The sequence below is a fragment of the Streptomyces sp. NPDC052496 genome, from assembly GCF_040679095.1.
Lineage (GTDB): Bacteria > Actinomycetota > Actinomycetes > Streptomycetales > Streptomycetaceae > Streptomyces.
In genome coordinates, this window is the sequence record NZ_JBFAUH010000044.1 from 1 (window position 1) to 46,670 (window position 46,670).

Annotated in this window: 49 protein-coding genes and 1 pseudogene; 20 read left to right on the top strand and 30 right to left on the bottom strand. The window is 70.7% G+C overall.

Annotated features, from left to right (window positions below; all coding sequences use genetic code 11):
• Positions 1–572: 572 nt before the first annotated feature.
• The gene (locus AB0L45_RS36750; protein WP_365848004.1) at positions 573–1,226 is read right to left on the bottom strand and encodes a DNA-3-methyladenine glycosylase; all 654 of its coding nucleotides are present in this window, start codon (positions 1,224–1,226) and stop codon (positions 573–575) included.
• Positions 1,227–1,410: 184 nt separating this feature from the next.
• On the opposite strand from AB0L45_RS36750, the gene AB0L45_RS36755 reads away from it, so the two are divergent.
• From AB0L45_RS36755 to AB0L45_RS36765, 3 genes are all read left to right on the top strand, one after another.
• Positions 1,411–2,193 carry a sporulation protein gene (locus AB0L45_RS36755; RefSeq protein ID WP_365848006.1) on the top strand — a complete coding sequence of 261 codons (783 nt, stop codon included), beginning with the start codon at positions 1,411–1,413 and terminating at the stop codon, positions 2,191–2,193.
• Positions 2,194–2,289: 96 nt separating this feature from the next.
• On the top strand, positions 2,290–2,829 hold the full coding sequence (locus AB0L45_RS36760; protein ID WP_365848008.1) for a YbhB/YbcL family Raf kinase inhibitor-like protein: 540 nt from the start codon (positions 2,290–2,292) through the stop codon (positions 2,827–2,829).
• 464 nt (positions 2,830–3,293) lie between these two features.
• The gene (locus AB0L45_RS36765) at positions 3,294–3,797 is read left to right on the top strand and encodes an HNH endonuclease (RefSeq protein ID WP_365848010.1); all 504 of its coding nucleotides are present in this window, start codon (positions 3,294–3,296) and stop codon (positions 3,795–3,797) included.
• A gap of 47 nt (positions 3,798–3,844) precedes the next feature.
• Here AB0L45_RS36765 and AB0L45_RS36770 read toward each other — a convergent pair whose 3' ends face one another.
• From AB0L45_RS36770 to AB0L45_RS36785, 4 genes are all read right to left on the bottom strand, one after another.
• The gene (locus AB0L45_RS36770) at positions 3,845–4,612 is read right to left on the bottom strand and encodes a sulfite exporter TauE/SafE family protein (RefSeq protein WP_365848011.1); all 768 of its coding nucleotides are present in this window, start codon (positions 4,610–4,612) and stop codon (positions 3,845–3,847) included.
• Positions 4,613–4,709: 97 nt separating this feature from the next.
• Positions 4,710–5,660: an SPFH domain-containing protein gene (locus AB0L45_RS36775; protein ID WP_033033285.1), complete on the bottom strand. Its 951-nt coding sequence runs from the start codon at positions 5,658–5,660 to the stop codon at positions 4,710–4,712.
• Positions 5,661–5,799: 139 nt separating this feature from the next.
• Positions 5,800–6,210, bottom strand: coding sequence for an NfeD family protein (locus tag AB0L45_RS36780; RefSeq protein WP_365848089.1), 411 nt, complete (start codon positions 6,208–6,210; stop codon positions 5,800–5,802).
• A 79-nt stretch (positions 6,211–6,289) separates the two neighbouring features.
• Entirely contained in the window at positions 6,290–7,081 is a 792-nt protein-coding gene (locus AB0L45_RS36785; protein ID WP_365848014.1) for an ABC transporter ATP-binding protein, read from the bottom strand.
• 108 nt (positions 7,082–7,189) lie between these two features.
• Here AB0L45_RS36785 and AB0L45_RS36790 point away from each other — a divergent pair, with 108 nt between their 5' ends.
• A complete protein-coding gene (locus AB0L45_RS36790; RefSeq protein ID WP_365848016.1) occupies positions 7,190–8,011 on the top strand; it encodes a hypothetical protein in 822 nt (273 codons plus the stop codon).
• Between the two features lie 191 nt (positions 8,012–8,202).
• On the opposite strand, the gene AB0L45_RS36795 is transcribed toward AB0L45_RS36790, so the two are convergent.
• The 4 genes from AB0L45_RS36795 to AB0L45_RS36810 form a co-directional block, all read right to left on the bottom strand.
• Positions 8,203–8,448: a chaplin gene (locus AB0L45_RS36795; RefSeq protein WP_365848018.1), complete on the bottom strand. Its 246-nt coding sequence runs from the start codon at positions 8,446–8,448 to the stop codon at positions 8,203–8,205.
• 112 nt (positions 8,449–8,560) lie between these two features.
• Positions 8,561–8,800 carry a chaplin gene (locus AB0L45_RS36800; RefSeq protein ID WP_365848020.1) on the bottom strand — a complete coding sequence of 80 codons (240 nt, stop codon included), beginning with the start codon at positions 8,798–8,800 and terminating at the stop codon, positions 8,561–8,563.
• A gap of 298 nt (positions 8,801–9,098) precedes the next feature.
• Positions 9,099–9,749, bottom strand: coding sequence for a response regulator transcription factor (locus AB0L45_RS36805; RefSeq protein ID WP_365848091.1), 651 nt, complete (start codon positions 9,747–9,749; stop codon positions 9,099–9,101).
• A gap of 67 nt (positions 9,750–9,816) precedes the next feature.
• Positions 9,817–10,992, bottom strand: a complete 1,176-nt coding sequence (locus AB0L45_RS36810) for a GAF domain-containing sensor histidine kinase (RefSeq protein WP_365848022.1) — start codon at positions 10,990–10,992, stop codon at positions 9,817–9,819.
• 182 nt (positions 10,993–11,174) lie between these two features.
• Between AB0L45_RS36810 and AB0L45_RS36815 the strand changes: the two genes are divergently transcribed.
• From AB0L45_RS36815 to AB0L45_RS36830, 4 genes are all read left to right on the top strand, one after another.
• Positions 11,175–11,954: an SDR family oxidoreductase gene (locus AB0L45_RS36815; protein ID WP_365848024.1), complete on the top strand. Its 780-nt coding sequence runs from the start codon at positions 11,175–11,177 to the stop codon at positions 11,952–11,954.
• Positions 11,951–13,066, top strand: a complete 1,116-nt coding sequence (locus tag AB0L45_RS36820) for an S-adenosylmethionine:tRNA ribosyltransferase-isomerase (RefSeq protein WP_365848026.1) — start codon at positions 11,951–11,953, stop codon at positions 13,064–13,066. Before AB0L45_RS36815 ends, AB0L45_RS36820 begins: the two co-directional genes overlap by 4 nt.
• 16 nt (positions 13,067–13,082) lie before the next feature.
• Positions 13,083–13,784 carry a nitroreductase family protein gene (locus AB0L45_RS36825; RefSeq protein ID WP_365848028.1) on the top strand — a complete coding sequence of 234 codons (702 nt, stop codon included), beginning with the start codon at positions 13,083–13,085 and terminating at the stop codon, positions 13,782–13,784.
• Between the two features lie 364 nt (positions 13,785–14,148).
• Positions 14,149–14,886, top strand: coding sequence for a transglycosylase SLT domain-containing protein (locus AB0L45_RS36830; RefSeq protein ID WP_365848030.1), 738 nt, complete (start codon positions 14,149–14,151; stop codon positions 14,884–14,886).
• 76 nt (positions 14,887–14,962) lie between these two features.
• On the opposite strand, the gene AB0L45_RS36835 is transcribed toward AB0L45_RS36830, so the two are convergent.
• Positions 14,963–17,560, bottom strand: a complete 2,598-nt coding sequence (locus AB0L45_RS36835; protein WP_365848032.1) for an FHA domain-containing protein — start codon at positions 17,558–17,560, stop codon at positions 14,963–14,965.
• Positions 17,561–17,789: 229 nt separating this feature from the next.
• On the opposite strand from AB0L45_RS36835, the gene AB0L45_RS36840 reads away from it, so the two are divergent.
• Both AB0L45_RS36840 and serB read left to right on the top strand, forming a co-directional pair.
• Positions 17,790–20,189: a streptophobe family protein gene (locus tag AB0L45_RS36840; protein WP_365848034.1), complete on the top strand. Its 2,400-nt coding sequence runs from the start codon at positions 17,790–17,792 to the stop codon at positions 20,187–20,189.
• Between the two features lie 68 nt (positions 20,190–20,257).
• Entirely contained in the window at positions 20,258–21,505 is a 1,248-nt protein-coding gene (serB, locus tag AB0L45_RS36845) for a phosphoserine phosphatase SerB (RefSeq protein WP_365848036.1), read from the top strand.
• A gap of 150 nt (positions 21,506–21,655) precedes the next feature.
• On the opposite strand, the gene AB0L45_RS36850 is transcribed toward serB, so the two are convergent.
• The 4 genes from AB0L45_RS36850 to AB0L45_RS36865 form a co-directional block, all read right to left on the bottom strand.
• Positions 21,656–22,174: a histidine phosphatase family protein gene (locus tag AB0L45_RS36850; protein WP_365848038.1), complete on the bottom strand. Its 519-nt coding sequence runs from the start codon at positions 22,172–22,174 to the stop codon at positions 21,656–21,658.
• Positions 22,175–22,271: 97 nt separating this feature from the next.
• Positions 22,272–22,481, bottom strand: a complete 210-nt coding sequence (locus tag AB0L45_RS36855; RefSeq protein WP_365848039.1) for a hypothetical protein — start codon at positions 22,479–22,481, stop codon at positions 22,272–22,274.
• Positions 22,482–22,689: 208 nt separating this feature from the next.
• Positions 22,690–22,806: an SGM_5486 family transporter-associated protein gene (locus AB0L45_RS36860; RefSeq protein WP_275126387.1), complete on the bottom strand. Its 117-nt coding sequence runs from the start codon at positions 22,804–22,806 to the stop codon at positions 22,690–22,692.
• Positions 22,807–22,810: 4 nt separating this feature from the next.
• A complete protein-coding gene (locus tag AB0L45_RS36865; RefSeq protein ID WP_365848041.1) occupies positions 22,811–24,163 on the bottom strand; it encodes an MFS transporter in 1,353 nt (450 codons plus the stop codon).
• Positions 24,164–24,295: 132 nt separating this feature from the next.
• Here AB0L45_RS36865 and AB0L45_RS36870 point away from each other — a divergent pair, with 132 nt between their 5' ends.
• Positions 24,296–24,979, top strand: a complete 684-nt coding sequence (locus tag AB0L45_RS36870; RefSeq protein WP_365848044.1) for an FCD domain-containing protein — start codon at positions 24,296–24,298, stop codon at positions 24,977–24,979.
• Positions 24,980–25,147: 168 nt separating this feature from the next.
• On the opposite strand, the gene fabI is transcribed toward AB0L45_RS36870, so the two are convergent.
• Both fabI and fabG read right to left on the bottom strand, forming a co-directional pair.
• Positions 25,148–25,918 carry an enoyl-ACP reductase FabI gene (gene fabI, locus AB0L45_RS36875; protein ID WP_365848045.1) on the bottom strand — a complete coding sequence of 257 codons (771 nt, stop codon included), beginning with the start codon at positions 25,916–25,918 and terminating at the stop codon, positions 25,148–25,150.
• 5 nt (positions 25,919–25,923) lie between these two features.
• Positions 25,924–26,628, bottom strand: a complete 705-nt coding sequence (gene fabG / locus AB0L45_RS36880; RefSeq protein ID WP_365848047.1) for a 3-oxoacyl-[acyl-carrier-protein] reductase — start codon at positions 26,626–26,628, stop codon at positions 25,924–25,926.
• 297 nt (positions 26,629–26,925) lie between these two features.
• On the opposite strand from fabG, the gene AB0L45_RS36885 reads away from it, so the two are divergent.
• The gene (locus AB0L45_RS36885; protein ID WP_365848049.1) at positions 26,926–28,461 is read left to right on the top strand and encodes a TldD/PmbA family protein; all 1,536 of its coding nucleotides are present in this window, start codon (positions 26,926–26,928) and stop codon (positions 28,459–28,461) included.
• 84 nt (positions 28,462–28,545) lie between these two features.
• On the opposite strand, the gene AB0L45_RS36890 is transcribed toward AB0L45_RS36885, so the two are convergent.
• From AB0L45_RS36890 to AB0L45_RS36915, 6 genes are all read right to left on the bottom strand, one after another.
• Entirely contained in the window at positions 28,546–29,796 is a 1,251-nt protein-coding gene (locus AB0L45_RS36890) for a site-specific integrase (protein ID WP_365848051.1), read from the bottom strand.
• 47 nt (positions 29,797–29,843) lie between these two features.
• A complete protein-coding gene (locus tag AB0L45_RS36895) occupies positions 29,844–30,029 on the bottom strand; it encodes a helix-turn-helix domain-containing protein (RefSeq protein WP_365848053.1) in 186 nt (61 codons plus the stop codon).
• The gene (locus AB0L45_RS36900) at positions 30,026–31,423 is read right to left on the bottom strand and encodes a replication initiator (RefSeq protein ID WP_365848055.1); all 1,398 of its coding nucleotides are present in this window, start codon (positions 31,421–31,423) and stop codon (positions 30,026–30,028) included. The genes AB0L45_RS36895 and AB0L45_RS36900 overlap by 4 nt, the downstream gene beginning before the upstream one ends.
• A gap of 272 nt (positions 31,424–31,695) precedes the next feature.
• Positions 31,696–31,890 (bottom strand): hypothetical protein, encoded by a 195-nt coding sequence (locus tag AB0L45_RS36905; RefSeq protein WP_030596777.1) that lies wholly within the window; start codon positions 31,888–31,890, stop codon positions 31,696–31,698.
• Positions 31,887–33,194, bottom strand: a complete 1,308-nt coding sequence (locus tag AB0L45_RS36910) for an FtsK/SpoIIIE domain-containing protein (protein ID WP_365848057.1) — start codon at positions 33,192–33,194, stop codon at positions 31,887–31,889. The genes AB0L45_RS36905 and AB0L45_RS36910 overlap by 4 nt, the downstream gene beginning before the upstream one ends.
• Complete coding sequence (locus AB0L45_RS36915; RefSeq protein WP_365848059.1) at positions 33,194–33,550, bottom strand: hypothetical protein; 357 nt, start codon at positions 33,548–33,550, stop codon at positions 33,194–33,196. The genes AB0L45_RS36910 and AB0L45_RS36915 overlap by 1 nt, the downstream gene beginning before the upstream one ends.
• A gap of 170 nt (positions 33,551–33,720) precedes the next feature.
• Between AB0L45_RS36915 and AB0L45_RS36920 the strand changes: the two genes are divergently transcribed.
• Positions 33,721–34,500 (top strand): GntR family transcriptional regulator, encoded by a 780-nt coding sequence (locus AB0L45_RS36920; protein ID WP_365848061.1) that lies wholly within the window; start codon positions 33,721–33,723, stop codon positions 34,498–34,500.
• Between the two features lie 364 nt (positions 34,501–34,864).
• Here the strand turns inward: AB0L45_RS36920 and AB0L45_RS36925 are convergent, their stop codons facing one another.
• The 6 genes from AB0L45_RS36925 to AB0L45_RS36950 form a co-directional block, all read right to left on the bottom strand.
• Positions 34,865–35,212, bottom strand: coding sequence for a hypothetical protein (locus AB0L45_RS36925; RefSeq protein ID WP_365848063.1), 348 nt, complete (start codon positions 35,210–35,212; stop codon positions 34,865–34,867).
• A 200-nt stretch (positions 35,213–35,412) separates the two neighbouring features.
• On the bottom strand, positions 35,413–36,195 hold the full coding sequence (locus AB0L45_RS36930) for a hypothetical protein (protein WP_365848065.1): 783 nt from the start codon (positions 36,193–36,195) through the stop codon (positions 35,413–35,415).
• Between the two features lie 301 nt (positions 36,196–36,496).
• A complete protein-coding gene (locus AB0L45_RS36935) occupies positions 36,497–36,784 on the bottom strand; it encodes a hypothetical protein (RefSeq protein ID WP_365848067.1) in 288 nt (95 codons plus the stop codon).
• Positions 36,785–37,378: 594 nt separating this feature from the next.
• On the bottom strand, positions 37,379–37,615 hold the full coding sequence (locus AB0L45_RS36940) for a hypothetical protein (protein WP_365848069.1): 237 nt from the start codon (positions 37,613–37,615) through the stop codon (positions 37,379–37,381).
• Positions 37,615–37,818: a hypothetical protein gene (locus tag AB0L45_RS36945; RefSeq protein ID WP_150240211.1), complete on the bottom strand. Its 204-nt coding sequence runs from the start codon at positions 37,816–37,818 to the stop codon at positions 37,615–37,617. The genes AB0L45_RS36940 and AB0L45_RS36945 overlap by 1 nt, the downstream gene beginning before the upstream one ends.
• Before the next feature lie 5 nt (positions 37,819–37,823).
• Positions 37,824–38,279, bottom strand: a complete 456-nt coding sequence (locus tag AB0L45_RS36950) for an ATP-binding protein (protein WP_365848071.1) — start codon at positions 38,277–38,279, stop codon at positions 37,824–37,826.
• 79 nt (positions 38,280–38,358) lie between these two features.
• On the opposite strand from AB0L45_RS36950, the gene AB0L45_RS36955 reads away from it, so the two are divergent.
• The 5 genes and pseudogenes from AB0L45_RS36955 to tyrS all read left to right on the top strand — a co-directional run bounded on the left by AB0L45_RS36955 (position 38,359) and on the right by tyrS (position 43,807).
• Complete coding sequence (locus tag AB0L45_RS36955) at positions 38,359–39,657, top strand: hypothetical protein (protein WP_365848073.1); 1,299 nt, start codon at positions 38,359–38,361, stop codon at positions 39,655–39,657.
• A 32-nt stretch (positions 39,658–39,689) separates the two neighbouring features.
• Complete coding sequence (locus AB0L45_RS36960; RefSeq protein ID WP_365848075.1) at positions 39,690–40,424, top strand: creatininase family protein; 735 nt, start codon at positions 39,690–39,692, stop codon at positions 40,422–40,424.
• A 185-nt stretch (positions 40,425–40,609) separates the two neighbouring features.
• Positions 40,610–40,876 (top strand): annotated as a pseudogene (locus tag AB0L45_RS36965) (TldD/PmbA family protein); the annotation flags it as partial.
• Entirely contained in the window at positions 40,873–42,276 is a 1,404-nt protein-coding gene (locus AB0L45_RS36970; RefSeq protein ID WP_365848077.1) for a metallopeptidase TldD-related protein, read from the top strand. The pseudogene AB0L45_RS36965 and the gene AB0L45_RS36970, both read left to right, overlap by 4 nt.
• A 127-nt stretch (positions 42,277–42,403) precedes the next feature.
• Positions 42,404–43,807 (top strand): tyrosine--tRNA ligase, encoded by a 1,404-nt coding sequence (gene tyrS, locus AB0L45_RS36975; protein ID WP_365848079.1) that lies wholly within the window; start codon positions 42,404–42,406, stop codon positions 43,805–43,807.
• 180 nt (positions 43,808–43,987) lie between these two features.
• Here tyrS and AB0L45_RS36980 read toward each other — a convergent pair whose 3' ends face one another.
• Positions 43,988–44,266, bottom strand: a complete 279-nt coding sequence (locus AB0L45_RS36980) for a GlsB/YeaQ/YmgE family stress response membrane protein (protein WP_365848081.1) — start codon at positions 44,264–44,266, stop codon at positions 43,988–43,990.
• A gap of 218 nt (positions 44,267–44,484) precedes the next feature.
• Here AB0L45_RS36980 and AB0L45_RS36985 point away from each other — a divergent pair, with 218 nt between their 5' ends.
• A complete protein-coding gene (locus tag AB0L45_RS36985) occupies positions 44,485–44,859 on the top strand; it encodes a DUF3099 domain-containing protein (protein ID WP_365848083.1) in 375 nt (124 codons plus the stop codon).
• Between the two features lie 196 nt (positions 44,860–45,055).
• The gene (locus AB0L45_RS36990) at positions 45,056–45,337 is read left to right on the top strand and encodes a hypothetical protein (RefSeq protein WP_365848085.1); all 282 of its coding nucleotides are present in this window, start codon (positions 45,056–45,058) and stop codon (positions 45,335–45,337) included.
• A gap of 160 nt (positions 45,338–45,497) precedes the next feature.
• On the opposite strand, the gene moaA is transcribed toward AB0L45_RS36990, so the two are convergent.
• Positions 45,498–46,487 carry a GTP 3',8-cyclase MoaA gene (gene moaA / locus AB0L45_RS36995; RefSeq protein WP_365848087.1) on the bottom strand — a complete coding sequence of 330 codons (990 nt, stop codon included), beginning with the start codon at positions 46,485–46,487 and terminating at the stop codon, positions 45,498–45,500.
• Positions 46,488–46,670 lie beyond the last annotated feature (183 nt).

Here is a 46,670-nt window from a genome sequence, read left to right on the forward strand (position 1 = left end):
GGACGCTTCCTTTGTGCCTGTTTCACCAGGCTCTCCGGGCGCTTCCCTTCGGTCTTGCGTTTCCGACTCTATCAGATCCTCGCGGTCCTGATTTTCGCCGGTGCGTTTCGGCCTTTCGGCTTCTGCGCGGTTCCAACCTTACCAGATCCGTTCCGCGTTTCCGCTTTCCGTATCCGGCCCCCTGTTGGAGCGGGGCGACCGTCCGGCTCTCGCTTTCCGGCCCTTCCGACGTTATCAGATCCGTTTCCCGGTCCGTTGCCGGATCGAATTCGTTTCCGATGCCCCGTCGGCGAGGCGTGTTACGCCTTTCGGCGTGCTCACTACTTTAAGCGAATTCCCGTGCGGCGCATGATCGCGCCGTGGCGTCGAATTTCGGCAAGCGAAAAAGGACCCCGCCGGGGTGATCGTTCGTAGGTAGTGGGTTTGCGTCGCTCGGCGGCCCGCGCAGACAGCGCTGCCCGTGTCAAGCGGCTCGGGCTACGTTAGGCGGTCCGGAGGGCAGAGTCAAGCAGCCCTGCTCCGGACACCCGAACAGCTTCGCGCCGGCCGCCGCGACAGCTCCGCTCCGACGCTCAAGCAGCCCTGCTCCGGCGCTTGCGCGGTACGTGGGCGCGGTACGGGCTGACGGTGGGGTCGCCGTCGATCCAGAAGCGCCACGGGTGCACGGCGCCCTCGCCGCTGATGCCCGTACGCGGGCCGTTGAGCACCTCCTCCGTGTCCGCCGGATGGCCCTGGAGAACGGTGAGCGGCTGGTCCGGGTCGGTGGAGCAGATGTCCGTACCGTCCAGGGAGCGGTCGATGTCGAGGGCGGTGGCGAGCCGGGCCGGGCCCTTGGCGAGTTCGCGGGTGTTGCGTGCCTTCGGGCGGCGTTCGGCCGCCTGCTGTGTTCCGGTGAGTACTTCGCCGGCCCGCAGCAGGACACCGCTGGCGGTGCCTTCCTTGTTGCAGACCAGGTTGAGGCTGAACCACATGCCGTAGATGAAATACACGTACGCGTGGCCGGGCGGTCCGAACATCGAGGCGTTGCGCGCGGTGCGTCCCCGGTAGGCGTGCGAGCCCGGGTCCGAGGAGCCGTTGTAGGCCTCGACCTCGGTGATGCGCAGTTCGATCGGCCCCTGGGGGGTGCGGCGTACGAGGGTGCGGCCGAGCAGCTCAGGCGCGACGTCCAGGACGGGACGGTCGAAGAAGTCCCGCGTGAGCGGTCGGCGGTCCGGTGCGACGATCATGCGGATCAAGGGTAACGGAGAGCGACGCGAAGCATCGGGTGGGCGACTGGCCTCCGGGACGTTCCGTTGGGAAGGTGTCGCTCACGGAACCGGCCGGCGCCGCCCGGCGTGGGTAGCTGACGGACCGGGCCGCGATCACGGCGCATCACACGAGGTACAGGCGTCTGCCTGGGGAGGAACGAGCATGGGGTTCAAGAAGCTGCTGGCCAGCTTGGGGGCCGGAGGCGCGTCGGTGGAGACGGTGCTCTTCGAGGAGAACGTCGTGCCGGGCGGGGTCGTGCAGGGCGAGGTGCGGATCCAGGGCGGTTCGGTCGCCCAGCAGATCGAGAAGCTGTCGGTGGGCCTCCAGGCGCGGGTGGAGGTCGAGGGCGGCGAGCAGGAGTACAAGCGGGACGTCGAGTTCACCAAGCTGCAGCTCGGCGGGGCCTTCGAGGTGCAGGCCGGGGCGGTGCACACGGTGCCGTTCGGGCTGGAGATCCCGTGGGAGACGCCGGTGACGACGTTCCTGGGGCAGCAGCTGCACGGGATGCACGTCGGGGTGACGACGGAGCTGGCGATCGCCCGCGCGGTGGACTCCGGCGACCTCGATCCGGTCAACGTCCATCCGCTGCCCGCGCAGCAGGCCCTGCTGGACGCCTTCGGCCGGCTCGGGTTCCGGTTCAAGAGCGCGGACCTGGAGCAGGGGCACATCCGGGGTACCCGGCAGCGGCTGCCGTTCTACCAGGAGATCGAGTTTCACGCGCCGCAGCAGTACCGCGGGCTGAACCAGGTCGAGCTGTCCTTCGTGGCGGACGACCGGGAGATGGACGTGGTGCTGGAGATGGACAAGAAGCCGGGGCTCTTCAGCGAGGGCAGCGACACGTACCGCTCGTTCGTGGTGCCGCTGGACGGGTACCAGGGAACCGACTGGGCGGCGTACCTGAACCAGTGGCTGGCCGAGGTCGGCGGCAAGCGCAACTGGCTCTGAGGGCCCGTGTCCCACCGCCGGGCGGGCGCCCGGGGGTGGGACACACGCTTTAGCCTGGCCGGACAGGTGTCCATTCGCGACTCAGGAGGTGTCCAGGTGTCCGAGCTCAAGCGCCGGCCGCTCCCGCACGATTTCCATCCGCCGGTGGCCGGGTTCACCGTGGTGAGCGACGAGGTGACCGACGGCGGGCCGCTCCCGTCGGCGCAGGTGCAGGCGGAGGGCAACACCTCGCCGCACCTGCGGTGGGAGGGCGCGCCGGAGGGAACCCGCAGCTACGCGGTCACCTGCTTCGATCCGGACGCGCCGACCGGCAGCGGCTTCTGGCACTGGTCGGTCTTCGACATTCCCGCGTCGGTCACCGAGCTGCCCGCGGGGGCCGGCAGCGGTGACATGAAGGGGCTGCCGGAGGGCGCCGTCCACGTACGCAACGACGCGGGCACGCGGGACTTCACGGGTGCGGCGCCGCCGCCCGGTGACGGTCCGCACCGTTACGTCTTCACGGTGTACGCGGTGGACCAGGAGAAGCTCGGTCCGGACGCGGACGCGACGCCCGCCGTGGTCGGCTTCCAGCTGCGCTTCCACGCGATCGGGCGGGCGCAGCTGATCGGCGAGTACGAGGTCCCGGCCGGGAGCTGAGCAGTGGGCCGGTGTCCCGGGGCCCGGCCGCATTCCGGCCGGGCCCCGGATACCGGTCCTAAATCCGTTGCGCCCCGGCGCTCGTGCTCGCACAGTGGTGCATGGCCGGCAAACGGCTCGTACCACGGCCGTCGGGCAGCCGGTACCGCAGCGGCGGGGACGGCGGGGCGCAGGTGTGTCGCCGGCCGTCTGCCGGAGTCCGCTCTCTCGTGTCGGACGGCCGCGTCGGCTGCCATACGCTCCGGGGCCCCGGGAACGCACGGGGGCGGGGCCCCGGAGCGTGCCGCCCGCCGTGCGCCCCGGCGTGCTTCCTTCCGCCCCTCTTCGCGCACCCGTACCTTCACCTCCCCGTCATCTCTCATCTCCCTTGTGGCGTGCGGAAATTGCGTTGTCCAGGGGATCACTGGACCTGCACAGTGGAGCCACTTCGCCGAGCGGCGAACGGGGACCGGGAGGTGGACGGGATGCGCGAGACACTGGTGCTCAACGCGAGCTTCGAGCCGCTGGCGACGGTGTCGCTGCGGCGCGCGGTGGTGCTGGTCATGCAGGACAAGGCCGTGGTCGAGCAGGCGCATCCGGGGCTGCGGATCCGGGCCGCCGCGGTGGACGTCCCGGTGCCACGGGTGATCCGGCTGAGCCGGTACGTTCGGGTGCCGTTCCGAAGACAGGCGGCGTGGTCGCGGCGGGGTGTGCTGGTACGTGACCAGCACCGGTGCGCGTACTGCGGGCGGCGGGCGACGACCGTGGACCACATCGTGCCGCGCTCCCGCGGCGGTGGCGACACCTGGCTGAACACGGTCGCGTCCTGTGCGGAGGACAATCACCGCAAGGCGGACCGGACGCCGGAGCAGGCGGGGATGCGGCTGCTGACGCGGCCGTTCGAGCCGACGCCCGCCGATGCGCTGGTGGCGGCGCTGGCCGGTTCCGTGCGGGAGGAGCTGCCGGAGTGGCTGGGGCTGTCCGCGTAGCGCTCGTACGGGTCGAACGGGTCGCGGCGGGCTACGGGGCGTACGGCTCAGTTGAGCAGCAGCTGGGTGATCGCCGCGATGCCGACGGCGACGATCACCCCGCGCAGCACGGCCGGCGGCAGGCGGCGGCCGACCTTGGCGCCGACCAGGCCGCCGAGGGCCGAGCCGGTGGCGACGAGGACGACGGCGAGCCAGTCGATGTGCGCGGCGAAGAGGAAGAAGAGCGCGGCGACGCCGTTGACGAGCAGGGCCAGCACGTTCTTGACGGCGTTCAGGCGCTGCAGGTCCTCACTGAGCAGCAGGCCCATCAGGGAGAGGTAGATGACGCCCTGGGCGGCGCCGAAGTAGCCGCCGTACATGCTCGCGAAGAGGATTCCGGTCAGCAGCAGGGCACCACCGTCCGTGCGGACGGTGGTGCCGTTGCGTGCGCGGCGGGCGCGCAGCGCGGCGGCGAGCCGGGGCTGGAGGACGACGAGGACGAGTGCCACGGCGATCAGGACGGGCACGATCGCGTTGAAGGCGTCGGACGGCAGCACCAGCAGCAGGGCCGCGCCGATCAGTCCGCCGGTCAGGGCCGCGGCGCCGAAGCGCCGGATGCGGCGCCCCTGGCCGGCCAGCTCGCGGCGGTAGCCGAAGGCGCCGCTGAGCGAACCGGGCACCAGGCCGAGGGTGTTGGAGACGTTGGCGGTGACCGGCGGCAGGCCGATGGCCAGCAGGACCGGGAAGGTGATCAGCGTTCCGGAGCCGACGACGACGTTGATCGCGCCGGCGGCGCCGCCCGCCGCGAAGACGGCGAGCGCTTCCCACATGGTCATGCGACCCCCTCGTACATGATCGGTAGGGTCCGATCATGCATCAGGGCCCGCCCCCGTGACAGTGCTTTGCCGGGGGCGGGCCCTGAGGGGTGCCGGATCAGTCGATGGGCGGCTGTTCGCGGTGCGGCGCGGACTTGGTCATGCCGGGGCCGCCGGCCGGGGCGCCGCCGCCCGCGGGGTTGAAGCTGTTGATGGCGCCGCCGAGGCCCTTGAGCGCGTCGCCGATCTCGCTGGGCACGATCCAGAGCTTGTTGGCGTCGCCCTCGGCGATCTTCGGCAGCATCTGGAGGTACTGGTAGGACAGCAGCTTCTGGTCCGGGTCGCCGGCGTGGATCGACTCGAAGACCACCCGGATCGCCTGCGCCTCGCCCTCGGCGCGCAGCGCGGCGGCCTTGGCCTCACCTTCGGCGCGCAGGATCGAGGACTGCTTCTCACCTTCGGCGGTGAGGATCTGGGACTGCCGGACACCTTCGGCCTGGAGGATGGCGGCGCGCTTGTCACGGTCGGCGCGCATCTGCTTCTCCATCGAGTCCTGGATGGAGGTCGGCGGCTCGATGGCCTTCAGCTCGACGCGGTTGACGCGGATGCCCCACTTGCCGGTGGCCTCGTCCAGGACGCCGCGCAGCGCCGCGTTGATCTCCTCGCGGGAGGTCAGGGTCCGCTCCAGGTCCATGCCGCCGATGATGTTGCGCAGGGTGGTGACGGTGAGCTGCTCGATCGCCTGGATGTAGCTGGCGACCTCGTACGTCGCGGCGCGGGCGTCGGTGACCTGGTAGTAGATGACGGTGTCGATGTTCACGACCAGGTTGTCCTGGGTGATCACCGGCTGCGGCGGGAACGGCACGACCTGTTCGCGCAGGTCGATGCGGTTGCGGATGGAGTCGATGAAGGGGACGACGATGTTCAGGCCCGCGTTCAGGGTGCGGGTGTAGCGGCCGAAGCGTTCGACGATGGCGGCGCTGGCCTGCGGGATGACCTGGATCGTTTTGATGAGTGCGATGAAAACGAGCACCACCAGGATGATCAGGACGATGATGATCGGTTCCACTGCGGCTCCCCGATACCCCTCGGTTACTGGCTGCGGCGGCCTGGGCCGGCCCTGTCTTGATCGAGTCTTTCAGAGCGACGGGCCGGCGCGCTGGCGGTTCGCCTCATCCGTGCGCTCGTACGACGACTGGCTTGAACGCTCACATGACGACCGCGGTGGCACCTTCGATCTCCACCACGTCCACCTTCTGCCCCGGCTCGTAGACCTGGTCGGCGTCCAGCGCGCGGGCGGACCAGACCTCGCCGCCCAGCTTGACCCGGCCGCCGGCCGCGTCGACCCGCTCCAGGACGGTGGCGGAGCGGCCCTTGAGGGCGTCGATGCCCGAGGCCAGCTGCGGGCGCTGGGTCCGGTGGCGGTTGGCGATGGGGCGTACCACCGCGATGAGGGCGACCGAGACGGCCGCGAAGACGATGAACTGTGTGACCGTGCCGCCGCCGAGGCCCGCGGTGACCGCGCCGGCGACGGCGCCGACCGCGAGCATCCCGAACTCGGGCATCGCGGTCACGACGAGCGGAATGCCCAGTCCTACGGCGGCGATGAGCCACCACACCCATGGATCCACGCCTTCATGGTAGATCCGCCGGACGGCCCGGGACAGGGGCCGTCCGGTCAGGAAAGGGGCGCCGGAGTCAGGAGAGCGGCAGGCCCTGGGCGGTCCAGCGGTCGCCGTGGCGCTCGACGACCAGCGGCAGGCCGAAGCAGTGGGAGAGGTTGCTGGAGGTCAGCTCCAGGTCGAGCGGTCCGGCGGACAGCACCTTGCCCTGGCGGATCATCAGGACGTGGGTGAAGCCGGGCGGGATCTCCTCGACGTGGTGGGTGACCATGATCATGGAGGGCGCGTACGGGTCGCGGGCGAGCCGGCCGAGGCGGCGTACGAGGTCCTCGCGCCCGCCGAGGTCGAGGCCGGCCGCGGGCTCGTCCAGGAGGAGCAGTTCGGGGTCGGTCATCATCGCGCGGGCGATGAGGGTGCGCTTGCGCTCGCCCTCGGAGAGGGTGCCGAACTTCCGGTCCAGGTACGCGTTCATGCCGAGCCGGTCGAGGAAGGCGCGGGCGCGCTGCTCGTCGATGTCCTCGTACTGCTCGCGCCAGCCGGCGGTCATGCCGTACGCGGCGGTCAGCACGGTCTGCAGGACGGTCTGGCTGCGCGGCAGCTTGTCGGCGAGGGCGATGCCGGCCACGCCGATGCGCGGGCGCAGGTCGAAGACGTCGACCTTGCCGAGGGTCTCGCCGAGGATCGAGGCGGTGCCGGTGCTCGGGAAGAGGTAGCTGGAGGCGACGTTGAGCAGGGTGGTCTTGCCGGCGCCGTTGGGGCCGAGGATCACCCAGCGCTCGCCCTCCTTGACCGACCAGGAGACCTGGTCCACCAGAGCCCGTCCTTCGCGGACCACGGATACGTCCACCAGCTCCAGCACATCGCTCATGAGCGCGTTGTCTCCCATTGCATATCGGTCGGTCTCGTGCGCCTGTGGGCGCATCCCCCCTGCAAACCTACGCCACTCGATGTCAGTGCCTGTCCTTAGGCTGGGGACATGCTCGATGAACCTCGTTCGGGACGGCTGGCCGCGTGGGGAAATGCCCTGTTGGCCGGGCTTGTCTCACCTGATGAAGCCGCGCAGCGGATCGCGGACGACGACGCGGTGCACCGCGTGCTGGGCCTGCCCGGGGAGCCGGGCCCGGTCGGGCTGACGCTCGCGCTGGGGCGGCTGCGGGCGCTGGGGGCGACGGGCCTGCGGGTGGCGCTGCCGGTGCCGGGGCATCCGCTGGGGCTGAGCGGTCCACCGGAGTTCAACGCGCGGGCGCTGGAGGCCGGGGAGGCGGTGCTGGCGTCCGGGGTGGCGCTCGGGCTCGTCCCGGAGGTGCGGGAGTCGGGCCCCGGAGGCGCCGCGGTGGCCCGTGCGGACGTGCATGTCGAGGTGGTCTGGCACTGCCTCGCGATACGCGACGCGCCTCCGGCGGACGTGCCCTCGCTCGGCGAGGCGGAGCGGGAGCTGGCGGAGGCGCTGCGGGAGGCGACCGAGGTGCTCTCCCGGCTGGACGTGGCGGGCTCGGGGCCGGTCGCGCAGGCGGCGCTGGAGGCGTACCGCGCGCGGGCCGAGGCGGGGCGGCAGGTGCTGGCGCCCGGCTGTCCGCCGCGGGCGGTGCGCGTGCTGGAGCTGGCGCAGCGGGTCGGCGCGCTCATCGGGATCGCGCAGGGTGCCGGCGGGGACGGGCAGGAGCACGGTGGTGCGGTGAGCGCGTCGGAGATGGCGGCGCGGGCCGAGGCGCTGCGTCCGGTGGAGCGCACGGCCCGGCGGGCGCAGGTGGCGGCGTACAACGCGTACGTGGAGGAGGCGGAGCGGCGCCGGGGGTGAGCGCCGGGTGGGCGGGGTGGGGCCGTGACCGTACGGGGGCACAGGCGGGCTCGTGACCGCACGGGAGAGCCGCGCCCGTACGGGGTACGGCCGTACGGGGCACGCGCGGGAAAGGCCCCGCCGGCCGGGGTGCGGGCGGGCGGGGCCTTCGGGTGGACGCGGGTGCTGTCGCGGTCCGGGGGTGCCGTGGATCAGTGGTTCGCGGCGGCGTTGTGGTGGGTGGGGTTGAGGACGCCCACGACGTTGATGCTGTTGCCGGAGACGTTCACGGGCACGTCGACGGGGATCTGTACGAGGTTGCCCGCGAGGACGCCGGGGGACTTGTGGACGGCGCCGTTGGCGTGCGCATGCCCGGTGGCGGCGGCGGAGCCGGCGGCGGCACCGGCGGCCAGCCCGGCGGTGGCGAGTACGAGAGCGGCCTTCTTGGCGGTGTTCATGGAAGTGTTCCTCACGTGTCGGCGCGGAGCCGCGGGGTGGTGGTCATCGGGTGCCTGGTGAGGCCGGCCCGTCGGGAGTGGGTGGCCGGGCCGGCCCGTCGTGCGACGGCGGTCAGGAGTTGTGGCCGCGGTTCCCGAAGGCCGGGTTCAGGACGCCGACGACCGAGACGGTGTTGCCGGTGACGTTGACCGGGACGTGCACCGGGACCTGGAGCAGGTTGCCCGACACGACGCCGGGGGAGTTCACGGCGTGGCCCTGCGCGATGCCCTGGGCGGAGGCGATACCGGCACCGGCGACGGCGAGTCCGCCCGTGGCGATCGTGACGGCCACGGCCCTCTTGATGTTCTTCACTTCTCTGACCTCTCCTGACGACGGCCGCGGTCGACTTCCGCGGCACGCCATGGAGAACGGCCGGACGCCCGGCGGGTTGCGCCACATGGGTGACGTCCACCCGACGGTATGAATCTCGGATCGGATGACGGCGGACCGGCCCGTGCCCTGATAGTCGGATCGCCACAGGTGCCGAGCGGGAACCGGCCCCGGTCCGGCCCCCTTCCGCGGCCTGGCCGGGGACCGGAGCCGACCCCCTTCCGGGCCTGGCCGGGAGCCGGAGCCGCCCCCGACCCCGGCCTCCGCTCCGCCCCGCTCCTCAGGCGCCGATGCCGTGCCGGACCGCCCAGAGCGCGGCCTGGGTCCGGTCCGCGAGGTCCAGCTTCATCAGGATGTTCGAGACATGGGTCTTGACGGTCTTCTCCGACAGGACGAGTGCCCGGGCGATCTCGCGGTTGGAGCGGCCGTCCGCTATCAGGGCGAGGACCTCGCGCTCCCGGTCGGTCAGCGAAGTGCCGCGCCCCTGGCCGTTGTTGCCCTCTTCCTGGGAGAGCAGCGCGCCGGCCACCTCGGGCTGGAGCAGGACGTGTCCGGCGTGCACGGAGCGGATGGCACCGGCCAGGGCGTCCGGGTCGACGTCCTTGTAGACGTAGCCCGCGGCGCCCGCGCGGAGCGCCGGGACGACGGTGCGCTGCTCGGTGAAGCTGGTGACGACCAGCACGCGGGCCGGGTTGTCCAGTTCGCGCAGCTTGCGCAGGGCTTCGATGCCGTCCATGCCGGGCATCTTGACGTCCATCAGGACGACGTCCGGGCGCAGTTGCTCGGCGGCGGCGATGCCCTCGGCGCCGTCGGACGCCTCCCCCACCACCTCGATGTCGTCCTGGACCTCCAGGAACGTACGCAGTCCGCGGCGGACGACCTGGTGGTCGTCGACCAGCAGCACCCGGATGGCCCGCCCGTCGCCCGCCACCGCCCGCCGGTCGGCGCTCCCCCGGGCCTCACCCGGGGGATTCCCCACCGCGTCGCCCTTCTTGACTTCACCCACCAGGCACCTCCATCTCCACAGCAGTGCCCTTGCCGGGCTCCGATTCCACGGTGAGCCGGCCGCCGACGCCGCTCGCCCGGTCGCGCATCGACACCAGGCCCAGGTGCCGCCCGGCGCGGCGGACCGCGCCGGTGTCGAAGCCGCGGCCGTCGTCGGCGACGCGCAGCAGGGCGCCCTGGCCGTGCCGTACGAGGGCGACCTCGACGCGGCCGGCGCCGGCGTGCCGCAGGGCGTTGTGCAGGGCTTCCTGGGCGACGCGCAGCAGTGCTTCCTCCTGGGCGGCGGGCAGCGCGCGGACGCCCTGGGCCTCGAAGGTGACGTGTGCGTGGTGGGCGCGGTCCAGGACCTGCGCGTGGGAGCGCAGGGTGGCGACCAGGCCGTCCTCGTCCAGGGCCGCGGGGCGCAGTTCGACGACGGCGGCGCGCAGTTCGTCGGCGGCTTCCGCGGCGAGGGCGGCGACCTGCTGCAACTCGCCCTTGGCGCGGGCCGGGTCGCGGTCCACGAGGGCGGTGGCGGCCTGGGCGGTCAGCCGGAGCGAGAAGAGCTTCTGGGCGACGGCGTCGTGCAGTTCGTGGGCGAGGCGGGCGCGCTCCCCCGCGATGGTCAGTTCGCGGCTGCGCTCGTACAGGCGGGCGTTGGTCAGGGCGATGGCGGCGTGCTGGGCGAGTATGCCGAGCAGCCGTTCGTCCTCGGCGGTGAAGCCGCAGCCGCCGGCGGGCTTGGGGCACTTCTTGTTGGCGAGGAAGAGCGCGCCGAGGATCTCGTCGCCGTCGGCGACCGGCAGGCCGATGAAGTCGGACATGTCCGGGTGGGCGGCGGGCCAGCCGCCGAAGCGGGGGTCGGCGCGGACGTCGGCGAGCCGTTCCGGGGTGGCGTTGTGCAGCATCGCGGCGAGGATGCCGTGCTGGCGGGGCAGCGGGCCGATGGCCTTCCACTGCTCCTCGCTGACGCCGTCGACCACGAACTGGGCGAAGCCGCCGTGATCGTCGGGCACGCCGAGGGCGGCGTACTCGGCGTCGAGCAGTTCGCGGGCGGAGGCGACGATCGTCTTGAGTACGTCGCGCACCTCCAGGTGCCGGCTCATGGCGAGGATCGCGCTGCTCACGGCGGGGATCCCGGCGCCCGGCCCGTCTCCCGGCCCGTGTCCGTCTCCCGGTCCGTTGGTCATGGCCTCACGGTACCGGCGGGCGGTGACAGTCGTATCGGACCAGCGGCGGCCTCCGCTTAGGCCGTCGGGACTAGGGCGAAGTGCCCTGGGCCGTCCCGCCTGCTGCCCGAGGTGGCCCGGGCCGCCCGGTTCCTAGCGTGTGCGGCGAGGACGCACATCGTTGGGGAGAGGTGGTTCGGGCCATGCCGGTGGCAGTGATCACGGGGGCGTCGAAGGGGCTGGGGCGGGCGCTGGGTGCGGCGCTGGCCGGGCGCGGCTGGGATCTGGTGGTGGACGCCAGGTCGGCCGGGCCGCTGGAGGAGGCGGCGCGGGGGCTGCGCCGGGCGGGGGCGCGGGTGGTGGCGCTGCCCGGGGACGTGACGGACGCCGCGCACCGGGCGGAGCTGGTGGCGGCGGCGCGGGGGCTGGGCGGGCTGGACCTGCTGGTGAACAACGCGAGCGTGCTGGGTGTCGAGCCGCTGGTGCGGCTGGAGGAGCACGGGCTCGACGGGCTGCGGGCGGCTCTGGAGGTGAACGCGGTGGCGCCGCTGGGGCTCGCGCAGGAGGCGTTGCCGCTGCTGCGGGCGTCGCGGCTCTTCGGGACGTCCGCGGCTTCTCCTTATATAGGTGACAGTGATGCTCATATACGGACAGAGCATCACAAGAGTACGGGCGGGGCCGTGCTCAACATCAGCTCCGACGCGGCGGCCGAGGCGTACGAGACCTGGGGCGGGTACGGGGCGGCCAAGGCGGCGCTGGACCAGCTCTCGGCGGTGCTGGCGGTCGAGGAGCCGGGGCTGCGGGTGTGGTGGGTGGATCCGGGCGACATGCGGACGGATCTGTACGCGGCGGCCGTGCCGGGCGACGACGACTCCGTGCGCCCGCTGCCCGAGACGGTCGTACCGGCGCTGCTGCGGCTGCTGGACGCGGGCGCGGCCAGCGGGCGGTACGCGGCGCCGGGCCTGCTGGTCGGTGCCCGGTGACCGCCGAGGTGCTGCGGGTGCCGCCGGAGCTGTCGGCGCGGGAGCCGGCCGAGCAGCGCGCCCCGGGGCGGGGGCGGGACGCGGTGCGCCTGCTGGTCAGCCGGGGTACGGCGGAGCCGGCGCACCACGCGTTCCGGGAGCTGCCGCGGCTGCTGTCGGCCGGGGACGTCCTGGTGGTGAACACCTCGCGGACCCTGCCGGCGGCGCTGGACGGCCGGACCGGGGACGGGCGGGGGCGCGGCGAGCCGGTGGTGGTGCACTTCTCGACGCGGGCGGACCGGCGGTATCCGCGGCCGGAGGCGGCGCCCGGGGACTGGGCGGTGGAGCTGCGGACGCCGGACGGCCGCGGCAGCACCCGGCAGCGGGCGGGCGGTCCGGCGGGCGCGGTGGTGCGGCTGCCGGGCGGGGCGCGGCTGGTGCTGCGGGCGCCGGTGGATCCCGGGAGCGTACGGCTGTGGTGGGCGCGGGTGTCGGGGGCGCCGGTCGCGGATCTGCTGCGCCGGTACGGGCGGCCGATCCGGTACGGCTATACGGACCGCGACCAGCCGCTGGACGCGTACCGGACGGTGTTCGCGGTGGGCTCGCCGGACGGCGGCGGCAGCGCGGAGATGCCGAGCGCGGCGCGGCCGTTCACCGCGTCGCTGGTGGCGCGGCTGGTGAGCAGGGGTGTGCAGATCGCGCCGGTGACGCTGCACACGGGGGTGGCGTCGGCGGAGGCGTACGAGCCGCCGTACCCGGAGCGCTTCGCGGTGCCGCCGTCGACGGCGTGGCAGATCAACGCGGCGCGGGCGGGTGGCGGCCGCACGATAGCGGTGGGGACGACGGCCGTACGGGCGCTGGAGAGCGCCGCCGGGGCGGACGGGCGGATCCGGGCGGCCTCCGGGTGGACCGATCTGGTCGTCACGCCGGAGCGCGGGGTGCGGGCGGTGGACGGGCTGCTGACCGGGCTGCACGAGCCGCAGGCGTCGCACCTGCTGATGCTGGAGGCGGTCGGGCAGGTGGCGGCCGGCGCGGATTTCGGGGACGCGCTGTGCCGGGCGTACGCGGAGGCCGTACGGCAGCGCTACCTGTGGCACGAGTTCGGGGATCTCCACCTCATCCTGCCGTCCTGAACCCCAGACTCGGAGCATGTCGACACCAACGAGGAACTGGGCACCGACCCACGGCGATCCCTACCGGTCGGTGCCGTACCACCCCGAGCGGATGCCGGCCGGCGAGTCGCTGGCCCGCGCCGCCGAGCTGCGGGAGCGGATGGACCGGCGGCGGACCGTCCGGCAGTTCTCCGCCGACCCGGTGCCGGAGCAGGTGGTGAAGGACGCCATCGCCTGCGCGGCCACCGCGCCCTCCGGCGCGCATCAGCAGCCCTGGACGTTCGCGCTGGTCAAGGACCCGGAGGTGCGGCGGCGCATCCGGGAGGCGGCGGAGGCGGAGGAACGGGTCTCCTATGCGGGGCGGCTGGGCGAGGAGTGGCTGGCGGCGCTGCGGCCCCTGGGCACGGACGAGATCAAACCGCATCTGACCGACGCGCCCCAGCTGGTCGTCGTCTTCCAGCAGCGGTACTGGCTGGGGCCGGACGGCACCCGGCACAAGCACTACTACGTGGACGAGTCGGTGGGCATCGCGGTCGGGATGCTGCTGTCCGCGCTGCACCTGTCGGGCCTGTCGGCGCTGGTGCACACCCCCAGTCCGATGCGCTTCCTCCAGGAAGTGCTGGGGCGTCCCGCCAACGAGAAGGCGTTCGCCGTGATTCCGGTCGGATATCCGGCCGAGGACTGTCGCGTACCGGATCTGGTGCGAAAGTCCCTGGACCAGGTACTGGTGGAGATCTAATTCACTGACACACTGTGCGAGTGCAATCACACCGGGCAACTAAACCCCTTGCCCGGTGTGACGCCGCACATAGGACCCACGTCACTTACGAACGGCATTAGTGGCTTTACGGCGCGCGTACGACTTTTGGATGATGCGGGGTGTACCTGGGGTGGACCCGGTGATGACGCCGGGAGAACCCGGCCGTGACGCGAGATCCGCGCCCCGGGTTCCACTAAGCAGGATCGTAAATCGGCTCTTTGCTCGGCGAATTTCCGGCCGCTAACAATGACTCCCGTCGCTACGGCGCCGTGGACAGATCTCGGCGTGCATCGCCTTTCCCGGCCACAGCGGCGCACCCCCGTTGGAAGAGGTCTGACTCCCCATGCCCAAGCACGCCATCCCCGGCTACGCCCGCCTGAACCGGACGCACAAGCTCTCGGCCGCCGGTGTCGCCGCTGCCGGTGCCGCCGCCCTGGTCTTCGCCGTCGTACCGGGCTCGGCCGACGCCCAGCAGGGCCACGGCCAGGCAGCCGCCCAGAACATCAAGCCGGTCGCCTTCGGCGCGGTCGACAACGCGGCCAAGACGCAGCAGGAGACCATCGGCAAGCAGGCGGACGCCTCCGCCCAGCAGGCCGAGAAGGACGCCGCCGAGGCAAAGAAGAAGGCCGAAGACGCCGAGAAGGACGCCAAGGCCAAGGAGGAGGCCGACGCCAAGGCCAAGGCCGACAAGGAGCGCCAGGAGAAGGAGGCCGCGAGCCGGTCCGCCGACCGCGCCGCCGCGCCCGCCCCCAAGACGTACAGCAACGACCTGGACGGCTGGATCCGCGAGTCGCTGGACATCATGCAGAAGCACGGCATCCCGGGCTCGTACGACGGTCTGTACCGCAACATCATGCGCGAGTCGACCGGCAACCCGCAGGCCGTCAACGGCTACGACTCCAACGCGCAGCAGGGCACCCCGTCCAAGGGCCTGCTCCAGGTGATCGACCCGACCTTCCAGGCGTACCACGTCGAGGGCACCTCCTGGGACATCTTCGACCCGGTCGCCAACATCGTCGCCGCGTGCAACTACGCCGCCGCGACCTACGGCTCGATGGACAACGTGAACTCCGCGTACTGAGCGGCACGCGCACGCGCCGAGGGGCGGCACCCACTGCTGGGTGCCGCCCCTCGGCGCGTGCGCGGTGTGCCGTGCGCTACTTGCGCATGACCTCCGGCTCGTGGCGGCGCAGCAGCCGGGCCACCACGAAGGCGAGGGCCACGCCGAGCGCGAGCAGGATGATCATGTCCATCGCGTAGACGCTCGCCTCGTGCTTCCACAGGGGGTCGGGGTTGCCCGCCTCCCACGGCAGCAGCGTGTTCATGTCGGCGGTCGCGCCCATCGCGGCCACCGCCCAGCGCGACGGCATCAGCCAGGCCACCTGGGCGACGCCGACCGTGTCGAAGAGCTGGAAGAGCACGCCGGTGAAGACCACCTGCACGATGGCGAACATGACCAGCAGCGGCATGGTCTTCTCGGCGGTCCGCACCAGCGCCGAGATGATCAGGCCGAACATCATCGAGGTGAAGCCGAGCGCGATGACGGCGAGGCCCATCTCGACGGCCGGCAGGTCCTTGAAGAGCACGCCCTCGGTGGGCATCTTGCGCGGGGTGAAGCCGATCGCCGCGATGATCACGCCCTGGAAGGCGGTCACCACACCGAGCACGATCACCTTGGACATCAGGTACGCCGAGCGCGACAGGCCGGTGGCCCGTTCCCGCTCGTAGATGACCCGCTCCTTGATCAGCTCACGGACCGAGTTGGCGGCGCCCGAGAAGCACATGCCGACCGCCAGGATCAGCATGATCGTGCTGGCGTCGCGGTTGGGGCCCTTGGGCCCGTAGCCCAGGCCGTGCTGGCTGGGGATGAGGATGGAGACCACGCCGAGCACCGCCGGCAGGATCAGCATCAGACCGAGGAAGCCGCGGTCGGAGGCGAGCACCGAGACATAGCGCCGCATCAGCGTCCACAGCTGCGAGCCCCAGCTCTGCGACTTCTGCATCCGGGCCGGGGGCGGCTGGACCGCCACCGACTGCGGGGCGACGGCGTCGATGTCCGCGGCGTACATCTGGTAGTGCGGGGAGCCGCGCCAGCGGCCCATCCAGTCGTAGTCGCGGTAGTTCTCGAAGGCGGAGAAGACGTCCGCCCAGGAGTCGTACTGGAAGAAGTTCAGGGCCTCCTCGGGCGGGCCGAAGTAGGCCACGCCGCCGCCCGGCGCCATCACCAGCAGCTTGTCGCACAGGGCCAGCTCGGCGACGGAGTGGGTGACCACCAGGACCGTACGGCCGTCGTCGGCGAGGCCGCGCAGCAGCTGCATGACGTCGCGGTCCATGCCCGGGTCCAGGCCGGAGGTCGGTTCGTCCAGGAATATCAGGGACGGCTTGGTCAGCAGCTCCAGGGCGACCGAGACGCGCTTGCGCTGGCCGCCGGACAGGGAGGTGACCTTCTTGTCCTTGTGGACGTCCAGCTTGAGCTCGCGCAGCACCTCGTCGATACGGGCCTTGCGCTCGGCCTCCGCCGTGTCGCCCGGGAAGCGCAGCTTGGCCGCGTACTTCAGGGCCTTCTGGACGGTCAGCTCCTTGTGGAGGATGTCGTCCTGCGGGACCAGGCCGATGCGCTGGCGCAGCTCGGCGAACTGCTTGTAGAGGTTGCGGTTGTCGTAGAGCACGTCGCCCTGGTCGGCGGGGCGGTAGCCGGTCAGCGCCTTGAGCAGGGTGGACTTGCCGGAGCCGGACGGGCCGATGACCGCGATCAGCGACTTCTCCGGGACGCCGAACGAGACGTCCTTGAGGATCTGCTTGCCGCCGTCGACGGTGACGGTCAGGTGGCGGGCCGAGAAGGAGACCTCGCCGGTGTCGACGAACTCCTCCAGCCGGTCGCCGACCAGCCGGAAGGTGGAGTGGCCGACGCCGATGATGTCGTTCGGGCCGACCGGTGCCTTGCCGGACTTGGGGACCGGCTGGCCGTTGATGTACGTACCGTTGTGGCTGCCGAGGTCGTGGATCTCGAAGCGGCCGTCGGGCGTGGCCCGGAACTCGGCGTGGTGCCGGGAGACCTGGAGGTCGGAGACGACCAGCTCGTTCTCCAGCGCGCGGCCGATGCGCATGACGCGGCCGAGGTCCAGGCGGTGGAACGTGGTCGGGCTGCGGTCGCCGTAGACCGGCGGGGCGGTGGCGCGGGACCGGTCCGCGGGGGGCTGCTGGGCCGCGGGCGGCTGCTGCCCGGCGGGGGGCCCGCCGTGCGGCGGCTGCTGGGCGTACGGAGCCTGCGGCTGCTGGTTCCAGCCCTGCTGCTGCGGGACCGGCTGGGCCGGGGCCTGATGGTGGGCGGGCGCCTGGTGGAGCGGCGGCTGCTGCTGGACCTGCGGCGGCCCGGCCCAACCGGGCCCGGCCTGGGCCTGGGGCTGCGCCATCGCGGTCTGCGCGCCGTGCACACCGGCGGCCGGCGCGGCGCTGCCCGACAGGGTCAGCCGCGGGCCGTCGGTGGCGTTGCCGAGGTGCACCGCGGAGCCGGGGCCTATCTCCAGCTGGTGGATCCGCTGCCCCTGGACGTACGTGCCGTTGGTGCTGCCCTGGTCTTCGATGATCCAACTGCGCCCGCCCCAGCGCACGGTGGCGTGCCGCCAGGAGACCCTGGCGTCGTCCAGCACCATGTCGCCCTGCGGATCTCTGCCCAGGCTGTAGGACCGGGACGGGTCGAGCGTCCAGGTCCGTCCGTTCAATTCGAGTACGAGTTCAGGCACTCCATGCCCCATTACATAGTCCCCCGAGTGACGCCCTGTATGGGAAGTCTAGGGATGGCGAACATCGTGAGGAACTATTTCAGGCGCGGTGCCCGGAGCCAAAAAACCGGTCACGCAAGGTCGTGAGCCGCTCGCGTTGACGGCGGCGAAAGGCCCACGGAGAGTGGTAAGCACCCACGGATGCGCATGGATCATGCCATCGTGCGCGTTCGGGACGACTCGGCTCGGATCGGGGGCTTCGATGACCGCCGGCACCACCGCACGGATCCGCTGGGGCGACGTCCTGCTGTCCGCCGTCGCCGCCGTCAGCTGGGCGTTCCTGGCGATGGCCGGGGTGGCCGCGCTGGGGCTGCACCTGCTGGGCGCCGACTCCGCGGCGTCGCTGGGGCCGCTGACCGCCGCGGCGGTGGTGCTGGCCGTGGGCGGCGCCGTGACGCCGTCGGGCGATGTGAGCGCCTTCGGGCTGGAGGGGCAGGCGGCCGGATCCGCCGTTGACATCGCGCCGTTGGGTGTGGGTCTGGTGGGCGCCGTGGTGCTGGGGTGGGTGTTCGCCCGGTCGCTGCGGCGGGCCGGCGCGACCGTCGGCTGGGGCGAACTGACCGCCCGCGCCGGGGCGTCGGCGGGCCTGTTCGTCGCGCTGCTGGCCTTCCTGGCCTGGGCCGGACACGACTCCGTGACGATCGACGGCACGACGCTGGCCGGGCTGGTCGGCGGCGGGGGCTCCGGAGGCGGGGGCGGTGCCGACGGACTGCTCGACCGGCTGCGGGACGGCCTGGGCGGCCTCGGCATCGGGGACGGCGACGACGGCGGGCTGCCGGACCGGATCGCCGACCTGATCGGGGCCGAGGCGTCCGTCGGGTTCGCGGTGGATACGGGCGCCTCCCTCCTCGGCGGCACGGTGTGGGTGCTCGGAGTACTGCTGATCACCGTGCTGGCGGCCCGGCGGGCACCGCTGCCCCGTGGGCTGGAGGCGGCCCACCGCTCCGTGCGGCCCGCGGCGTCGGCGCTGGTCACGGTGGCGCTGGTGGCGGTGGCGGCGGGGCTGGCGGCGGCCGGGTACGCGGCCGTCGGCGACGACCATCCGGGCCGGGTGCTGGGGGCGGCGCTGCTCGCCGCCCCGAACGGCGTATGGCTCGGCATACCGCTGGGCCTGTTCGTCCCCTGGCACGGCAGCGCGTCCGGGGTGCTCACCCGGTTCCTGCCCGACCCGGTCGACCAGCTGCTCGGCGGACGGAACGACGTCCGGCTGACCGTCGGGCGGCTCGCCGAGCTGGACGGGCGGGTGTGGCTGCTGCCGGTGGCCGCCGGGCTGATGATGCTGCTCGCGGGCGTACTCACGGCGGTGCGGACGCCGCGGGAGGGCGCCCGGACGCTGCCGTTCGCGCTGCGGTGCGCGGCGGGGCTGGGGACGCTGACGGCGCTGACCCTGCCGCTGATGGTGCACCTGACCGGCGTCTCGGCGAACGCGAGCCTGTCCGTCTTCGGGTTCGACGCGTTCGGCGCGGGCCTGGAACTGCGCGGCAGCGTGCCGGCGGCGTTCGCGCTGGGGGCGGTGTGGGGCGCGGCGGCGGGCCTGCTGGGCGGGCTGCTGGCGTGCGCCACCGGGGCCGCGGGGCGACGGGCGGTACGGCTGCCCGGCCGCGCGGAACCGCCGCCGGGGGACGGCCGGGCGTACGACGGGGCTGACCGCGACCGCGCCTGGGGCGTCCGGGAGGACGGCGGGACTGACCAGGGGTACGGCTGGGCCGACCGGCAGCACGGCGGTGGCGTCCGGGGGTACGGCGGCGCGGTCGACGCCCGTACGCCGGAGTACGGGCCCCCCGGCTCACGGGACTACCCCGACGCAGCCTACCGGCCCGGCCCGTACACCCCCTCCCCCGCCTACCGGCCGCCGCACGCGGACACGAACCCGTACCTGCGCGCGCCGCAGGGGGCGAACCCCCCCGGGCCGCCTTCGGGCGGGCCGCCGCCACCCGGGGAACCACCGCGCCGGCAGAACTGGCCGGCCCCGCCACCGGGGCCCCCGCCGGAGACCCAGACCTGGCCGCCACCGCCCGACGAGGCCCCGCGTACGGAGCACTGGGCGCCGCCGCCGGAGCGGCCTCGGCACTTCCCGGACCGGCAACCGTCCCCGGGCACACCTGGCGCCCCAGACGCCCCGAGTACCCCGGACCGGCGCTCGGCTCAAGGCACACCAAGCACCCCAGGCACCCCAGGCACCCCAGGCCGGCACTCGGCTCCAGGCACTCCAGGCACCCCAGGTCGGCACTCGGCTTCAGGCACTCCAGGCACCCCAGGCACGCCAGACCAGCACTCGGCTCCAGGCACCCCAGCCCGGCGTACCCCCGGAGAACACCCTCCGCCGCCCCCTGCCCGGCGCCCGTCCGCGAAGCAGCCCCCCACCCAGGACTGGCGGCCACCGCCCGCCGGGCACGCGGCGCCGACGGCGCGCCGGCCCGGGAGCAGGCCGCCGGAGCCTCCGCCGCCGCCCGAGTCACGCCCCACGGTGGGCGGCGGGCACCGTACGCCCCCTCCCCCGCGTCCCCCGGTGCCGCCGAAGCCGCGCGGCAAGCCGCGGCAGGACCGCGAGGACCCGCCCGACGGGCCACCGCCGCCCGGACGGCCGGGAGGGGGGCGCTGAGCAGGGGGCCGTCCGTACCACGGACACCTGTACGGGAGCCGGCGCGGGCCGGTTACCGTAAGAGCACCATGAGCGCATCGCAGATCCCGCCTGCCACCGCCGTACCGGGCGACGACGTACCGACCCTTCTCGTCAAGATCTTCGGCAAGGACCGGCCCGGCATCACCGCCGGGCTCTTCGACACCCTGGCCGCCTACTCCGTCGACGTCGTCGACATCGAGCAGGTGGTCACCCGGGGCCGCATCGTGCTGTGCGTCCTGGTCACCTCCCCGGTCCCGGCCGGCGGCTCGTCCGGCGCCACCGAGGGCGACCTGCGGGCCACCGTGCACAGCTGGGCCGAGTCGCTGAACCTCCAGGCCGAGATCATCTCCGGCACCGGCGACAACCGGCCGCGCGGCACCGGCCGCTCGCACGTCACCGTTCTGGGCCACCCGCTCACCGCGGAGTCCGCCGCCGCCATCGCCGCCGCGATCACCGGTACCGGCGGCAACATCGACCGTATCTTCCGGCTCGCCAAGTACCCGGTCACGGCCGTGGAGTTCGCCGTCTCCGGCACCCCGACCGAGCCGCTGCGCACCGCGCTGGCCACCGAGGCGGCCGCGCTCGGCGTGGATGTCGCGGTGGTCGCCTCGGGGCTGCAGCGCCGGGCGCAGCGGCTGGTCGTCATGGACGTCGACTCCACCCTCATCCAGGACGAGGTCATCGAGCTGTTCGCGGCGCACGCGGGCTGCGAGCAGGAGGTCGCCGAGGTCACCGCGGCGGCGATGCGCGGCGAGCTGGACTTCGAGGAGTCGCTGCACGCCCGCGTCGCGCTCCTGAAGGGGCTGGACGCGGGGGTGGTGGAGCTGGTGCGCAAGGAGGTACGGCTGACGCCCGGCGCGCGTACGCTCGTCCGCACCCTCAAGCACCTCGGTTACCAAGTCGGTGTCGTCTCGGGCGGGTTCACCCAGGTCACCGACGCGCTCCAGGAGGAGCTGGGGCTGGACTTCGCGTCCGCCAACACCCTGGAGATAGTGGACGGCAAGCTCACCGGCAAGGTGACCGGCGAGATCGTGGACCGGGCGGGCAAGGCCCGGCTGCTGCGCCGCTTCGCGCACGAGGCCGGTGTGCCGCTCGCGCAGACCGTCGCGATCGGTGACGGCGCCAACGACCTGGACATGCTGAACGCGGCGGGCCTGGGCGTCGCCTTCAACGCCAAGCCGCTGGTGCGCCAGGCCGCGCACACGGCGGTGAACGTGCCGTTCCTGGACACCGTGCTGTACCTGCTGGGCATCACCCGCGAAGAGGTGGAGGCGGCGGACACCCACGACGACTGAGCGTCCGGGTACGTGAGAGGGCTCCGGCGCGCCGCGCGCCGGAGCCCTCTTACGTCACACGTGCGCCCGTGCACGCACCCGCCGCTTCACGTGTGCGCCCGTACCCGCACCCACCCCTGTACGGATGCACCCGTGCACGCGCCGGCCGCGTCAGGCGTGCGGCGCCCAGAAAGCGATCAGGCGGCCGACGCCGTGCTCGACCGTCTTCCAGGAGCCGGCGAAGGTCAGCACGGCGATCGCGGAGGTCGGGAAGCCGCTGCGGTTCATCCGCGCGAGCAGGTCGCCCTCGGCCTCGCCCGCCAGCGCGTCGGCGAGGCCGTGCATGCCGGGGTTGTGGCCGACCAGCATCAGGTCGGTGACGTCGTCGGAGGTCTCGTTCAGCACCGCGATCAGCTCGCCGACGGAGGCTTCGTACAGCCGCTCCTCGTAGACGGTGCGGGGGCGCTGCGGCAGCTCGCCGACGGCGAGCTTCCAGGTCTCGCGCGTGCGCGCGGCGGTCGAGCACAGGGTCAGGTCGGGGGTGATCCCGGAGCCGGCCAGCCAGTGGCCGGCGACCGGGGCGTCCTTGCGGCCTCGCTCCGCGAGGGGGCGCTCATGGTCGCTCTCCTGCGACCAGTCGGCCTTGGCATGGCGAAGCAGGACAATCCGGCGAGGTGTTTCGGCGCTCATGTGTCCAGCTTCGCACGAAACGCAGCGCGGGGCGCGAGGTGTTGGGGCGCTCCCCCCGCAGGGTGAACGGTCCTCCCGTACATCGCCGTCACCGGTCTCAGCCCGCTATGCCGAAGAGGCGGGCGAGGAATTCGAGCACCGGCGCCACGCCCTGGGACGCGCTCACCGCGTGCGCCGGGGACGGTGCCGTCATGACGACGAGCAGCGCGACGAAGGCGACGACGGCGAGGGCCACGGCCCACCACGGCAGGCCCGTACGGGTGCCCGGACCGCGGGATACGGACGGCCTGCTGGAGACGGCGGACATCGGTGGCCTCCGGGGACTTCGGCGGGGACGGCGCGGCCGCGTGGTACGGCCGCGCCCACCGCAGCGGCACGGTGTGCTTCGAACCTACGGTCCTCCGCAGGCCGTTCCCATCCGGTACGCCACCCACTTGCCCCTGACGCTGGGCCCCTAGGGGATGGTGGGGGTAACCCCCCGCCTCCGCCCTCGGCGGACGGGCGGGTGCGGTGCGTCAGGGAGAGGCGAGGCTCGCGATGACGGCGATGACGGCGGTCACGGCGAGCATCGCGCCCAGGACGATGAGCAGCTTCTTCTGTCCGCCCGGCGGATTCGGTTCGAGCACTGGCATGGCTTCAGTGTCGCACCTTGGCCTCGTCCTCCATCCGGCGGTCCCGGCCCGCCAGCATCCCGACCGCCATCTGGGGCACCATCAGCCCGGCCATCAGCGCGATCGGCCATCCCCAGCCGCCGCTGTGCTGGTAGAGGGTGGCCACCAGGAGCGGCCCGGGGATGGAGATCAGGTAGCCGACGCTCTGCGCGAAGGCGGACAGCCGTACGACGCCCTCGGCGCTGCGCGACCGCATCCCGATCATCGTCAGGGCCAGCGGGAAGGCGCAGTTGGAGATGCCGAGCAGCAGCGCCCAGGCCCAGGCGCCGGAGGCCGGGGCCAGCCACAGCCCGGCGTAACCGGCCAGCCCGCAGACGCCGAGCCCGACGGCCAGCGGCCCCTGGTTGCGCATCCGGGCGGCCACCCGGGGCAGCACGAAGGACAGCGGGACGCCCATCGCCATCGTGACGGCGAGCAGCACACCCGCGGTGCCCGCCGGTACGCCGGCGTCGCGGAAGATCTGCGGCATCCAGCCCATGGTGATGTACGCGGCGGTGGCCTGGAGGCCGAAGAAGACGGCCAGCGCCCAGGCGGTCGGCGAGGTGCTGACGCGCAGCGTGGCGGCCGGCGCGGCGGGCTGCCGGGCGGCCGGGCCGCCCTGTCCCCCGCGGTCGCGGACGACCGTCAGCCAGGGCAGTACGGCGAGCACGGCGAGCACCGCCCACACCACCAGGCCGGACTGCCAGCTGCCGCCGAGCGCGCTGGTGACGGGGACGGTGAGCGCCGCGGCGAGCGAGGTGCCCAGGGCGAGCGCCATCGAGTACAGGCCGGTCAGCGGGCCGACGCGGTCCGGGAACCAGGTCTTGATGACCACCGGCAGCAGGACGTTGCTGACCGCGATGCCCGCGAGGGCCAGCGCGGTGGCGGCGAGGAAGCCGGCGGTGCTGCCGGTGTAGGGCCGTACGACGACGCCCGCGGCGATCGCGGCCATCCCGGCGCAGACGACCGCGCCGGGGCCCCAGCGCCGGGCCAGCCGCGGGGCGGCGGTGCCGAAGACCGCGAAGCACAGGGCCGGTACGGAGGTGAGCAGCCCGGCGACGGTCGCGCTCATGCCCAGGCCGGACCGTACCTCCGCCATGAGCGGACCGAGGCTGGTGATGGCCGGGCGGAGGTTGAGGGCGGCCAGGACCAGGCCGGCGACCATGAGGAACGGCAGGGCCCGGGCAGGGGCCGGAACGGAGGCCGGAACGAGGGCCGGTCCCGGGTGCGCTTCCTGACCCGCACCGGAAGTTCCGGCATCGGCGGTCCCGGCCCCGGAGGTCCCGGCATCGGCGGTCCCGGCCCCGGAGCCGAGTGTCGCGAGGGAGTCGTCTGACATGGCACTCATCATAGAATCATGGGATGAATGATTGTCCAGCTTCACCGGACGGTTCCCGGGCCCGGCGGGCTCGCTATCCTCTCGCGGTGCCGACCGACGGTCCCCGGACCCCGACCCCACTGGAGCGCTGACATGCCACTGACCTCACCCCGGCGCTCCGCGCTGGCGGACCAGGTGATCACCCAGCTGCGGGCGCAGATCACCTCCGGCGAATGGCCGGTCGGCTCCCGCATCCCGACCGAGCCCGAACTCGTCGAACAGCTCGGGGTGGCCCGCAACACCGTCCGCGAGGCCGTACGCGCGCTGGCGCACAACGGCCTGCTGGACATCCGCCAGGGTTCCGGCACGTACGTGGTGGCCACCAGCGAACTGGCCGGGGTGATGAACCGCCGCTTCGCGGACGCCGACCCCGAGCACGTGGCGGAGCTGCGCAGCGCGCTGGAGGCGGCCGCGGCCCGGCTGGCCGCGCGCCGCCGTACCGACCAGGACCTGCGGCAGCTCGACACCGCGCTGGAGCGGCGCGAGCGCGCCTGGGAGTCGGGCGCGGCGACGGCGTTCGTGGAGGCCGACGCGACGCTGCACATGGCGGTCGTCGCGGCCTCGCACAACGAGGTGCTGGCCGAGCTGTACGCGGACCTCGGCGGCGTCCTGCGCGAGTTCCTCCGCGCCGACGTGGGCGACGTGCTGCGGCCCGAGGCGCACGTGGACCACGCGCGGCTGGTGGCGGCGATCCGCGCGGGCGACGACGAGCGCGCCGCGAGCGAGGCGAGCGCTCACCCCTTCGGGTGCCGGCTCGGCGCCCAGCGCACCGGCTGACCTGTACGGCGTACCCGTACACCTGTAACCGTCCCTCCCCCCGTACGCGCCCCTCCCCCCGTAGGACGCCGCACACCGCCGTAAACGCACACCGCCCGTAAACGCACGCTGCCCGCCCCGGTGAACCGGGACGGGCAGCGCTGCGGCGGTTCTGATCGCCGAGAGGCGTCAGGCGCCCATCATGTGCACGCCACCGTCGACGTGCACGATCTCGCCGGTGGTCTTCGGGAAGAAGTCCGACAGCAGGCCCACGACACCGCGGCCGGCCGGCTCCGGGTCGGTGAGGTCCCAGCCGATCGGGGCGCGGTGGTTCCACACGTCCGCCAGCTCCTCGAAGCCCGGGATGGACTTGGCGGCCATCGACTTGATCGGGCCGGCCGAGATCAGGTTGCAGCGGATGTTCTTCGCACCGAGGTCGCGGGCGAGGTAACGGTTGGTGGACTCCAGAGCGGCCTTGGCCACACCCATCCAGTCGTACTTCGGCCAGGCGATCTGCGCGTCGAAGGTCATGCCGACGACCGAGCCGCCCTGCGGCATCAGCGGCAGGCAGGCCATGGTCAGCGACTTCAGCGAGTACGCCGAGACCTGCACCGCAGTGCTCACGTCCTCCCAGTTCGCCTCCAGGAAGTTGAAGGCGCCCTGCGGGCCGAAGGCGATGGAGTGCACCACGCCGTCGAGCCGGCCGTCGTCGCCGGTGTAGTCACGGATCTTGTCCGCGAGGCCGTCCAGGTGCTCCTGGTTGGTCACGTCCAGCTCGATGACCGGCGCTTCCTTGGGCAGCCGCTTGGCGATCCGCTCCACGAGCGAGAGCCGGCCGAAGCCGGTGAGGATGACCTCGGCGCCCTCGTTCTGGGCGACCTTGGCCGCGTGGAAGGCGATCGAGCCGTCAGTGATGACGCCCGTGACCAGAATGCGCTTGCCTGCGAGGATTCCACTCATGCTGATCAGTGACCCATGCCCAATCCGCCGTCGACGGGAATGACGGCTCCAGTGATGTACGCGGCCTCGTCGGAGGCCAGGAAGCGGACCGAGGCGGCGATCTCCTCGGGCTGCGCGTAACGCGCCAGCGGCACCTGCTTGACGATGCCCTCCCGCTGCTCGTCGGTGAGCGCGCGGGTCATGTCGGTGTCGACGAAACCGGGCGCGACCACGTTGACGGTGATGTTACGGCTGCCCAGCTCACGGGCGAGCGAGCGGGCGAAGCCCACCAGGCCCGCCTTGGAGGCGGCGTAGTTCGCCTGGCCCGCGGAGCCCAGCAGGCCCACGACGGACGAGATCAGCACGACGCGGCCCTTGCGCGCCCGCAGCATGCCGCGGTTGGCGCGCTTGACCACCCGGAAGGTGCCGGTGAGGTTGGTTTCGAGGACCGAGGTGAAGTCCTCCTCGGACATCCGCATGAGCAGCTGGTCGCGGGTGACGCCGGCGTTGGCCACCAGCACCTCGACCGCGCCGTGCTTCTCCTCGATCTCCTTGTAGGCCTGCTCGACCTGCTCGGCGTCCGTGATGTCGCACTTCACGGCCAAAAATCCCTCGGGCGGTTCGCCCGAGCGGTAGGTGATGGCGACCTTGTCGCCTGCCTCGGCGAAGGCCCGGGCGATGGCGAGGCCAATGCCGCGGTTGCCTCCGGTGACCAGAACCGAGCGGCTCAAGAGATCACCCTTTCCGTGTCCTGTCCGACCTGCGTTCGCTACGAAACTATCGGTCACCGGCCTCGTACGGAGAATCGAGCCCGGACAGGCGCGCACGCCGGTCACTGTCGGGTCTCTACAGAAGGCACCGCCGGACGGCTGCCTTATGGGGTGGGACGCACGCCCCCAGCAGGCTCACGGGCTGGGACGCACACTCCCGGCAGGCTCACGAGGTGGGGACGCCCCCAGCAGGCTCACGGGCTGGGACACACACTCCCGGCAGGGCATGATGCATGGCGCCGACCTCGGGAGGACGCCTTGCCTGTCACACCTCGTTCGATCGACGAGACCTTCCTCGCGCTGCCCCTGCACGCGCTGGCCGACGCAGCGCTGGCGCGGGCCCGCGCGCTCGGCGCCACCCATGCGGACTTCCGCCTGGAACGGGTGCGCAGCGCGTCCTGGCGGCTGCGGGACGCGCGGCCCTCGGAGGCGTCGGACACCACGGACCTGGGCTACGCGGTACGCGTGGTGCACAACGGGGCCTGGGGTTTCGCGTCCGGCGTGGACCTGACGATGGATGCCGCCGCCCGGGTGGCCGGGCAGGCCGTGGCGATGGCGAAACTCTCCGCCAAGGTGATCGAAGCGGCAGGCTCCACGGAACGGGTCGAGCTGGCGGACGAGCCCGCCTACCCGGACCGCACCTGGATCTCCTCGTACGAGATCAACCCGTTCGACGTACCGGACGCCGACAAGACCGGCCTGCTCGCCGAGTGGAGCGCCCGCCTGCTGGCCGCCCCGGGCGTGGCGCACGCCGACGCCACACTCACCACCGTCCAGGAGAACAAGTTCTACGCGGACACCGCGGGCACCAGCACGACCCAGCAGCGAGTCCGGCTGCACCCGGAGCTGACGGCGGTCGCGGTGGACCCGGCGACCGGCGAGTTCGACTCGATGCGCACCCTCGCCCCGCCGGTGGGCCGCGGCTGGGAATACCTGACCGGCAGCCACTACGACTGGGCCACCGAGCTGGACGAGATCCCGGCCCACCTCGCCGAGAAGCTGCGCGCGCCAGGCGTCGAACCCGGCCGCTACGACCTGGTCGTCGACCCCTCCAACCTGTGGCTGACCATCCACGAATCCATCGGACACGCCACCGAACTGGACCGCGCCCTGGGCTACGAAGCGGCGTACGCGGGCACCTCCTTCGCCACCTTCGACCAGCTCGGCAAGCTGGCGTACGGCTCCGAGGTGATGAACGTGACCGGCGACCGCACCGCCGAACACGGCCTGGCCACCATCGGCTACGACGACGAGGGCGTCGCCGCCCAGTCCTGGGACCTCATCAAGAACGGCACCCTGGTCGGCTACCAACTGGACCGCCGCATCGCCAAACTCACCGGCTCCCCCCGCTCCAACGGCTGCGCCTACGCCGACTCCCCCTCCCACGTCCCCGTCCAACGCATGGCCAACGTCTCCCTGCAACCGGCCCCCCGCGGCCCCTCCACCCGAGACCTGATCTCCGGCGTGGAACACGGCATCTACGTGGTCGGAGACCGCTCGTGGTCGATCGACATGCAGCGGCACAATTTCCAGTTCACACAGCAGAGGGCATATCTCATCCGGGACGGCCAGCTTTGCGGGCAGCTCCGGGACGTTGCCTACCAGGGAAGTACCACGCAGTTCTGGGGCTCCATGGCGGCCATCGGAGGCCCGCAGACGTACGTCCTCGGAGGGGCTTTCAACTGCGGGAAGGCGCAGCCGGGGCAGATCGCTGCTGTGTCGCACGGGTGCCCTTCGGCGATGTTCCGGAATGTGAACATCCTGAACACCTCCAGCGAGTCCGGCCGCTCGTAGCAAGATCGCTTAGGAGGGTCGAAGTCAGCACCAGGTCGACACGGCGCCACGGGGAACCACCGTCGGGGCACCGTCTACGACCGCCTACGCAACGTCGTCCCAGTCATCACCCATGTCACCCTCCTCCGGTGTCAGCCGGGGCGGGACGATGAGCCCCTTGAAGGGAGCCAGGTTCAGCCCCAAGCGGTTGTGCATGGTCCGGGCACCTCGTTCCATCGCTCTGCGGACGAGGTGCCCGTACACCAGCTCCGTCGTCCTCGTACTCCGATGCCCCACCCAGGCCGCGACCTCGAACAGCGGAATGTCCGCGTGGATGGCCTCCGAGACGAAGAAGTGCCGGAAGCTCTTGGGCGTGTACCGGGGAGTCCCGGCGGCCCTGGCCGCCGCCTTGAACTGGCCCAGGAACCAGTCGTACGACGGGTGGCGATCGTTCAGCCGAGGAGACTCGAAGAACCAGCCCCGATCCCCCCACGTCCCGAAGGCGTCAACGTGATCGTTGAAGATCTCGTTGACCGATTCGGGCACCGGGGTCTTCCTCGCCTCAGCGAAGCTGCGGTGCTTGGTCCCCCGCTTCACGCCACGGCGATAGCCCGAGATCTCCTGACAGCCGTACGCCGAGACCTGGTGATCCACGGTGAGGATGCCGCGCTCCCAGTCCATCGACTCCTCGGCCAGCGCCAGGGACTCACCGGGACGCGTGCCGCACCCCGCCATGGCCCAGAAGCCGGCACGGATGAGTTTGGGGGTCTCGGCGATGATCCCGAGCACTTCCTCCATGCTCGGAATGTCGTCATCGGTGACGGGAGTGAGGGACTGGCCGGAACGCCTCCGGGGGTTGGCCTTCTTGCACGGGTTCCGGCCGATGATCTCAGCCGCTACCGCATAGTTGAACACGGAGGAGAGGACGTTCTTCCGTCCGGAGATACCGGAATCCTTGTAACCCCTCTCCCGCTGTTTCGCCTCCCACTCCTGAATCGTTGACGGAGTGATGCTACCGATGGGCTTCTTACCGAAGAAAGGCCCGTAGTGATTCTCGTAGACACTGTGGTAGTTCCGCTTCGAAGACTCTTCGAGCGTGCCCGCGTCCACCCACTCGCGCCAGATCTCTTCGAACAGCCGCATGCCGCCTTTGGGGTTGACGTACGTTCCTAAGTCCTTGTCCCGCTCCACCTTGACTGCGAACGCCTCAGCATCTTCCGCCTTCTTGAACGAAACCTGTCGGAGCTTGCCCGCTCGTCCGCCGGGTTCCCGGTACGTCACCCGATACGGTTTGTGTGTGCACGTCGACTTCTTGCGCCGAGGGCAGGGGCAGTCTTCCTTCTTGATCGTCGCCACGGTTGTTCACCTCCTGCATGTTGATGGGTCAGCGATTGGCCGGGAAGCTAGTCAGCCCTCATCCGGGCGTCAACCCAGTGGTGCAGGTCGCGAGTTCGGAACCGGACATGCTTGCCGACCTTCAGGTACGGGATGCCCCAGCGTCGGTACGAGTCCATCAGGACGCGTTTGGACACGCCCAGCTCCGCAGCAGCCTCCGCCGGCGTCATCAGCAGATTGCTGCCGCCTCTCACAGCTCCTCTCTCTTTCTGCTGGTCAGCTCCTCTTTGGCGACGGCACGATTGCGGGCCACATCTTGGGCAATGCCTGACGCGATGAGGGCGCCGCCGGGGGTATGGCCGGAACCGAGATAGCGCCACTCGCGAGCAGTGATCGCGTTATCGGCGGCAGAAGATTGGCTGATTGAGTTTCGATGTTCGGCCCGGGCCTCACGCAACGCCAAGTACGTGGTCGAATACGTCCGAGATTTGGTGAGGATGTGGCCGCGGAATCCGAGCGTGTGGGTCCAGGCTCGGAGGTTCAGGGATGCGAATTCAGGCAGGCCGCCGAGGCGCCAAGTGGTGCGCATGAGGGTGCGCGTGTGCGCCGTGGCCGGTATCGCGTCGATCTCTTGGAGGCTTTTCAGCCGGTGGTCGGCGCCGGCCAAGGCGTCGGCAGCACCTTTGGTGACGTATTTGGCTACGTACGCCGCCACCGCATCAGCATCCGGCCCATCGGCGGTGTCACAGGCTTCGAGCGGGCGCGCATCGAGCTGGGCTCCCCAGCGCAGCTCGTACTGCCCCACAGCCTGGCTATAGGGAGATTCGAGACGGACCGCACGGGCAGCGGAGTGGACGACGGAAACGAGCAGGCCGGAGGTGCCCCAAGCCGGGGGCAGCACGGTCGGGCCGTCCGCACCGTCGAGACGGAGCACAGCGTGAAGGTGGACCGCCGCGCGCCGCTGAAGTTCAGCGATCTTCGCGTGACAGACGCGGACCGATCGCCGTAAGCCAGTGCGGGTAAGGCCGGTACGGGCCGCCAGGTGATTGTGAACGTTGTCCGTGAACGCCTTCCACAGCCGCCCCGCGTGCGCGTGCCACAGGACGTGTCCGGTGTAGTCGTAGCAGGCCGGGCACAGCGGCTGACCAACCAGAGGGTCCGACTCCTCATGAGCGGTTAGGCAGCCGCGGGAGTGACCGTGCTCGCAGCGCGGCGCACCTCGGCGGGGGCGGCAGCGCGCTCCGCCAGTGGTGGTGCGGTGCACGGCACCGAAGGAGGGAGCAGTCAGGGTGACGAACAGCCGGGGATGGTGCCGAACGGCCGCGGGGATCGATTTGCCGCCGACGAGTCCAGCGCGGACGAGGTGGAAGGTGTCACCTGCATGGGTGTGGGAACAGGGCGCACAGACGGTGGCCCGGCGGTTCCGGCAACGGACGAGTATCCGCTCCCCCGGCTCACGACGGGTGTCGTAGTGGTGCAGGATCTCGCCGGTTGCCGCGTCGCGGACGGTGGTGGCTCCGGCGAGATGGATGGGATGAGCGCAGCCGCCAGTAGCGGTGACCTGGTCGAGCCAGCGAGGGAACTGAAGGTCCTGGACGATACGGATGGCGTCACGGTCGGTCTCGGAGAGCCGGCCCAGACGCGCCACCCGTTCGAGTGCGGCGCGCCGGCCAGCCGAAGCGATGTCGGGGTTGATGGCGGGGACCTCCCCAGGTGGGCCGCAGCAGCGGCACGGTGGATGGTTGGGGCGGAACCGTCCATGGCATTCACTCCTTGCGTGGTCGGGTGGTGAAGATCAGCGGATGGTGCCGGTGCCCCGGCAGCAGCGGCAGCGCCGCCACCGCCCAGAACGGGTCTTTCGGGAGCGCTCGCCTTTGCACACAGGACAGCGCACGCGACGCATCGGCATTCGGGCCCTTCCTATGTGTGCTGGAAGCCGGAGAAGACCCAGTTGACGAGCCCGCCGATGGTGTAGACGAGAGGCGTCTGACCGACGTAGAGGCCGAACAGGCCGATGGCCACTGCCTCCCAGAACTTCACGTCACGGGAGCGGATCAAGAGGATGGTGATGATCCCGAAGACCACCGCGAACGGGATCGAGGTCGCTTCGCTCATGTGCCGGACTCCTCGCCTTGAAGGGCAACCAGGGCGCGGGCCGCGCCGGGCAGCAGTGGCGTACGCGCCGCGTGCTTGGCAGCCGCGTTACGCGCTTCCTCGGTGGTGGTCAGGTGGGAACGGGCCCGCACCCAGCCCCCGTCCGTTCCGGTGCAGACGGCTACGCCGCGTTCGGCAGCGGTGATGGACTGGGCCACGGCCACCGCGTCCTTGTTGAGGTCGCCGAGCGTCATCTCGGCCGTACCGGAGTCGTGCACCCGGTGACAGATCCGACCGCCGAGCTGCGCCCGCAAGGCCGTGACACCGGGACCGAGGTCGGAGCCGACACGTTGCCCGGAGAGGACCAGGTGCAGTCCCAGTGCCGCGCCAAGCTGCGCCAGTCGTAGTAGGTAGGTGGAGCACTGCTCGATCTCCGCCCGGCTGGCCTTCGTACCGTCGGACAGGTACAGCTCCGCCAGCTCATCGACGATGACGACGATGGGGATGGGCCGTCGCTTGGGCGGCAGTTCCCAGATGGAACGCACCCCCGCGTCCCGGCAGCGCCGCATCCGCCCCTGAAGGTCGACAACCAAGGCACCAAGAACCGCAACCGCTTCGCGTCGACAGGTAGCCAGGGCGGAAAGCCGGTCGGCGAACAGCCCCAGCTCCATACCGCCTTTGCAGTCGATGCCGACCAGTGCAACGCGCTGGGGCGCCAGTTCCTTGACCAGTCTGGCGATCAACGTCGACTTACCGGACTGCGTGGCACCCGTGATCAACCAATGAGGCACCTGGAGCAGATCCATGATCCAGGCACCGCCACTCTCCAGGGCGCCAAGTACGGCACTCATCGGCGCGGACGGAGCGGAGACGATGCCAGGACGCTCCAACGGATCCCGAGCCGTGGCGGATAGATGAACGACGCCGCGTTCGGACGAGGTGACCCGTACGGCGTGCACCCGCCAGGTGTGCGCCAACGCGTCCGCGATCTCCAGATACCGGGCCGGCGCCTGCCCCGCATGCAACCGCACCACCAGCTCCAGTCCGTTGGGCATCGCCCGGGGGAAGGAGATCCGCGGCGCCTTGGTGCGCAGTGGTTCGCCCCGGACCTCCAGCCCTTTGATCACACGACTGGCGGGCCGGTCGCTGACCGACAGGCCGTTCAGATCAGCGACCTTGCGCCAGGTGAACAGCACCCGCAGCGCGGTGACGGGATAGCCGGTCAGGTACCAGTGCCAGGCCGGACGGTTCTCCTTCAGCCACCGACCGAACACCAGGAGCCAGGCGAGCACGGCCAGCGCGAAGGCAAGCAGGATCGCTCCCATCAGGCGCCCCCGCCCTTGCCCGGTAAGGCCGGAGCCGCAGCCGGCTGCACGGGCGTGATGGCTTCAGCACGGAAGCTGACGCCGTGCCGATCCCCCATGGCCCAGGAGAACGCCTCCAGTCCGGTGACCCGGATCTCCTGCCCTTCCTTGATCCCCTTGGGCTCCCCGGCCACGGCGATCTCGATCACCGAGATTCGGCGCCCCTCCTGCCGCACGGTCGCCGCAACGGTGTAGATCGTGTTGCCCTCCTTATCTCTCTTGACCTCCTTGGTCTCAAAGTTGCTGATCTTGGGTTCGGGTTCGACGGCACAGCGCAGGACGCCGAGCCGCGAGGTGTCCACGGGTATGGCCTGCATGGGGCTGTTACTCCTAGAGCACTCGCAGAACACGCAAGACGTCACGTGACGTCACTCGTGCTTACGAGCTACGACTATGCACACCTTGACGCCCACAGGCAAGAACTTATGCTTACGAGTGACGTCAGGTAACGTCACGAAGACCGCTGACGACGAGGAAGAAGCCCGGAATGGACGATTCGATGCAGCGCCCCGGAGCGCTCTACCAGCAGCTCGCCGCCGAGATGCGCAGCTCCATCGCATCCGGCGAACTCAAGCCCGGCACCCCGCTCCCCTCCGAGGCGCAGCTCATCGATCGTTACCGAGTCAGCCGGCCCACGGTCCGCAAGGCCGTGTCCCTGCTCAAGGCCGAAGGACTCATCGAGGTCATCCACGGCAAGGGCTCATACGTGAAGGCCGCCCCCGCCCCACCGCTGACCATCGAGCGCACCGTCACCCGCAAGGGCAAAACCTTCACCACCCCACAAGGCATCTGGGAAGAGACCACCCCACCGACCATCTACCGAACTCGCACCACCACCGTCACCGGCCCCCCACTCGGCCTGCCCGAGGACGAAGAACTCTTCGCCTGCGACCGCGTTCTACGTCACCCGAAGACCGGCACCCGCGCCCTGCACCGCACGTTGATCCCCTTCGCCACCGCAGACACCACGCCGCTACTCGCCGAGGCCCCGGACACTCCACCTCAGAAGATCTACGCAGCCCTCACCGCCGCCGGCCACCACCTCACCTGGACCGAGACCGTACGAGCCCGCATGCCCCTGGCCGACGAACGCTCAGCCCTCGAACTCCCCGATGCCACCCCGGTAGTGCACCTTCTGGCCGTCACCCACGGCACCGACCTGGAGCCCCTGCTCCTCGAAGAACTACGCACCAACGGCCACCAGGCCCAGTTCGCCTTCCGCGTCACCGCCGACAGCCCCCGCGCCCTGCACTCCGTCCCGGACTGACCCGGCAGCACAACGCGTCGAAAACTATCTCTACTTCCTCAAGGCGGCTCGCTCCGCTCCCCGCGCGCGGCCCGGCCCCGTCCGGGCCTGCGCTCGTGTCTCCGCCCCGCTCCAGCCCGGCCGGCGCCCGCCCGCGCACACAGCGACCAGCCACCTGACCTCAGAGAAGAGGCACGTCGTGGCTGGGGCGGTCGGCTCCACGGCTTTAGGCAGCCACTTTGGCGCGAGCCTCTAAGATCATGGCCCCCACGTCGTGCTTCACCGGGCAGGTCCACAGACCGCCCGACGCGCCATCAGCTTACGGGGCCATGATCACTCGCCCCAAACCAGCTCCCGCCCAAAGCCGCTCCGCCGCCTTCGTAGATCAGTCAAACCACGTGGACAACAGACCAGCAACAGTCGCACACGCAAGCCCAACACTGGCCAACACGGCAGGGACCGTTACCTCGGGCGCTTGCTCCAGGCCGACCAGTTCGATGCGTTCCCGTACATGGAGAAGGTCGGCCCAGGAGCTCTCAGTCGGAGCCTCCCGTTCCAGCCGACGCGACCGCTCGTCAGCCTCCAGAGTGGGATCGCTCCTGATCTCTTCTACCCGTGAGAACAGGGCGCGAAGGTTTTTCCGGCGACTTTCGACATTTCGCCAGAGCCGCAGCACTCCAAGTGCTGGCAGCAGCCCGCCTGCCAACGTGAGAAGGGTTATGGTCAGCTTCATCACTGAACTATGGATGCTGACCGGCAACCTGTGAACCCTGAACTAGTATGCGGGTACCCTACGGTCACACTCCCGCGCCCGTTCGGTCGGCGTGCTCGCCATCGTGGTTGACTGTCGTCGGCCGAGATCCACACGGTCCGCGGAGGTGCCGGCTCTCCGGCGGTCATCGACGCCCCCGCCCGTATAATTTAAGTAAGCGGCTAACTCGGATGCGTAATTGCATTCCGAATCGTTTGAACAAAGATCACCCTACTCTCCTCGGCGATCTGAATGTTGCGACTGAAATCCTCCAGAAATCGTTTAGCCGCAACGTTCACTTCATGCCCCAGGTTCGCGAAAGCCTCCATCTTGCGGCGCAACTCTTCCGCTTCGCTCATGGAGTGCTCCGCCTGTACCAGGATCCTTTCCAACTGATCGATAGAATACAACTCTTGTAGCCTCTCAAGATCGTCAACATGTCGCAGCACCTCCCTGAACTCTGCTAGCTGAAGATTAGGCGACATCTCTCGCATTTGACGTTCCTGCTCTCTCATTTTTGATAACTCCACCTTGATATACTGGCCATATTTATCTTCTTTCTTGATGTTGTCCATCGTTGCCTTTGAAATGGCTTCCGCCGCCAGAGATACCTCTTCGGGGCCAAGTAACGATATCCGCCTAGCACGCTCCATCATGCGAGAAGCTGACCGGCTCAATTCTGCACGGAGAGCATCGCGTGCACTATCACCTACCGACCGCGTCAATTCTGTGCGCGCCCGACTGCACTCATCCCACGCGTCGAGGAACCCCTCGTAGGCAGCGAGGCGTTGCTGTCGTAGCCAGTGTGCGTGCTCACTTGCAGCCTGATCCTGTACCTGTCCCCGCATCGCCTTGGCATTCATCTTCGCGCCGCTTTTTGCAGCCCATGCTGTAGCAGCGGCGCCGGTCACCGTACCTATGAGCCCGATCAAACCTGCGACCAACGCAGTCACGAATTCCGTCATAGACCTACATGTTGCATGGCCTATCACTACTCCGGTAGACCGTTACGAGTAGCGGTACTGATCTTGCATGGAGCGATCCCGTGGGAGAGTAAGAGTGTGGGTCTCGGGGAGGATGCACCACAGGCGTACCAGATCGAACGGAACAGCGGGAAAATCTGGCCGCGTTCATCCCGTCGCGCCACTCGGGTCGTACGCGGCGGCAGTTGCGGTCAGCGCTCGCGTCGTGGTGGAACTCAGGGAGGCGCACATGTTCCACCGCTGTGCCCCGCTGGTCCCAACCGACCACCCAAAGCAAGGCCGCTCAACTCGCCCTGCCCCATCGCGACGCCGCCCGCAGCAGTCCTGTCGTCTGCCGGGCCGTCGCCGTCGGCAGTTTCAGGGTCACCTCCCCGGAGCCGTCCGGTCGGGCGTGAGCTTGTGCCTTGAGGTTCGTCACGTCGATTCCCGCTGCTGCCAGCGCCTCCACTAGGGCTGCGCCGGCGTCGCGGGCCTCGCGCCAGCCTGCTACGTAATCCACGCCTCGGACCCACACCGTCTCGTCAGGGTCGAACCCGTGGTCCGCCAACCCCTCGCCGCCGAAGGCGTCCATCGACTCAAGTCCCTTCCCTGCTCACCGGATCACTGATCAAGCAGGGCAACCGCACGTGCGCATCACGGCAACCCCGGTACCATCGGCACCGGGGTTGCCAGCAACCCCACCCGGGCCACCCCGGATGCTGTCCAGGCGAGGGGTGGTCCGGTCTTGCATCTTGGGTTGTCGATCACGGTCCGGCCCTGAAGGGGAGCCGACAGAGCCGGACCGCCGCCCCCGGTGGCACGACCGTTCGCGTTCACGACCCTGCGGAGCGGACAGAGTCGGAAGTCGTACGGCCTGTGATCACCAAGGGAGTTCGGGAGAGGCGCTGGCCGGACTCGGCCAGCAGCCCCCAGCAGGGTTACGCCAACGGCCAGCCCCGCTCCTTCTTGACTAGGGCCGTTCCTGGGGCCGGGCACTGCTGCGCGCAGCGCAGGCAACCGCGTGGGCTCCTTGCGGTCAGCCGGGTGCGCTCGCGGTCGAAGAGGCGGAAGAGCGTCCGGTCGGTCACGTGGCGCCACCACTGCTCTTGCGCTCGGAGGGTCGCCTCGTCAGCTATCCCCGCGGCCCATCGGAGCCCCCGGCGCGCGTTCCTCCAGCCCCGGCGCATCACCGGGTCTCCCCTACGGCTGTCGCTCGGAAGTACGAGAGGTTTACGGCCTGGAAGAGGGTGTGGCCCTCGCGGCCCGCGTGTTTCAGTGCCCAGTTCTGTGCCGGCACGGGGTCTTCGGATGCTTCCGAGGTCGCGTCGCACTTCATGCACTTCATTTCGAAGATCGGCGGGCTGCCCGACGTGTCGAGCTGCAACACCCAGTCCACGAACCGGTAGATCGCCTTGACCACCATCAGCGCGACCTCTTCCGGTCGCGTCCCCAGAGCCAGGTGTCGGCGGTGAAGCGCTCCGAGGGGTGCCCCTTGAAGACCAGGACCACCGTGGGGCGCCTGGACGACGCCCGGTCGGGGCGGACCGCCTTCACCTCCTGCAACCGGCCCCGCAGTCGTACTTGGTCTCCCCGCCGTACCCGAGAGGCCATCAGTCGGTCATCCATCACGCTCAGCTTTCCTCTGGGGCCGTCACCACGGCCCATACGGACTTACCGGCCCCCGCGCGTTCGTCCACGCCCCAGCGGGCGGACAGTTCGCCGACGAGGAGCAGGCCCCAACCACCCGTATCGCTCGGTACGCGGATCACTGGGTGTTCCCTCGCCCCGTCGCGTACCTCGATCCGGACGCCATCCGGTACGCGCGAATACCGCGTTTCGATCTCGCGCTCGACAGTCGCGCGCCCATGCCTGACCGCATTGGTGACCAACTCGGAGAGCACCAGCAGCACTTCGTCAACCACCGTGCTCAGGTCCCACTTGACCAACAGTTCACTCAACTCAGTGCGAGCCAAGCCGACGCTGCGAGTGTGGTGAGGCCATCGGCTCACTGCCGAATCCCCAGTGCTGACCGTCGCATCGGGCTTCATACGCAGCAGGATCGTGGCCAGTTGTTCCGGAATCGACACCAGCGTGATTACCCACGGTGGGTAACATCGCGAGGGAAGCGTCACAGCGATCCAGGCTGAGTCCATCGGAGCATCGCTCATGCCCAAGTCCGAACCGCCGCAAGATCTACCCGCGCGCATCTTGAACGACGCCGAAATGATCAAAGCGTGCTACGAACGCGACTTCTCGCGTATTTTTAAGATCGTTAAGCGGGCAGGTCTCTACCCCGCCCTCATCGCGCGGCGCTGCGACCTGACACCGAGCCGGGTCGGCGAGGTCATCCAGGGGCAGCGGATCATCAAGGACATGGCCGTTGTCGAGCGTGTGGCCGATGGGCTCCGCATCCCCGGACGCATGCTTGGCCTCATGCGCCGGGGCTGGGAGGAGGGCGCGGAGGTGCCGGCGGGGGCCGTTCTGCTGACGCCGCCCGAGCCAGCCATGGGCTCCGAGCCGACTGATGATCTGTGGGTTGCGACGTCTGGCGAAGACCTGGCCGATCCGGAATTCACCGCGGCTCTCATTGAGAGTCAGCTGCCTCAGCGCTACAAGAGTGCGAATTATTTCGGGGCGAGACAACCGCTGGCCACGGTCAGTCATGACGCGAAGACCATCGCCCGTCTTCTGGACACTGCCAATGGTCCGGTGCGACGCAGGCTGTTGCATGTAGGCAGCCAGACCGCCGAATTCCTCGGGTGGCTGTACCAAGATTTGGGCGACTTCACGGCGGCGGCGTACTGGTCTGACCGTTCGATGGAATGGGCGCAGGAAGCCGCCGACCATCACATGCAGTCGTACCTACTGTTCCGCAAGAGCCACCAGGCCGCCGCGCAGGGCAGCCCGGTGCGTGCCGTCGGCCTGGCCCAAGCAGCGCAGTACGTACCGAACAGGACTCCCCAGCTTTCCGCGCTCGCGGCGCTGCAAGAGGCCGCCGGCCACGCTCTCCAAGGAGACCCGCAGGCCGCTCTGAGCAAGTTCGACGAGGCTCACGAGCTGGCGTCACGGACGTGCGAGGCCGATCCGGAGGCCCTTCTCGATACGTCGTACTGCACCCCGACCTACGTGGAGATCCAGCGCGCCAATTGCTGGATCGATCTTGGTGACCCGTCGCGCGCCATCCGGCTCTTCGAGGAGGAGATTGCCGCCCTCCCCCAGGTCTTCCGAAACGACCGCAGCGTCTATCTCGCACGGCTCGCCCGCGCCTACGCCAAGGCCGGTGAGCCCGAGCCGTGCGCAGAGGCCGCCGGGAAGGCCTTGGCCATCGTCACGCAGACCGGTTCGGCCCGGACCCTCGCGGAGCTGACGGCTGTGGCCCGGGCCGTCCCGGCACGTCAGAAGGTTCCTGCCATAGCAGCGTTCACTGAACGCCTTCAGATCGTTCGCGACCGACTTACGACCTAGTTCGGCCGGAAACCATGAGGGATGCTAAGGACATGGACGATCTGATCACCCAGGCCACGTCCGAGGACGAGCGCCGCAAGGGTCCGACCATCGCCGTACTGCCTGTGGGGAGCTTCGAGCAGCACGGTGCTCACCTGCCCCTGACCACGGACACCGCCATTGCGTGCATGATCGCCAAGCGCATCGCCGACGATCACGGCCTCTTCCTCCTGCCGCCCATCACCGTCTCCTGCTCCCACGAGCACGCGGGTATGGCAGGTACGGCGGGAACTGTAAGCATCAGCGCCGCGACCCTGTACGCCGTCGTCAACGACATCTGGCGGTCTCTGAAGGCGTCCGGCGTGCCGGGGCTGATGATCGTCAACGGGCATGGTGGCAATTACGTGCTGTCGAACGTGGTGCAGGAAGCCAATGTGGGCGGCCCCCGCGTGGCTCTCTTCCCCGTCAGCGAGGACCGGGCCCGGGCCCGCCAGGAAGCCGGCCTGGAGAGCAGCAGCCCCGGCGACATGCACGGCGGAGAGTTCGAAGTCTCGCTGCTCCTGCACGGCGCTCCGCACCTCGTACGCGACGGCATCGAGCAGGATGATCACTCAGCTCCCAGCCGTCCGCATCTGCTGACACTGGGCATGGCCGGGTACACCACCAACGGCATCATCGGGCAGCCTTCCCTCGCTACAGCGGCCAAGGGGAAGGCTCTGCTGGACAGCCTCTCCCAGTCCGCTCGTGCTCATCTCGCCGTTCTGGCCGGGGACCACCCTGCCCCGTAGGCCCGGCGTCTACGATCAGGCATCGAAGATCCGCAGCACCCCGCCAAAAGTCAACACCAAGCCGTCACCACACCCCGTACAGTCCGGTTTCAACCGGTATCAACACGGATCGAGGGTGGACCGTGAAACACCGCCTGACCTGCACAGACGCTGATCGGAGAGGTATGCCCTCCGCTCCCCCGGTGAATTTCCAGTTCACCGGCCAGCGCTTCTTCCGTATCGAGCACGGGCAGTTGGCGGGGCAGGTGCGGGACGTCGCCTATCAGGCCACCACCACCGACTTCTGGGGGTCGATGGCCGCGGTCGGCGGGCCCGGGACGTATGTGCTGGGAGGGGCGTTCAACTGTGGGAAGGCGCAGCCGGGGCAGATTGCTGCGGTGTCGCATGGGTGTCCGTCGGCGCTGTTCACCGGCGTCAGTATGTTGAACACGGCGCGGGAGGCGGGGCGATGAGCAGGCGTACGGGGCGTACGGGCGCACCCCACGAGATGGTGGAGCGGGCCCTGGAGCTGTCGCGGGCCGACGGGTGTGTGGTCATCGCGGAGGAGCGGTCCAGTGCCAATCTGCGGTGGGCCGGTAACGCGCTGACCACCAACGGGGTCACCCGGGGGCGGTCGCTGACCGTCATCGCCACCGTGGACGGCGCGCAGGGCACCGCCTCGGGTGTGGTGTCGCGGTCCGCGGTGACCGCCGCCGACCTGGAGCCGCTGGTGCGGGAGGCGGAGGCGGCGGCCCGGGCGGCCGGGCCCGCCGAGGACGCCGCGCCGCTGGTCTCCGGGGCCGCGCCGTCGCCGGATTTCACCGAGGCACCGGCGGAGACCTCTTCCGCGGTGTTCGACGCGTTCGCGCCCGCGCTGGGCGAGTCGTTCAAGCGGGCCAGGGACGGGGGCCGTGAGCTGTACGGGTTCGCGTACCACGAGGTGGTGTCGTCCTATCTCGGGTCGTCCACGGGGCTGCGGCTGCGGCACGACCAGCCCACCGGGACGCTGGAGCTGAACGCCAAGTCGCCGGACCGCACCCGGTCCGCCTGGGCGGGCCGGTCCACCCGGGACTTCCGGGACGCGGACCCGCTGGCCATGGACGCGGAGCTGGCCACCCGGCTCGGCTGGGCGGCGCGCCGCATCGAGCTGCCGGCCGGGCGGTACGAGACGCTGCTGCCGCCGTCCGCCGTGGCCGACCTGCTCGTGTACCAGCAGTGGTCCGCGGCGGCGCGGGACGCCGTGGAGGGCCGTACGGTCTTCTCGCGGCCCGGCGGTGACACGCGGATCGGGTCGAAGGTCGCGGAGCTGCCGCTGACGCTGCGCAGCGACCCGGGCGCCCCCGGCCTGGAGTGCGCGCCGTTCGTGCTGGCCCACTCCTCCGGTGACGACGCCTCCGTCTTCGACAACGGGCTGCCTCTGGAGCCGACCGACTGGGTGCGCGAAGGTGAGCTGCGGCGGCTGGTGACCACTCGGCACAGTGCCGGGCTGACCGGGCTGCCGGTGGCGCCGGGCATCGACAACCTGATCCTGGACGGCGGCGGCACCCGGTCGCCGGCGGAGATGGTGGCGGACACCGAGCGGGGGCTGCTGCTGACCTGCCTGTGGTACATCCGCGAGGTGGACCCGGCGACGCTGCTGCTCACCGGGCTGACCCGGGACGGTGTCTACCTGGTCGAGAACGGCGAGGTGGTGGGCGAGGTGAACAACTTCCGGTTCAACGAGTCGCCGCTGGACCTGCTGGCGCGGGCCGTGGAGGCGGGCCGTACGGAGCGCACGCTGCCCCGGGAGTGGAGCGACTACTTCACCCGCGCGGCGATGCCGGCGCTGCGCGTCCCGGACTTCAACATGAGTTCGGTGAGTCCGGGGGTATGACGCCGGTGCCGATGCCGGTGGGGCCGGTGGCCGGGGCCGGGCGCGGGCTCCACCGGGGCCGGGCGGCGGCTCTAATAGACTCTCCCTTCGTCCTCCCGTACGGGAACACCGACCGATCAGGAACGCCATGACACGCCTCGGCGAATCCGTCGCCCGCGCCAGCTCGCTGCTCTCCGCAGACCTCTCCGCCGACGCCACCGTCGCGGAGCTGCTCAAGGAGACGGGCGAGCGGCGCTATCTCGACCTGACGGACCTGCCCGCCAAGGAGCAGGCCGAGCTGATCGCCTCCCGCACCGTCGAGGTGCTGCCGGGCGTGGACCGGCTCGCCGAGCGGATCGAGGAGCGCCGGGCGGCGGGCCGGGGCCTGCACATCAAGCTGGGCATCGACCCGACCGCCACCGACGTCCACCTCGGGCACGCCGTACCGCTGATCATCCTGAGCCGGTTCCAGCGGCTCGGGCACGACGTGACGCTGATCATCGGTGACTTCACCGCCAAGATCGGCGACCCGTCGGGCCGGACCGCCGAGCGCCCGCCGCTGACCGACGAGGACATCGCCGCCAACCTGGCCAGCTACCGCGACCAGGTCCGGCCGTTCTTCGACTTCGAGAAGGTCAGCTTCCGGCAGAACAGCGAGTGGCTGGCGCCGTACACCTTCCCGGAGCTGCTCAGCCTGCTCTCGCAGGTGCCGGTCTCGCAGCTGCTCCAGCGCGAGGACTTCCGCAACCGCCTCGCCGCGGGCTCCGGCCTGACGATGACGGAGCTGCTGTACCCGATCGCGCAGGGCCTGGACTCGGTGGCGCTGGAGTGCGACGTGGAGCTGGGCGGCGCCGACCAGCTGCTCAACCTCCAGATGGGCCGCAAGCTGATGGAGCTGCGCGGGCAGCGGCCGCAGCTGGTCGTCACGATGCCGCTGATCGAGGGCACCGACGGCACCGGCGCCAAGATGTCGAAGTCCAAGGGCAACTACGTCGGGCTCAGCGCGCCCGCCGACGATGTCTTCGGCAAGATCATGTCGGTGCCGGACCGGCTGATGGAGCCGTACCTGAAGGCCTGGACGGAGTGGACCGACGAGGAGATCGCGGTCGTGCTGGCCCGGGTCGCGGACAAGAGCCTGCACCCGATGGACCTGAAGAAGGTCCTGGCGGGCGAGGTCGTGACGGTGCTGTACGGCCTGGAGGCGGCGATGGCCGCGCGCGCCGGGTTCGTGGCGCAGTTCTCCAAGAAGTCCTTCGCCGACGTCGGCACGCTGCCGGTGGTGGACGCCGCCGAGCACGGTGCGGAGACGGTGGCCACGGTCCTGACCAAGGTCCTGGAGTTCACGCCGAGCGCCTCGGCGGCCCGGCGGCTGGCCAAGCAGAACGCGCTGCGCCTGGTCGTGGAGGCCGAGGCGGGCCAGCAGACGCTGGTGCTGGCCGAGGCCGAGGTGATCCGGCCGCTGGGCGAGGTGCTGGCCGAGAAGCTGGCCGACGTCTCCGGCACGGCCTACCTGAAGGCCGGCCGCAAGCTGGCGCAGATCGAGGGCCGGTAGGGATTCCGGAGCCGCGAGCCCGGGTCCGGGCCCGGGTCCGGTCCGCGACGGGCGTCTCGTAGGCCGCTGGGATTCGGGCGGGGCGGGACTGCTGTCCCTTCGGTACGGGCCGCCCCTCCGGTACGGCGACGGCCGGTGCGCATTCCGTGCGCACCGGCCGTTCTCGCGTACCGGGGCCGGTCAGGTCGTCTCTCTGCCGTGACCGCGTACGGCCGCCCAGAGCCGGTCGCCGACGGCGACCACCACGACCGCGCCGACCAGCTGCAGCAGGTGCCGGGTCCAGTCGATGCCCTTGGTGTCGTTCACCCCGATGCCGGTGGCCAGCCAGTTGCCCAGGACGCTGCCGAGCATGCCGAAGACCACGGTCAGCCACAGGGGGATCTGCTGCTTGCCCGGGAGGATCGCCTTGGCGATCAGGCCCAGGACAAGGCCCACGATGATTGCCCACAACCAAGTCATGTCGCCTCCTAAAGCGGCGCGCGCACGTGAGCGTGCCCAGCCAGTTTCGCCCCGGAACCCCTACGCCGCACGCCGGAGCGGACCGTACGCGGAACGGCGGCGCGGACCCGGCCCCGGCGTATCGCGCCCCGGTCTCGAAGGCGGCGCAGGCGCGGCGTAACGTGGGTTCGGTGCTGAACCGGGGAGAATCCGGCACGACAAGCAGGTGGTGGAACGTGATGCGGAAGCAGACCGGCGCCCAGGCCTTCCGGATCACGGGAGCGCGGCAGGGGCTGACCGAGGACGTACGGGGCCGGCAGCGGCGCTATGTGATCTCCATGTCGGTGCGGACGGTGGCCGTCGTCCTCACCGCCGTGCTCTGGAACATCGAGCGTCACGTGGCCATCGGCACACTGGCGCTGGGCATCCTGCTGCCGTACGTCGCGGTCGTCATCGCCAACGCGGGGCGGGAGAACGTACGTTCACTGCCGTCCACCTTCATACCGGCTCCCACACGGCCGATGCTGGGCCCCGGGAGCACCGCCGACCCGGCGGAACCGGTCCCGGAAGCGGCCGGGCCGGAAGCGGACGGGCCGCGGCAGGAGCGGAGTTGACCCGGCCGTGATCGGCGTAGCTCAAGAAAAGCTCAGATCAATCATGCGGTTCCGGTGCACCGGGCCCGCTCCCGCGTGACATACTGCGTACGCGCTCCGCATCCCCCGTCGGAGCGACGGACCGACGCCGGGCGGCTCCCCCCGTGGCTGCCCGGCGTCGCCATGTCCGCTTCGGCGGCGACGTAGGGTTGAGGCCGTGAACTCCCCTGACGCCCCGATTCCCGGCCTCTTCGGCGACACCGCGTCCGAGACGCCGATCTGCTCGGCCAAAGGCTGCCGCGCCGCCGCGGTGTGGGTGCTGGCCTGGAACAATCCCAAGCTGCACACGCCGGATCGCCGTAAGACCTGGCTCGCCTGCGAGGAGCACCGCGAGCACCTGGCCAACTTCCTCGACGTGCGCGGCTTCCTGAAGGACGTCGTCACACTGGAGGCGTGGGAGAAGGGCCAGGCTGCCGCCGAGGGGCCGACGGGGAGCTGATCGGCCACAGCTGGTCAGCCACAGTGCCGCCCGGACGTCTGACGGCTGACCGACGGACGGCTGACCGGCCGGCCGGCCCACTGGCCGCCCCACAGGCCCGCCGCCATTGGTCCGCCGCCATTGGTCCGGCCTCTGGCGGAAGCCGGCGGCCGGCGGGCGCTCAGCCCCCGATCGCCGACATCGGCCGCTCGGGCTGGAGGAACGACGGGTCGTCCAGGCCCGAGCCCGCCTTCTTGCCCCACATCGCCTGCTTCCATATACGGGCGATCTCCGCGTCCGGGGCGTCCGAGCGCAGTGCCGCGCGCAGGTCCGTCTCCTCGGTGGCGAACAGGCACGTACGGACCTGGCCGTCGGCGGTCAGCCGCGTACGGTCGCAGGCGCGGCAGAACGGGCGGGTGACGGAGGCGATGACGCCGACCCGATGCGGGCCGCCGTCCACCAGCCAGCGCTCGGCGGGCGCCGAGCCGCGCTCGTCCTGGCCCTCGGGGGTCAGCGTGAAGCGGGTGCGCAGCGAGGTGAGGATGTCACCGGCGGTGATCATGCCGTCGCGCTTCCAGCCGTGCTGGGCGTCGAGCGGCATCTGCTCGATGAAGCGCAGCTCGTAGTCGTGGGCGATCGCCCAGGCCAGCAGGTCGGGGGCCTCGTCGTCGTTGAGCCCTGGCATCAGGACGCTGTTGACCTTGACGGGGGTGAGGCCGGCGGCGCGGGCCGCTTCCAGGCCGCGCAGTACGTCCTCGTGGCGCTTGCGGCGGGTCAGGGCGCGGAAGACGTCGGGGCGCAGGGTGTCGAGGGAGACGTTGACGCGGTCCAGGCCGGCGTCGCGCAGGGCGGTGGCCGTGCGCTCCAGGCCGATGCCGTTGGTGGTCAGCGACATCTGCGGGCGGTTCTCCAGGGCGGCGACCCGCTCGACGAGGCCGACGAGGCCGGGGCGCAGCAGCGGCTCGCCGCCCGTGAAGCGGACCTCTTCGATGCCCAGATCGGTCACGGCGATGCGGATCAGGCGCACGATCTCGTCGTCGGTGAGCAGGTCGGGCTTGGCGAGCCATTGCAGGCCCTCTTCCGGCATGCAGTACGTGCAGCGCAGGTTGCACCGGTCGGTCAGCGAGACGCGCAGGTCGGTGGCCACGCGACCGAATGTGTCGATGAGCACTGCTGCCCCCTGCCCGAGAGCACCGCTGCCCCCATGCCCGAGTCCGATCAGTTCGCTTTCGAGCCTACGCGATGGGTCTGACAGCGAGCACGGGTGAGATGTCACGATGACCGACACGGCGGTGGACGTGGCGGCCTCGGCTGCGGACGGTGACGACCGGGCGCTGGCCGCTGCCGTGCGCGC

Excerpts from the sequence above, each read along its gene's own strand:
- AB0L45_RS36865 (WP_365848041.1), bottom strand. The coding sequence starts at position 24,163 with ATGTCAGACGACTCCCTCGCGACACTCGGCTCCGGGGCCGGGACCGCC.
- fabI (WP_365848045.1), bottom strand. The coding sequence starts at position 25,918 with ATGAGTGGAATCCTCGCAGGCAAGCGCATTCTGGTCACGGGCGTCATC.
- AB0L45_RS36940 (WP_365848069.1), bottom strand. The coding sequence starts at position 37,615 with ATGGTGGTCAAGGCGATCTACCGGTTCGTGGACTGGGTGTTGCAGCTC.
- AB0L45_RS36870 (WP_365848044.1), top strand. The coding sequence starts at position 24,296 with ATGCCACTGACCTCACCCCGGCGCTCCGCGCTGGCGGACCAGGTGATC.
- tyrS (WP_365848079.1), top strand. The coding sequence starts at position 42,404 with ATGACACGCCTCGGCGAATCCGTCGCCCGCGCCAGCTCGCTGCTCTCC.
- AB0L45_RS36980 (WP_365848081.1), bottom strand. The coding sequence starts at position 44,266 with ATGACTTGGTTGTGGGCAATCATCGTGGGCCTTGTCCTGGGCCTGATC.
- AB0L45_RS36825 (WP_365848028.1), top strand. The coding sequence starts at position 13,083 with ATGTCGACACCAACGAGGAACTGGGCACCGACCCACGGCGATCCCTAC.
- AB0L45_RS36970 (WP_365848077.1), top strand. The coding sequence starts at position 40,873 with ATGAGCAGGCGTACGGGGCGTACGGGCGCACCCCACGAGATGGTGGAG.
- AB0L45_RS36840 (WP_365848034.1), top strand. The coding sequence starts at position 17,790 with ATGACCGCCGGCACCACCGCACGGATCCGCTGGGGCGACGTCCTGCTG.
- AB0L45_RS36795 (WP_365848018.1), bottom strand. The coding sequence starts at position 8,448 with ATGAACACCGCCAAGAAGGCCGCTCTCGTACTCGCCACCGCCGGGCTG.
- AB0L45_RS36835 (WP_365848032.1), bottom strand. The coding sequence starts at position 17,560 with ATGGGGCATGGAGTGCCTGAACTCGTACTCGAATTGAACGGACGGACC.
- AB0L45_RS36855 (WP_365848039.1), bottom strand. The coding sequence starts at position 22,481 with ATGTCCGCCGTCTCCAGCAGGCCGTCCGTATCCCGCGGTCCGGGCACC.
- AB0L45_RS36985 (WP_365848083.1), top strand. The coding sequence starts at position 44,485 with ATGCGGAAGCAGACCGGCGCCCAGGCCTTCCGGATCACGGGAGCGCGG.
- AB0L45_RS36910 (WP_365848057.1), bottom strand. The coding sequence starts at position 33,194 with ATGGGAGCGATCCTGCTTGCCTTCGCGCTGGCCGTGCTCGCCTGGCTC.
- AB0L45_RS36920 (WP_365848061.1), top strand. The coding sequence starts at position 33,721 with ATGGACGATTCGATGCAGCGCCCCGGAGCGCTCTACCAGCAGCTCGCC.
- AB0L45_RS36770 (WP_365848011.1), bottom strand. The coding sequence starts at position 4,612 with ATGACCATGTGGGAAGCGCTCGCCGTCTTCGCGGCGGGCGGCGCCGCC.
- AB0L45_RS36860 (WP_275126387.1), bottom strand. The coding sequence starts at position 22,806 with ATGCCAGTGCTCGAACCGAATCCGCCGGGCGGACAGAAGAAGCTGCTC.
- AB0L45_RS36925 (WP_365848063.1), bottom strand. The coding sequence starts at position 35,212 with ATGAAGCTGACCATAACCCTTCTCACGTTGGCAGGCGGGCTGCTGCCA.
- AB0L45_RS36765 (WP_365848010.1), top strand. The coding sequence starts at position 3,294 with ATGCGCGAGACACTGGTGCTCAACGCGAGCTTCGAGCCGCTGGCGACG.
- AB0L45_RS36905 (WP_030596777.1), bottom strand. The coding sequence starts at position 31,890 with ATGAGCGAAGCGACCTCGATCCCGTTCGCGGTGGTCTTCGGGATCATC.
- serB (WP_365848036.1), top strand. The coding sequence starts at position 20,258 with ATGAGCGCATCGCAGATCCCGCCTGCCACCGCCGTACCGGGCGACGAC.
- AB0L45_RS36915 (WP_365848059.1), bottom strand. The coding sequence starts at position 33,550 with ATGCAGGCCATACCCGTGGACACCTCGCGGCTCGGCGTCCTGCGCTGT.
- AB0L45_RS36815 (WP_365848024.1), top strand. The coding sequence starts at position 11,175 with ATGCCGGTGGCAGTGATCACGGGGGCGTCGAAGGGGCTGGGGCGGGCG.
- AB0L45_RS36850 (WP_365848038.1), bottom strand. The coding sequence starts at position 22,174 with ATGAGCGCCGAAACACCTCGCCGGATTGTCCTGCTTCGCCATGCCAAG.
- AB0L45_RS36755 (WP_365848006.1), top strand. The coding sequence starts at position 1,411 with ATGGGGTTCAAGAAGCTGCTGGCCAGCTTGGGGGCCGGAGGCGCGTCG.
- AB0L45_RS36785 (WP_365848014.1), bottom strand. The coding sequence starts at position 7,081 with ATGAGCGATGTGCTGGAGCTGGTGGACGTATCCGTGGTCCGCGAAGGA.
- AB0L45_RS36955 (WP_365848073.1), top strand. The coding sequence starts at position 38,359 with ATGCCCAAGTCCGAACCGCCGCAAGATCTACCCGCGCGCATCTTGAAC.
- AB0L45_RS36935 (WP_365848067.1), bottom strand. The coding sequence starts at position 36,784 with ATGGACGCCTTCGGCGGCGAGGGGTTGGCGGACCACGGGTTCGACCCT.
- AB0L45_RS36930 (WP_365848065.1), bottom strand. The coding sequence starts at position 36,195 with ATGACGGAATTCGTGACTGCGTTGGTCGCAGGTTTGATCGGGCTCATA.
- AB0L45_RS36945 (WP_150240211.1), bottom strand. The coding sequence starts at position 37,818 with ATGGATGACCGACTGATGGCCTCTCGGGTACGGCGGGGAGACCAAGTA.
- AB0L45_RS36960 (WP_365848075.1), top strand. The coding sequence starts at position 39,690 with ATGGACGATCTGATCACCCAGGCCACGTCCGAGGACGAGCGCCGCAAG.
- AB0L45_RS36790 (WP_365848016.1), top strand. The coding sequence starts at position 7,190 with ATGCTCGATGAACCTCGTTCGGGACGGCTGGCCGCGTGGGGAAATGCC.
- AB0L45_RS36830 (WP_365848030.1), top strand. The coding sequence starts at position 14,149 with ATGCCCAAGCACGCCATCCCCGGCTACGCCCGCCTGAACCGGACGCAC.
- AB0L45_RS36810 (WP_365848022.1), bottom strand. The coding sequence starts at position 10,992 with ATGACCAACGGACCGGGAGACGGACACGGGCCGGGAGACGGGCCGGGC.
- AB0L45_RS36750 (WP_365848004.1), bottom strand. The coding sequence starts at position 1,226 with ATGATCGTCGCACCGGACCGCCGACCGCTCACGCGGGACTTCTTCGAC.